The organism is Sulfurovum xiamenensis, from assembly GCF_030347995.1.
In the GTDB taxonomy this organism is placed as follows: domain Bacteria; phylum Campylobacterota; class Campylobacteria; order Campylobacterales; family Sulfurovaceae; genus Sulfurovum; species Sulfurovum xiamenensis.
Genome location: NZ_JAQIBC010000009.1, coordinates 1 through 57,671 on the forward strand (window position 1 = coordinate 1; position 57,671 = coordinate 57,671).

A 57,671-nucleotide genomic window follows, 5' to 3' on the forward strand; every position below is an offset into this window, starting at 1 on the left:
ACATTTATATTCAGCACATTTGTCTGCGTCTACTTTTGCTACATAATACATTTATTTCCCTTCCTTATACGTCAAATCTGACAATTAGTTCTGAACCAGAGATATCTACTTGATCAGCCATCTCGAAAGTTTTATTGATAACTTCCATGTTTTTAGCAAGTAATTCTTCTTTTTTCTTAAACTTTTTCTCAATAGCAGAATCCAGCATTGCTGTACCACCAGAAGAAACGAATGAAGTTCCTAAGAATCTTTCTTTTACCGCTGCTTCGATGTTTTCTGTTGTTACAAGTTTTGTAAGACCAAGAAGCATACCCATCATTGCCATGTTCGTAGCAAGTTCAGTACCAGCAATGTCAAGTGCCAATTTTGTTGCATCAAATTGTACAACAGTTGCATTAAGATCTTCAAGAACTTTAATATCGTCTTCGTTAAGAACATCAAAGTCAGTATTGATAATGATCAAACTGTTTGGTTTTAGACCTGTATAGAAAGGCATTGTATATGATTTACCATGAGTAACAACTTGTGAATGGTAGATCATAATAATATCAGGGTAAACAACTTCACCCACTTCATAAATAGGCTCTGAAGAAGCTCTTACGTACGCTTCAACAGGTGCCATTCTTTTTTCAGATCCAAAGAATGGTACCAAAGATGCATATTTACCCGCGTTATCCATAGTAGAACCAAGGATGTGAGCAGTTGTTACAACACCCTGCCCACCTAGTCCTGAAATCCTAATATTATATCGTTCTTTTTTCTTTTGCTCAGCCATATTAAACCACCTCTGCTTTTTTTGCTCTTTTTGCTGCTTTTTCTTCAGCTTCTACACGATCAATTACAGCTTTAGCTTCATCAGTCATGTACTCTTCGAATTGGAATCTTGTTTTCTCTTTCTCTTTTGCATCCGCAAATACATCTTCTGTAGGGATAGAGTACTCAATGTTACATGAAGTATATGCATGAACAAATGTAGGACCAACTTCTCTAGCAACAAAGATCGCTCTTCTGATCACTTTTGCAGCTTTCTTGATGTTTGTTGGAGAAAGTCTTACTGTATACACACAACCAGCAGCTTGCGCCAATGCTGTTGCAGGCATTTTCTCACCTTTTTTACCAAGTGGAGCCATCTTAAGGATTGCACCTTTAGGAGACATACCAGACTCTTGTCCACCAGTGTTTCCGTAAACTTCGTTATCAAGCATGATCGTTGTGAATTTTTCACCACGGATCCATGAGTGCATAGTCATAGAGAAACCGATATCCATAGTACCACCGTCACCAGCGATAGTGATAACATCTTTGTGTTTCTCAGGGAAACGTAATCTGAATGCACGTGTAAGACCAGAAGCCATAGCATTTTGGTCACCGTAGTTACCATAGATAAATGGAACAGCTGCTTGAGAAATAGCCAAACGACCACATCCTGCTGTACCTAATGTTACAGTCTCTTCAGGTTGTGGTAATGAAGCGAAGATCAATCTAATGAAATACGCCATCCAACAACCAGAACACATTGGGTGTTCTTCCATCAACTCTTTAAACTGACCCATATTTCCTGGACCAGCTTCATCTTGAGTCTTTCCAAACGGACCGTAGTCAACTAACTCAACATAATCTTTTGGTAAATATTTTTTAAATCTCTCTGCTGGAGTTATATATTTTAAGCTCATTTTATCCCCTTTTTATAGTTTTAGATCGTACTCTAGACCAAGAGCAGTGTGAATTTCTTTCATGATCAATTCCACTGGAAGTGTCATACCACCATATACTCTTGGACCTTCTACAACAATTCCACCATTTGGAATAGCTGCTTTAACTTCTTTACATAACCAACCAATGATGTTGTGCTCAGGAACGATTACCGCTTTAGCATTTTTCAATGCATCTCTGATCTCTTGAGTTGGGAATGGTCTGATTGCTTTTACTTTAACGAAACCAACACTTAGTCCATCTTCTTGAGCGTATCTGTGTGCTTCTCTACATTGTGCTGCAGCACAACCAGAACCAAGTACAAATACATCTGCTTCAGGGTTTTGAACTTCGATAGGCCCACCAAGGTACTCATAGATATATTTCATCGCACGTTGGTTTGAATCCCAGATCTCTTGCTGCCATACTGAGTGAATCAAGTAAGACATGAAGTTTGACTTTTGAACTGGAGCATCACGCTGGATTCTAGCTGGTGGAGTTTCATTATCCATAGCTGGAACCGGTGCTGCAACTGGATCAAAGTCATTTAGACAAAGATCATCAGATGTCATATTAACATAACCCTTAGCGTGCGTTACGAAGAAACCTTCTGTTGCAACAGCTACTGGAATATAAACATCAACTTTTTCAGTGATAGCAAATGCTGCCAATGTATAGTCGAATGTATCTTGCTGGTTTTCAGCATGAAGCATTACAGCACCACAGTGCATCATGTATGCCATTTCGATGTTATCTGGCTGAATTGACAACGGTGCATTTACAACACGAGTCAAGATACCAAGTACAGCTGGAACTCTGTGTCCAGACCATGATACAATCGCCTCTAGACCTCTAAGAAGTCCTGGTCCTGATGTCGCTGTAAATAGACGAACACCTGCTCTTGCCGCACCAGCGATCGCTGACATAGTACCAAGCTCTTCTTCAGCTCTGTAGTACTCTTTAATGTGACCTTGTGCATAAATATCACCAACAAGGTGCATTACCTCTGATTGTGGTGTAATAGGATAAGCAATCGCCATATCAACGTTTGCTCTTTTAACAGCTTCCGCCATCGCCTGTGCACCTGTAATAAAGTGTTGCTCTCTTGGAGCCTCTTTTAATATATAATTTATATCTGCTTTTTGTTTTTCTAATTGTGGTCTTTGACTTGCATCCATTGATTTTCTCCTTTATTCAACGTCAGTAACATGCTCACCTTTTTTGGTCATGATGAGACTTCTATACTCGCCATAATCAGCTGGTGATAATGTTGCATAATCTTCTTTTTCTAAAGATGGATTTTCAGGTGGTAGAGTAGTTTCCCACTCAATGCCTAATTTGTTTCTTTCTTCAATTACGATCTCTTTGAACTTTTGAATGTCTGATGCATGGAGATCTCTAATAGATGCCATTGCTTCTTCATGTCCCATATAAGCACATAATGCTGTAGTATAACAATCAGTACCAGCACGGATCATTCTAAGTGAAAGGTTTGCGTAGTGACAATGCACACCAACAAAAATACAAGCTTTGATTCTGTTATCTAAGATTGTTAGATTTGGGTGATTTGGATTGATTTCAGCCTTAACATCAATTTTTGGATATTTTGGTCTGTAATCTGGCATTGGAATAATTTTACAGTTTGGAATCTCAGATGCAAGATCTAAAATAGCTGCAGCTTTTTCCGCAACATCATCTTTCCAGTCCCATAAAACTTGTGGTCCAGGGAAGATTGTTGGGTTGTCTCTTGTGAGTAATGCTCTAGCAGCATCTCTCATTGCCTCTTCAGGCGTGACAACATTACCATAAAGTAAAGCTTCACCCTCTTTTGGAAGCTCTACCCCCATTGCCGGTGCTGACTGTGGCATATACCCAGCAGGACCTTCTGTTACGATTTTCGTCATAGTTGACTCCTTATATGTATGAAGTTTCGAAAAATACACCAAAAGTGTATTAAAACATTTTTAGGTTCCAGTGTATTAAACATTTAAAATTCATTATCAGTAGATATAAAGTTTTTCAAAAAGAACATACACAATAGGTACATTCAAAGAAAAACATGAATTTGTGTCTTATAGTATCCAATATAATTTAAATAAAGAAGATAAGACCACGAATAAACGGTATACTTATCAAAAATAGTTACCATATGATGCAGATATTAGTCAAATAGTTACCATATGATGCATAAGTCATAGGTAGAAGTGATAAAAGTCATTCATAAAATAAAGTAAAAAGAGATATCTGTATCGTTTAATGATGATACTCTTCTCATGCATCTATAGTAAGTAACCATATGTATTAGTATGAGGTTATAGAGGTAGAATAAAAAGAGTTGAATGGGGATGTTGCCACTTCTGGTGGCAGTTTTAGTTATTGATCCTATCTTAGTAAGAACATGAGAAGGATATAGTTGTGAATAAGTCTAAATCTCTGTAGACCTATTCATAGGATCTGTCTATGCAAATAGATCACTTTTTTCTGGGTTTTTTTCCTGATACTTAACGATATATGAACATTTAGCTACAGCTTTTTTATTGGCTTTTCTGATCTCTTCTAGTACATCTTCTAAAAGCGTCTTAGCAAGACCTTGACCTGCTAATGCTTCTGGTACTTGAGTCTCTGTCAAATGCATATTTCCATTTTGATCATCATACGTAATATATGCGATATGGTCATCTATATGGTATTCATATTTACATTCATCTTCATTGTGAATTAGTGTATTGGACATGATATCTTCCTTTTATTTTTTGCGTATTTTATCATTTTTTTCTCTGCAATTTATTAAATAGCTCTATTTGTAGATTTTTAGCCTATTTTCAGACCTGTCAATTATCTATTGAATGATCCCTCTGAAACTCTTTTATCCCTTTGTATATTTGGTACCATTATCTTCCAGTGAAGTTGATTTCATACCTGAAATTCATTCTTTAATTTGCAATTAAAAAACTAATGCTAGAATACACAAAAATCATGATGGGGTATTAATCATATGGATGATAAAAATACAAAGCGTTATTTAGAATTACAAATGGAAGAGCTTAAAGCTGCACATGCAGATGCAGTTGAAGAGAATTCTGCTCCCAAAAACAACGATAAAGTGAACAGTAAAAATGCTGAGATCGCAAAAATGTATGAAGATGCAGCAGAATATGAAGCAAACTTAAAAGGTTTTGAAGAGGAGTTGGAAATCGTCAATGCCAATGCGCTTAAAGATATCGCTGCAGCATTGATCCAAAAGTTTCCAAACGAAGAGAGAGATTATGCGCAAGAGTTAAAAAGCATATTGGAAACGGGTTGGACACATCTTGTAGAGGTCGAAAAAACACATCCGAAAGAGCAATTAGAGTTGATCAAAGAAACAGAGTTTGGTGATGTTGTGGAAAAATTAAATGCTGCGTATCCAGAGTATAGCGGTGATTTTGAAGCGGATGTGAGAAACTTTTTGGTAAAAAGATGGGAAAATCTCATCGCAATTACACAAGAGCATATCAAACAAGAGCTCGCAGAGATCAAAACGACAGGTCTTAAACCAAAATATGTAAAAAGGGTGTATGAGCAATTTCATGGAATTGCTTAGTAAGCATGGCAGGCTAAAAATAAAATTTTAGCCTGAAGAGAATCTCTTAACGAGATTCTCTTTTAGCCCATCTCTACAGAATCTATCTCTGTTTTAAATTGTTCAATAGAGAAAGTAACTAGATTAGCTATCGCTTTTGCTGTATTGTTTAGATATGTAGGTGTTAAACGGATTTTACGTGTTGGTTTTGTGTATTCACTCACAACATATGTCACTAAAATATAAGGATCTCCAGAAATATCACAACTGTCTGATGTTGTCGCTACATCAGGTATACAATATTCAATATCGATATCTGGGTCTACCATCACATTATTCACAAGTGATACAACTGCTTCCAATTTCTCTTTAGTTTCTTGTTCCGTTGCAATGTCTTCTGGATTATTCAAAAGTGCGGAAATTTTTTCCAGTTTCTCTTTAATTTCTTTATCCAATACTGTTTCTTCCGGATCATTCATAAGTGCTACAATTTCTTCCAATTTAGCTTTGATTTCATTTCTCATTACAATTCTTCTCCTAAAATTATATAGCTGATCATTATCAATGAAAAGCATGAAGATATGATAGTATTTTTTTCTTAGAAAACTCTATCAAATCCCATACTTCAATTGTATCATAATAAAACGGAAGTATGTACAAAAAATGACAAAAAGTCCTCTAAAAAAGGGAAATTATCAGTAAAACGTTTCATGAGGGGATCAAGATAAATGATGATGACGAATAAAGAAATATGTTATCTCATCATTTCATTTTTTTTATTTTGCCTGAAAGGGAACTTCATCTAAAGAAAACGCTTTCAACCTATCGATGATCCATTGATGTTCACTGGAGTTTTCATTGAAATAGAGAAATATCCCTCCCCCATCTTCTTCATTTTGTATCAATATGCTCTCTTCGCTTTCCAACTCCCAGGCACTCAAAGATCCATATTCTACATACGATTTTTGTATCACATAGCTTTGCAGTGTGATCTCTTTCTCCAAAGAGTAAAAAAGAAATCTTTTTGAAGCAACATCCTCTATCTTTACTGGCGTAGCAGAGTGTAAATGATGTATGGTATATCCAAAGTGCTCTAAAAGTTCAGATAAAAAACCCTGAGTCCAAGTAAGTACTTGTTTCATACATTTGGTGGTTGCAGGATCTTTATTGTCTCTATCCAAATAGGAAGTATTATAATCTTTACAGATATTGCTATAGTCTATGCCGATACCTATTTTTTTCATATTTAGGCCTCTTTTATCACGCTGACTTCATCTCCAACTTCGATTCTTCCATAATCTATTGGAATGATGAAAAGACCACGGTTTCCTTGAATGAGTTCTGGAAGCTCAGGGGCAAAGGCGTAAAGATATCGATAATCTTCACACGGTCCTTGCACTTCAAACATGATTTCTCCTATCTCAATGATCGATCCTTTTTTCAGATGATAGAGGTCAACATCTACATAAATATCTTCCATCAAAAGGCCTCGTTCAAAAACAAGTTCTGCTTCTTCTATAATGTCATAACTCTTTTTTGAGACAAGAACCATCGGACGTTCAGTTCCATTTTCATAGTCCCTACTTCCCATGATACCATTTTCATCACACTCCATGTCTTCAACCCTCATACGGTGACCAGATCGCATCATATCGGGCATCGTCATATATAACGATAATACTTTTCCACTTGTCATCTATTATCCTTTTTTATAATCATACAAATTTTGTGTGATACTAGCATAATTTATCTGTAATCTCATTACTTTTATAAATAAGACCAATAAAACACTAAGCTACTTGGTGATTTGGAGACCTAAAAAGATACTTGTCTGTTCTTACGTTCTCATCTATTTCTGATGCTTTAACGAAAGCTCCACAAGACGTGAGGATAACTCGTGGTTTGAATCGACAAAATCAATATTACGCATCACTTGGAAATGCTGTCTCTCCTCATCGGTATCGACTTTTATGATGATATTAGCCTCGCTGTAATAGTCTATGACTGCTTGACTGATAAGGTCTTTCGTATGTTCATCCTGCATCGTAATAATAATACCGGAACTCTCTTCCACCTTCAGTGACTCCATAACGGGACGTTTGTTCAAGTGTCCAAAATACGCAAGGAAATTGATTCTTCTTGCCAACAAAACATGTTGTAAATTGTCTGAGATAATAATAAAATCGATGTTTTTGGCATAAAGCTCTTTGGCAACAGCTCTTCCCAGCGTACCGAACCCCACGATAATAATGTGATTTTTCTTATCGATCGGGGTAATCACATCAGATTCATAAAACTCTTTTTCGAAATAGGAAGAGAGTTTATAGATATTGTTGAGTACAAACGGGGTGACGATCATAGATACAAAGGTGACTAAAAATAAAAAGTTTGCCATATCGTGTGTGATCAGTTGCTTCATTGCAGCCAGATCAAATACGACAAAAGAGAAACCTCCTATCTGTGCTAAAGCAAGTGCTGTTTTCATAGAGGTATTGGTATCTGATTTTCTTCTGATAATGAGATAGATGACCCCCATTTTTACCAAAGAGACCAATGCGAAAATAAAGAAAACCATATGAAGGTTTGAAAAGAGATAAACGATGTCAATCTTTGTCCCCACACTAAAAAAGAAGACACTTAAAAGCAGATCCTTGTAACTTAAGATATCTGATTCTACCTTAATGGTATATTTCGTATCAGCGATCAGAACACCGGCTATAAAGGCTCCAAGAGAGTATGTAAAGCCTATAGAGTGCATCAATACTGCCATACCCAGTACAATGGTAAAAATAGCCCCAAGAAAGATCTCTTCCAGTTGTGTTCTTGCTGCGAACTTCAGTATCGTATCAACGATCTTATCACCCACATAGCGAATAAACAGGACTATGAACACAAGTGCCAACACCGTTTTCAATATCACATCCATAATAGACATATCTGTTCCTGATGCGCCATAAGATAGAAAGGTGATCAGCAGCAAAATAGGAATGACTGATATATCTTGAAAGATCAAAATACCGACCGATTTTTTCCCATACGGCGTGTAGATATCTTTAGACTCTTTCAGATACGGAAGCACAATTGCCGTTGAGGATAATGAGAATGCCAGCGCAATAATAATAGAACTTGTAACATTTAAGTTAAACGCATAAAAAGCCAAAGGGAAAAAGAAGAGTACACTTAAAAAAAGCTGCAAAGCTCCGTTAATAAGCAGTGTCTCTTTCATTTTTTTGATCTTCTCAAAACTGAGTTCCAAGCCGATGGTAAACATTAAAAAGACGATACCAAACTCCCCTACCAATTCAAGAGAGTCTATTTTCAGGGTATTAAAATCAAAAAGATAACTAATGATCGTACCCGTAAAAATATAGCCAAGTATATGCGAAATATTTTGTCTTTTGAATATGATGTTGAGTAGTGTTGCAATGAAAATCGTTGCAAAAATTGCTAATAATAAAGTTTCCATGCGCAATTATAATCAGAAATTTTATGCTTAGTATCAAAAAATTGTATATAAATTAGACATTAAAGACGTAATACACAAAGTGACATGATAAAAATGCAAACAAAATAAGGATTTTAGGGGGATTAAGTGGTGGGTCGGGGGAGACTCGAACTCCCGACCACTCGGTTATGAGTCACATTTATATAAATCTATTATAATCTATATACACCTCTAAAGACCTATATCCTTTACTTTAGTTGCTACATAGATCTATATTTATCTACCTATTTATACAAAAGGGGACACCTAAGGGGACACCCAAAGAGTTATGTATTTATCATTATAATATATTAGATTATAAAGTTTTCATTTTGTAAATTATTACATAAAGATTGATAATCCCCTCCCTCTAAAAAAATAACAGAGCATTATGTCATTTATTTCCAGTATCTGATAGATTATCATATTTCTTGAAATAACTAAACATTTTTTGTATACTACTAATATTTCAAAAAGGGGAATGAGGGCATTCTGTTCCTCTAATAAATAATTATGTTCTATACATTTGTTAAAATTTTACCGCCAACAATTGCTGTAAATGCTTTTTATCTACTGCTCATTTTAGGATATATCTTTCGCTTCCTATTTCAGTCAATATATGGAGCTTTAGTGATAGCTATGTTGGCATACTGGTATGCAGATACCTTTACTAAAATTGATCCATTTAGTCTAAAAGAATTAATTAACTGGGTAAGCACCTTAAAACTAGAATATAAGGTCGCACTAATTTCGTCTGGGGTAACAATCGCTGGTTTTGCCATAGCGTTCCATACCGCTACAATAAACTGGCGTGCACAAATGCGTGCACAGATGATGCTACAGGTATCTGGAGAAGTCGAAAATTTCTTTTCAACAGTATCCCGTAACATTAGTACTGCTAAGTTTTACGTAAAGTCACTAGTAGAGGCTGCAAATAAAATACAAAATGGTGCACCTACTAATGAAGCGGAATTTTTATTATATTACAATCAAAAAGAACAACAAAAATTTCTACATGCACAAAGCTTTCTTTCTGAAGCATCAGTTGAAGTACATAGAATAATCTCAAAGAACTTCAACCCTTTGGTAAGTCACTGGGGAGTACTAAATAGTGCGCAAGAATCTGCAAAAGCTTTAACAAAAGTTTCTGAAAAAATGTATGTAAGACTTCCAATTATCGATCTCAATGATCCGCAACGAGTACAGAGATTCATCAATAATCTAAATGTAGCAGAGTGCGAAGAATTTATCGAAACTTGTGAGCAAAGTCAGACTGTGATAAGTGGACTTATTGGTGGAATTAATGGGCAACTCACATCAACAGTCTTAGGGTTTAACCTTCCAATGTTTAGTCACAGCTTAAGTAAGAGAAAGGAGTTCAGGAAAGTGGTAGAAAAATTTCATCAAGCTCTAAATGAGGGGAATGAACAATAAAAGGTCTTTCCTTCATTATCTTTATTAACCATTTTCATGGCTTTATTTCCTATTACAAACGTTCTAATAAATCTTCAACATTTTAAATAAATTCAAGTAGGAATTTTTATTAGTAGGTCTACCAGCGACTATGTTATTGTAGATGATGTATTCTAAGAACTGGACTAATGACACATTTTATTTTCAAAAAAAGGGGGACACCCAAGGGGGACACCCAACAAAAAATTATCAAAATTTTATATTATTAAAAAATCTTAAAAGCTCTGAAACGTCGTGTTTTAGGGGGATTTATTGAGGTAATAAGTGGTGGGTCGGGGGAGACTCGAACTCCCGACCACTCGGTTATGAGCCGAGTGCTCTAACCAACTGAGCTACCGACCCGTAAGAGCGCTATAGTTGGTCTTTGGAAATCATAGTGATTTTCGCGTCAGAATTATATCTACTGTAGTCTTTAAATGCAATTAAATTTTGTAAAATTCCAAAAATTACAGCAAATATAATAAATGAGGTCCCTCCATGGCTGAACATAGGCAGAGGGAGCCCTACTACAGGGGCTAGACCGATAACCATATAGATATTGACACCCATATAGACAAAGAATAAAAATGCCAATCCTGAGGCAAAAGCTTTGATCAGATAATCGGTGGCATACTTGGCTGAAATATAGAGTAAGTTAAAGATGAGAAACATATAAAGTACAATCACAGTGATCATTCCTTTGAAACCAAATCTTTCCCCCAAATAAGCAAAAATGAAATCTGTAGAAGAGACGGGAAGGAACTTCAGTTGCGTTTGTGTCGCCTCTTCTTTGCTTTTCCCTTCGACTCCACCTGAACCGATGGCAATCAGCGCTTGTCTTACATGGTAGCTTGGTTTCCCGATAAAGTCCGTCACACGCTTTTTTTGATAGGGTTTGAGTTGACTGTAAAGCAGTGGTGCACTAAGCCCAAGAATGATAACTATCGAAACCCATATTTTCCAGTTAATGCCTACTACAAACAATACACCATAGCCAGTGATGAGCAATACAAGTGCCGTACCCAGATCCGGTTCTTTAGCTATGAGTAAAAAAGGTATAATGATCACAATGGAAAGTTTAATAAAATTTAAAATCCCATACCCTTTTTCACCTGGAGGGTTCCTGCTTATAAGGTACCCAAGCATCATGATAACACTGACCTTAATGAACTCAGAAGGCTGGATGGTAATGCCTATGCCAGGGATCTCTATCCATCTTTGGGCACCTAGGATCTTTTTTCCTACAAACTCCACAGCAATAAGCAATCCTAAATTACCTAGATAAAAAATAGGAACAAACCACCAAATGATCTGTCTCCAAGGAATAAAAGCAGCAACAAGAAAGGCAATACCTGCAATGAAGTAGTAAACCATCTGCTTTGTAAACAGATATGGGTTGATCTCATTCACCAGATAGGATGAGATCACAAGAAGCGGTATGATCTGTAACACAAGGAGGTAGGAAAAATGTTTAAAGATACGTTTGTCAAAGTCCAACCATGATTCCATGCAAGTTCCCTCTATTTTTAGGGTATTATATCAAAAAGGATATAAGGTAGCATCATGCTAGATTTTTTCACATTTACGCACTTTAAAAAATCTCCTTCCCTGCTGCATGCAGTGACCACAAAGTCCAATGATCTTCCTTATACATTCAGTCTCGCTCTACATACGGGCGAAGATGCTGACAACATCATAGCTAACAGAAAGAGACTCTCTAGCCTTCTCCAAAGCAATGAACTCCTACATTATATTGTTGCCGATCAAACCCATAGTGACAATATCAAGATCATTACCCAAAAAGAGACCAAGGGATGGAAGAGTCTCTCAGATGCCATAGAAGATTGTGATGCACTGATCACAGATCTGAAAGGTGTAATGCTCAACATACTGACTGCAGACTGTGTTCCCATACTACTCTATGACGAGAAAAAAGAGGTTGTAGCGGCTGTGCATGCAGGATGGAAAGGGACCAAAGCACAGATCGCATCTAAAACGGTGCAGAAGATGGTAGAAACGTATGGCTCTGATCCAAAAGATATCATCGCAGGTGTCGCACCCTCTATAGGGCGTTGCTGCTATGAAGTAGGAGAAGAGGTTGCAGCACATTTTTCAAACATGCCTGAAGGATTTACACCTAAAGGCGAAAAATACATGCTAGACTTGCCTTTGATCAACAAACAACAGCTCTTGGATGCAGGTCTTCAAGAAAAGAACATTGAGATGAGCCATGTTTGTACTGCATGTCATGTAGAGCGGTTCTTCTCTTACAGAAAAGAGAAAGGATGCTCCGGTAGGTTCATGAGTATGATAAGTATGAAAAACAGTAAAAGATAAAGGGTTTTAAACTGCTTGTTTTCTTATCTTTGAAGAATTTTCAGAATATCCTGCAATAATTACATATCAAATAAAAAGAGAGAGAATGCATACACTTCAAATCGCAGAGTCAGTACTAGATGACTATAGAAATAATAAACTGACTGAAGAAAGAATCAATTTTTTAATCACACAAGCGAATGAACAGCTTGATGAAATATCTCAAAACAAAGAGATATATGAGAGCTTTTTAAACAAAGTTAATGCTCCCCAAAAGATAGACAATATCATACTTTGGATACTTTTGATGTCAAATGAAGATATCTGTGAGGAGTATATAGATGAATTCAATAAAGATTTTAGAGAAATAATCCCGGTGAGTGATCTAGCTGATCTATTAGTCTATGTTATTCACTTGAAAAAAATTAAAAACATTGAACTGGATGGATATGACTATTTATTGGAATATAAACATGAAGGTATAGACGAGGTAGATCAATATGCTTTTGCAAATGTCTTACTCCATGTTCAAAAATCAAAAGAAGTAGATATAGAATTTTAGAGTAAAGATACGGGTCTATGACGAATACTCTTCTTTCTCCATAATTACTAGAGATTGTATGAAATAAAAGCTTGCTTGTTCAATGATCTTCCTAACTATGTAGGAAATAAAGTGAAATGATGTGACCGTTTTAGAGAGCTAATTGTCGTAGATAAAGAAGAGGAGAAATTACGCTGCTTTTTACAGCCTGCTCAGCAGGCAGAAGCGTAACGCTCTGCGCTAATGCTGATCGTTACCCCGAAAGGGGCACTATTCGTTGATGATAATATCGATGTGAACCTGGGTAGGAGAATCGAGCACAGGAGTTGTGTATGGATTTTCTCCTTCATCTGGCACTGCGACATCACCGATAATGACGTTGCTATCCTGTCCCAGTGTGAACGTGATACGATACGCTCCCGCTGGGATATTATTTCCCGGTAGGTCCCACACGTATCCGTATACGAGGTTACCAGCCACATTGATTTCAGCTGCGAATTGACCTGGACCGTCTGGACCTCCGTCAAAAAGTGTCTGCTCATCCACCAGACCACCGAGTACCGGATCACCACCTAGTGCATCCAATCTCTCGATCTTTAGGCCGGCATAGGCGGTAAAGACAAAGGCGGTATCGACTGATGTTGTGTTTCCGTCTGTCCCGTATATCTCCATATCTTTCTCACCGTAGAGTGAAACCATATTGTAAGCCGTCATATTCGTATCCAGGGCTTTGGTGAACACCATCTCGATCCTCACGACAGATTGGGTAGTCAGTGTCTGGCTGATCAGGTTGTCACCCCATTTTGCCGTAACATTGTGCTCACCTAAGCCCGATCCGTCTATCCATTCACCCTGCCACGTGCTTATGGTCTTCTGCTTGTAGTAGGTCACGCCGCCAAGTACATAGGTCGTATTCACATCGAAGTAAGGCAGTTCCGACGCATTTTCTTCGATTACCGGGCGCAGCCCTGTGTTGTAGTCGACAAGGGAAATGTTATCTTCCGTCCACACTCCTGTAATCACTTCCTCACTGATACCTATACCATCGGCAAAGATCAACGCTGAAGCCATGTTGTTGCCGTATGCATCTACTTCACCTGTACCGCAACCAGAAAACTCAGCCTTTATTGGTAACGTACGGGTCTCCCCGCCGGCGTTCTTAGCACCAAGTACATAGTAGGTAATTACACACCTATCCAGCCCGGCATTGTCTGTGAACCCATCGGCTGTAGCCGGTAGGGAGATGAGGTGGTTCGGTGTAGTTGATGTCGAGGTGTATTTGTAAAGTTCGTAGGTGTCCACTGCACCACCTGTCGTCGGTGCCTGCCAGATCAGCTCGGCAGACAATACTCCACCCACGGCTGACGTTTGAACAGCAAAACTCGTCGGTATACCCGGAGCCTCGACAGTAGGTGTCGTCGGTGTCGTCGAAGTGGTGCCTCCGCCTCCGCCACAACCATTAACCATAATACCGAATATGATCGCAAAAAACACAGCCATTATTGAAACAAATTTCTTACTTCTTGATTGAATCATTTTCATCTAGAACTCCTTCTGGTTTTTATATGTTACATTTCTATTGTACATCTATCAATATTAATTAATAATTAAAGATTGTATAATTTTATCTTTTGAAATAAATGAAATTTAATAAATTCAAAGTCTCTGATTTGAAGCTACATCAGCTCTTATTGTGGTGAGAATAAGATTGAAGATAGGGTTAATATTTATTTAAGGAACAAAATAAAAAAGTTTACTATCAATAACTATTTAAAATAGACTTTTGATGTGGTTATCTAATATATTTCTGTACAATAACAAGAGATATGATCAAAAAGACTTTAAGTTTTAAAACATTGAGTGAACGTTTTAATCTTAAGCGCTTGTCAATACCGTCAATAAGAGAGTTTAACATGAAGATACGGGTCTATTATGAAGATACAGATGCAGGTGGCATTGTCTACCATACGAATTATATCAAATATTGTGAACGTGCCCGTTCAGAGATCTTTTTTCAAAGAGGGGTGAAACCCACATTGGGCGATCAGAGTGGGTTTGTGGTACGTGACATCAAAGCCTGTTTTTTAGCCACTGCTGCACTGGGCGATATGCTTGAGGTGACGACAAAGATCTTGACGATGAAGCGCTCATCTGTGGTACTCCTACAAGAAGTATGGAAAAATGATGTAAAACTCTTTAGTATGGAAGTGGTTCTAGTCTATGTAGAGAGAGGAAAACCTTGCCGTATCCCCGAAGAGTTCGAGGATATCTTTAAAACATTTTAAGTGAGGAAAAGATGTGAAGCAGCCACTGCAAATGCAGATGCGCCTATATATCCTGCGCCAAACATAAATGAAGAAATGAGTTTTAGTAGAGGTTGAAATCTCCATTTGACCAATAAAATGATCAGTGACCCGATCAGAGCCGGTAAAAATACATAGGCCATGTCAAATCCTAAGCCAAAACTATTTGGTATAAGAATTTGTGTTGAAACTACTAATCCAATAATAGCTACAATAGCAACATACATGGCCATATATTTAATGGTACCGTATTTTGATAGACTCTCATCCAAACTAAGCTCTTTTGTAAAAGCATCCTTAATATCAGAAAAATCAGAGTCTTTTAACGACATCTCTTCCATAATAAGAAAAGCAGCAATACTGCCAAAATAACCTATAGCGATCGCAATCATTAACATACCCATTTTCACTCCTTTAATTTATGATTTATGATTCAATTTATTGTAACAAAAATATTATAACATAAATTTTAATTATATTATGAGTTAATAAAATATTGTACATATTCTAAAAACAGGCTGTTTGATAAAAATTATAAAGGGGGAATTTAAATTGGTGTGTAAGGTTTCCTACCTTCAAGAGGTAGGAAAGTAAAGAAAATAGTGACCTGGACTACTCAACCATAGCTTCAAGGTCTTCTTTAGAAACCTTGTTGAAGTTTAGGTATTTGTAGATACTGTCAGTCATTTCTGGCTTGATCTTATTTGAAACTACTTCTAAGTACTCTTCAGCTGTTGGGATCTTACCGTTAAGTGCAACCACCGCAGCAAGCTCAGCAGAACCAAGGTATACTTGAGAACCTTTACCAAGTCTGTTGTCGAAGTTTCTTGTTGATGTAGAGAATACCCATGCATTTTGCTTAACAGCTGCCTGATTACCCATACATAGAGAACATCCAGGAGGCTCAATACGTGCTCCGGCCATTCCGAATACTGAGTAGTACCCCTCTTCTGTCAATGTTTTCTCATCCATTTTAGTCGGAGGACAGATCCAAAGTCTTGTATTTACTTGACCTTCACCTCTAAGAACCTCTGCATTCGCTCTGAATAGACCGATGTTTGTCATACAAGAACCAACGAATACTTCATCGATATCTGTTCTTAGACCAGCTGCATGTACTTCAGAAAGTGTTTTAACGTCATCCGGGTCATTTGGACATGCTACGATCGGCTCTTTGATCTCAGACATGTTAATTTCGATCACTGCTGCATACTCTGCATCTTTATCAGCTTCCATTAACTCTGGATTAGCGATCCAGTCTCTCATTTTCTGTGCACGTCTCTCAAGTGTTGCTTTATCTTCGTAACCTTGAGCGATCAACTCTTCGATCAATGCGATGTTAGATTCTAGGTACTCAATGATAGGCTCTTTGTTAAGCTTTACAGTACAAGCTGCAGCTGAACGCTCTGCAGATGCATCTGAAAGTTCGAACGCCTGCTCAGCTTTAAGATCTTCAAGACCTTCGATCTCTAGAACACGTCCTGAGAAGATGTTTTTCTTACCAGCTTTTTCAACAGTCAAAAGACCATCTTTGATCGCTTGGTAAGGGATAGCATTTACCATATCTCTCAGTGTGATACCTGGTTGCATTTCACCTGTAAATCTTACAAGTACAGACTCAGGCATTGTTAGAGGCATCATACCTGTAACTGCTGCAAACGCAACAAGACCTGAACCCGCAGGGAATGAGATACCGATAGGGAATCTAGTGTGTGAATCCGCACCAGTACCTACTGTATCTGGAAGACACATTCTGTTCAACCATGAGTGGATAACACCATCACCTGGTCTAAGTGTGAAACCTTTTCTCTCAGTCATAAACTGTGGAAGTGTATGGTGAAGTTTGATATCTGCTGGTTTTGGGTATGCAGATGTGTGACAGAATGACTGAAGTACGAAGTCTGCACCAAAGCTAAGTGCTGCAAGGTCTTTTACTTCATCTCTTGTCATCGCTCCAGTTGTATCTTGAGAACCTACAGTTGTACAAACCGGCTCACAATACACACCTGGTTTAACACCTTCAAGTCCACATGCTTTACCAACCATTTTTTGTGCTAAAGTATACCCTTTACCGTTGTCAGCTGGTTGCTCAGGTGCCATGAATGCATCTGATGCACCAAGACCAAGTGCTTCTCTCGCTTTAGCTGTAAGACCTTTACCAATGATAAGTGGTACACGTCCACCTGCTCTCATTTCGTCTGGGATCGTGTTTGGCTCAAGTTTGAATTCAGATACTACTGTACCGTTTTTCTCGATCACACCGTCAAAAGGCTTCAATGTGATCACATCACCAGTCTCTAATTCACCTACTGGTGCTTGAATCGGTATACATCCTGAATCTTCTGCAGTGTTGAAGAAGATCGGAGCAATGATACCACCGATAACAACACCACCAGTTCTTTTTCCTGGAATACCTGGAATATCTCTACCCATGTGCCACTGTACTGAGTTGATACCTGATTTTCTTGATGAACCAGTACCTACAACATCACCAACGTATGCTAACGGGTTACCTTTTTTTCTCAGTTCATCCATAGTCTCAAGTGGATTATCCATTCTGTTCACTAGGAAAGAGTTCGCGTGAAGCGGGATATCTGCTCTAGTAAATGCTTCTGATGCTGGAGAAAGGTCATCCGTGTTTGTTTCACCAGGGATCTTATATACTGTAAGTGTGATCTCTTTTTCCATCTCTGGCTTGTTGTAGAACCACTCTGCATTTGCCCAAGACTCTACGATCTCTTTTGCTTTTGCATTACCCGCATCCATCATTGCTTTCACATCGTTAAATGCATCATATACAAGGATAGTGTTTTTAAGTTGCTCAGCAGCTGCGTCTGTCACTTCACCACCGATCTTAAGTGCTTCAACTAGTGGAGTAACGTTGAATCCACCTAGCATAGATCCAAGGATCTCACATGCTTTTACTGCATCGATAGCATCACAAGTTACATTACCTTGTACGATATCGTTGAGGAATGCTGCTTTTACGTAAGCTGCATCATCCACACCCGCAGGTACTTTATTTTGGAACATATCCATTGCGTAATCGACATCAGCGATTGGGCTTGCTTTTAATAATTCAACAAGCTGTGCTGTTTGATCAGCTGTAAGTGCGAGTGGTGGAACACCTAACTCAGCACGCTCAGCCGTATGTGCTTTATACTCTTCTAATAAGGCCATTCTGGTCTCCTGTGTAATTTTTGTGCTGTATATTAACAAAAAAATAGTTGATTTAGTGTTCTATAAGATGAAGATATGTATGAGATAATTTATTTGTATCGTATGGTTACATGAAAAGAGACCATTTAAGTCTCTTTTTAGGTTCAAAGAAGAAATTAGACGATTTCTCTGTTACCTTTTGCGTTTGGTGCACTCAATACACCCATCGCTTCAAGCTGTTCAATAATGTTTGCAGAACGGTTATAGCCGATCTGTAGTTTTCGCTGTAGGTAGGAGATAGATGTTTTTTTGTCTGTCAATACCACTGATTTCGCTTCTTCATAGAGAGGATCAAGATCTATATCACCCTCCTCGCCTTCACTTGCACTGACACCACCCGCCACTAAGTAACTTTCATCATATTCAGGTTCACGTTGGGCTTTAAGGAATTCAACGATCTCTTCTATCTCTTCTTCTTTATTCCATGGTGCATGTAAACGTACCAGTCCTGTAGCACCAGGAGGCGTAAAGAGACCATCACCGCGTCCCAGTAGACTTTCCGCACCCATAGCATCCAGGATCACTTTAGAATCTATACGTTGGCCAACACGGTAACTTAGCCTGGATGGAAGATTGGCTTTGATGAGTCCTGTCACAACATCCACACTTGGCCTCTGCGTTGCAACGATAAGGTGTATACCACTGGCTCTTGCCATCTGAGCAAGTCGTGCAATAGAATACTCTACTTCTTTACCACCATTCATCATTAAGTCAGCCAGCTCATCTATGACAATCACAATAAAAGGGAAAGGCTCTGCAGAACCGTCAGCTTTTACTTTTTCATTGTAATTGTCTATATTTTTTGTACGATTCTCTGCCATCAGTTTATAACGACGTTCCATCTCTGTTACCATGTTTGCCAGTGCTGCGATCGCCTTTTTCGGTTCAGTGATGACCGGTGTGATCAAATGCGGTATATCATTATAGATCGAAAACTCAAGCATCTTAGGGTCAATAAGCATCAGCTTCAACTGATCGGGATCATTCCTATAAAGCAAAGAGAGGATCATCGCATTGATACCTACAGATTTACCCGATCCCGTGGTTCCTGCTATAAGCAGGTGTGGAAGTTTTTTAATGTCTGTGATAAACGGCTTACCTACAATATCTTTACCTAAAGCGACCGTTAAAGGTGAGCTGGAATTTTTAAACAGATCACTCTCAAGTATCTCACGAAGATAGATCGTATCTACTGTTTCATTTGGTATCTCTATCCCGACAACATCACGCCCAGGTATTGGTGCCTGTATACGGATCGTTTCAGCTGAAAGTGCCATCGCAAGGTCATCCTGAAGGTTTAAGATCTTAGAAACTTTAACATTGGGAGCCGGTTTGAATTCAAAGGTTGTTACCAAAGGACCACTGTAGGTACGTACAACATCACCATCTACGTTAAATTGCTGCAGCTTTGCAAGTAGCTCCTCTATCTTTCTGTCAATTTCTGCCTCATTGACCTTTTTTGTCGTTTTAGGTGCTTTTTGCAAAAAATCCAGTTTAGGCAGTTTGAAATTTTTAGGCTTGACGACTTTTCCTTTATCTATCTGTTCCATAAGTTTGGAGTTTTCTTCCAGTTCATTGATAATCTCTACATGGGACTTGCCTGCGGCAGTTTTTTCTGTGGAAAGACTCGTTTCCATCTCATGTTCAAGTTCGAGTATTTCATTAAGCACAGGATCATCCGATTCATCCAATGCATGTACTGTCTCTGATTCTGTCTTCGTTACAACTTTTTTGGTATCCGGTTGTCTTTTTTCACGTGTTCTCTTTGGCTTTTCTTCAGCTACATCCATTACAGGCATCATTTCATCTTCAAGAGACGGTGAAGCAAAAGGGTTTTTAAATATCTTCTTCAAGACTCTTCCCAGTATAGAGAACATACTTCCTATCCATGCAAAAGAGAATGAAACCTCAGATCTTTTCATTTTAAATCGGGAGAAATCGAACTCATCATCGATAATGAATACCAAAGAGAGGGCCATGATCATCAACCAAAAGAGCCAGAGCCCTGCTTTACCGATGAGCGGGTACAGGAATTCCACGATCTGTGTACCTATAAAACCTCTGTCCTGACCTTCCAGTACCAATGCGCTAAAGAGGATCAAGGAGATGAAAAAGAGTATCCATCCTAAATAAAAATCGATATTTTTTCTTACACGAGGATCACTGTAAAGTTTAAAGAGAGGATAAAATAAAACAAAAAAATTGATATAAGCTAGGTAGCCAAATAGATAGAGATTGGTATCTCCTATTGTTTTCCCGATATCACCCACCAATGCTGTTTCATGAAAGATAGTAGAAAATGCAGCATAGATAAAAAGTATAGCCGTAATAATAATTGTGATTTTCAATTTTATTCCTAAATTAATATTAAATAATGAAGATATTATAACAAATTAAAATAAAACCCTATAAAAAAGGGTCAAAATGACATATTTATTCTTATCTAAGCGCTGAAGACAGTGTCATCTTCTGTACAATGGCCTCTATCTGTTACGATTTTTAAATCCTGTATTGATACGCAAGCGCAGTCCCAGATAATATGCATGTGTGATCGCTTTTTTAAGTACATATGCAACATACCCTTTCACTTTGATATACTTGAACATTTCACCTACTGCATACTTTCCACCCAATGCGATAAAAACACCCGAGACATCAGCATCAAATGGCTTGGATTCCACACCGTCTATGCGTTGTCTAATGGTTTTTGCCACATACTCTGCACTTTTTTCGGCAATCTGTGCTGTGGGAGGCAAAATGTTACCTTTTGCGTCTTTTATCTCCACACAGTCCCCTATGGCAAAGACATCTTTTTGACCTTGAACATTAAGCTCTGGAGTGGTAATCAGTTGATTGATACTATTTTTCTCATTATCGATCGTATCATTGAGTGATGATGCTTTGATCCCACCCGTGAAGATCATGAAACTATAGGGCAGTTTTTCACCACTTCTAAAGTGTACGTATGTAGCGTCAACCGTGTTGATAAAAGTACTTGTGAGAATCTTGACACCCAGTGCCTCCAATCTCTTTTTGGTATTGTCAATACTGTATTGTCCCATACCTGGGAGTATGGTATCACTTGCATCTATGAGATAAATATGTATCTCTTTGGCTGTATCTCCGATCGTTTTACTGTAACTGTCCAACACATAAGCCATCTCAGCAGCGACTTCCACGCCACTAAGTCCCGCGCCTCCAACAGCAATATTGAGTTTCCCTTCTCTAGAATCCTCTTCATGCTGCAATTTTTTGTAGATAATATTTTCAAACTTTATTCTAAAATTGTGTGCTCTCTCCAGATTTTTGACACCATAACTGTTTTCTCTTAATCCCTCAATAAATGAAAAGAAGTTTGTTTTTGCGCCTGTAGCAATGATGAGATAATCATAAAAGAGATCTCTCCCATCCAAGTGTACCTTCTTCTGCTCAAAATCAATAGAAGTAGCTTCTTTATGGATGAATGTTACCCTCTCTTTAAATCCTTCACACCAATTCTGCAGATCGATCGCAACGTCATGCATATCAAATTGGCCTGCGATATAGCCATACGCCTCAGTTTGTAGATAATGATAGGGATTTTTATCGATCAGTATGATAGCTATATCTTGATATTTAGATAGTTTTTCGATAGCTCTCAGTCCACCATATCCTCCACCGATCACCACTACTCTTTTCATGATACCTATCTCCCCGCGTTGCTTTACACTCCATTTTACACTCTTAATATAAATCTAACGGCTTGAACGGGCTATTTATAGATATTTTATCTGATAATATTTGTAATGTATAACCCTTCTTTAAGCTCCCTAGGAGTAAAATCCCTTCTGCGTTTTATAATGCAGATGCCGCAGTGATGGAACTGGTAGACTTGGTAGACTCAAAATCTTCTGCCTTCGGGCGTGTCGGTTCGAATCCGACCTGCGGTACCACCACACATCAAAATCCCTAATTATATTGGCATTTCCCTGACATTCAATTTCATTAATCCCACGTAAATCCCACGCATGTATCTTTGATCACTATGTCGATTTAAATAAAAACATTTCAATTTGACATATTCTTATGTACAGAAACTAGATTTTGCTATAATCCAATATAAAAATTTTTAAAGGTATTACATTGGATAATTCATTCAAGAAATTAGCAGAAAAAATGTCCTCTATTACTACACCAACTATACAATTAGGAGATACGATCAAAGCTATATCATTGGACTTCAAAGCTCTTAATGATGCTATGAATTTATCTAAATCATATGGTAATACTTTTACTGAAATCACACAATATAATAAGTCTATAAATAAACAGCTCCAAGACACGATCAAAGCTATATCATTAGACTACACAGTCCTTAATGATGCTATGAATTTGTCTAAGTCATATGGTAATACTTTTGCTGAAGTCACACAATTTAGTAAGTCTATAAATGAACAGCTCCAAGACACAATCAAAACTATGTCATTAGACTTCAAAGCTCTCAATGATGCTATGAATTTATCGATGTCATATAAAGACATTTTTGATACTTTTACGGATTTAACATATAAAAATGTATTTGAAGAGATACGTACTATCACAGAATTTGAAATAGTACAAGAAATAAAAATAGAAGAAAATGAAAGTCAAATTCTTTTCTTCACGGGAGATGATAAAAAAGAAAGACTCGATAAATTTGTAATCGACCAAATTATTCAAATCATTCCTAAAATTGATGTTGAAAAATACAAAAATTTATCGCCTACTACTCAGAAACTTATAACTGCTGTCATTATGATGTTCCTTCCAGCATTATATTTTTATTCATCAGTCTATTTTGAGGCATATAAAAATCTCGAAATAGAAAAGGCTGAAAATAATATCCAAGCTTTTTTAGAAAAGAATGCGACCAAGATTGACACAGATAAAGTTAGAAAAATTAAAAAAATACCTCAAATCGAAAACCTAAATTTAATTAATAAAGATAGTCATAGATTTATCACAGTTGATGGTTTACGTGTCAGATCTGAACCATCAATAAAAGCACAGATCATTGATCACTTAAATCAAGGTAAAATCGTTGAAATAGTTGATAAAGATAAAAGCTGGACTAAGGTTATCTATGAAGTAGACGATTCTACAATTCAAGGGTGGATCTTTACACGTTATACTAAAAAATTTGATTAAAAAGAAAATAAATTAAAACTATGAGTTCTATAACACGTGATAATCACTATGTTCCTCAATGGTATCAAAGAGGATTTTTATTTAATAGATCAGATAAATTACATTATTTAGATCTTCATCCTGAAAAAAAGATACTTGCCAATGCTAGAACTATATTTATGAACGAATATAGTATGAGACATCCTTCTACAAGCTTTTATGGAACAGACTTATACACAACATATTTTGGTAAATTTATAAATGATGAAATAGAAAGAAAGTTATTTGGTGAGATTGATAATAATGGGGCAAGAGCAATAAAAGGTTTTGTTAGTAACGACCCTATTCAATGGCATACGCACTTTGAAAACTTATTTGACTTCATTGATGCCCAAAAAATTAGAACCCCGAAAGGCCTGGATTGGATAGCGAAACACTATCCAAAACTGCATCAAAATGAATTAATGCTAGAAATGCAAAAAATTAGACAAATGCATAAAACAATATGGGCACAAGGCGTAAGGGAAATTGTATCTGCAGAAAATGCAAATATTAAATTTATTATTTCTGATCATCCAATTACGGTCTATAATCACTTTTATCCACCTGAACATGAAAAATGCAAATATCCCGATGATCCAGAAATAGCATTAATAGGAACACAAACAATCTTTCCTCTGGACATGAATCATTGTCTGATTTTGACTAATTATGAATATGCTGAAAACCCTAAAGGTTCAGATCCTAAAAAAAGACGTAAAAATGCCAGATATTTTGGTGAAGGAATGGTGCGTACGGATAATTTTATCAGCTCTCGCTTTTTAGATGATATTGATGTTCAAAAGATTAATCTAATTATTAAATCAAGGGCGCATAGATACATCGCCGCAGCAAAGAAAGAATGGTTAGACCCTGAACATAAAATAAAAAATGATTGGTCAGAATTAGGAGAACCTCTTCTCCCTCCCAAAAATGAACTTGGACGTTTTGGTGGAGAAATGTTTATTGGATATGAAAATGGGACAACACATTATCAAGATGCATTTGGGCGAACTAAACCTGCAAATGATTTTCATAAACGAAAGGTACCAAATAAGATATCTGTAAATGATCCGTGTGGATGTGGAAGTGGGAAAAAATATAAACAATGTTGTAGAAATAAAAAAATATCACAACGACCATCATGGGATGAAATAAGTATCAGAGAACGTAATCTAATACTTGCTAATGGTATCATTGATATTTTAGGACTTTCAAAAGGTAAAACGTGGGATGATATTCGAAAAGAATTAAATAATGAACAAGTAAAAGAGATACATGAATTATATAGCTTCCTATGGCCATTAGATACTGATATAGTAAGTTTACTACCGAAACCAGATAACTCACTAAGAGTATTATATTCAGGCATTATCGATCCAAGAGTTATCAATGAGACAGTAATTAGTTTAACGCTATATTTTGATGAAGTTATTATTCAAAATCCTATGATGCATCCAGACTTTGTCAATCCCAAGTTTAGTCCGGTATTGAATCCTCATCAATTTAAAGAACAGACACTAAAAAATGTATATTTACTGATAAACTTACTTCCATTTATTGATAGTGGATATATTAATTTTATTCCAGATCCTAGTATTTTTGACAGTCACTTATTAAAAGAATTACTAAGTATAAGTGAGAAAAAAGCTTCATTACTTTCAGAGGATGAAGTTGTAAAATCAAAAGATGCACAGTTATCAGAGTTTCTTGCTAAAGACAGTTATGAACGAACAATTTATGCTGCATCCAAGGATCAACAAAAAAGTTTCATATCTCAAACTTTGGCAGACGCAACAGAAGAAGAAGTCAGTGCTATTCTTGATATTTACGATCAAAAAAAGCAACAGGACCCATTTGCATTATTGCAAAATGACATTTATGAAGGGAATGAAGGACAAATAATGACACTAAATATGAGTCCTAACTTTGAATCTTCAATGTTTTTATCTCAAGTAACGGGATCCATATTCTTAACAAGCAGTGATACACGTTGGAAAGAAGTCCTTGCATCTCAACATAAAGAGAGTGGTATAACAATTTACCAATGGAGTGATCTTACCGACTGCATTACAAATAATGAATATATTTTTAATGCAAATCCAGAAAATATATTAAGGTTTAAAGAACAAGGAAAGTTATCATCCATAAGAAATGTTCATAAAAAAATATATTCTGCAATCCAAAAAGAGGAACCAACATATGGTCATAAAGTACAGATAGCTAAAATTAAAAAAGAATATAGAACTGTTCAAATCAAAGCCTCATCAGAGCTTAGTGAAGTAAAAGAATATAACTTTCCTTGTAAACTTCATTGTATAGCTCCATATGGAGGAATTGAGAATAATAATGTACAAAGACTTTTACTCACTTCTAATGCAGATAATTTTTTAAAAAATGTACCTATGGCAATTTATGCCGAGTTCAACTTAAAAAAAGTATAAAAATAATCATATCAATCTATCTCGTCTACTCCATCTATTCTCTTCCATCCGTTCATCCATCTTCAATCTCGAAATTTATCATTTCAACCCATATCATACCCATGCAATCAGTCATAATACAAGTTTCAATAATCTTACATATCACTCGAATCGTAGCTCACGATCCCCCCTCCGCTCAAATACAAGTTTAAAAGTCTCTAGGGGGATCGTTTGCTATTTTGTATACTTTGATATCTTTTTGTTCTTTTTTAAGCAAACACCTAATAATCTACTCTAAAATATAATATATTAAGGCTTGTGATGAATAATATAGTAATTTGTCACTAGTACCCTTCTAAAACATCTTATATAGAATAATTTTATAAGGTTTACATTTTCCAAGTAATTAAACAAGTAGTTACTCAGATTTACATCAGCACTCATAATGCTTTCACAAAATCAAACTTTCTCATACTTATTGAAATACCCAGATATTTTTTGTATACTACTGATACTTAAAACAAGGGGTGGGGAGAACATAGGGAACATTTTTTCTCTAATAATATAGATACACTCTCTCTCTTCAAAGGATAAAAACATTGGAAGAAACATTAGAAGAAAAAAAACTAAAAATATTTGACGAAGAAACTTTCGCAACACTGACTCAAACTGAACAACAGCAACAATTAAAAACAATTCAAGTAACCTTTCACTATCGTAGAGCAAATTATAATCAGCTTCGCAATGAAATTGTTGATATAGAAAGATTTATTGAACTCAGTAATCGTCTAGTAAAGTTTGAAGAAGAATTTGGTCCATGGAATCAAAAACTACAAACTGCAATCAACAATAAAAATATTGCTCAAGCCATTACATTTTTTAAAGAAGGTAATACTATTTATGAGCCAATGGAAAAATTCTATATAGAGATACTTCCTGAGGCACTTACATCTGGATTTAGCCTAAAATCTCTAGCCACACAATTAGAATCAACATTTAATACAAAAGCAAACGAGTTATTGGAACAACAGAAGAAAGACATTAAAGCTATACAAACTCAAATAAATGAAAAAATTCAAAATGGTATTGATGATGTCTTGAATCTAAAAAATGAACTTAAAATCACGGGAACATTTAAAGAAAGAATTGAAACACAGCTAAGCGGTGCTCCAGAAAAAGTTAAGCTTTATTTTATTTTGTTTATTGTAAGCGTGATTTTATTATCTGTCTTATTGGTATCCTCATTTTTTATAGATACACTTAAAGATTTAGAATGGTATGCAAGTTTGGCTGTAAGAGCGTCAATAGCACTTCCATTGTTCTGGATATCTCAAACCCTCTATAGTAATTATAAATTTTACAGAGTTGCAGAGATGAAATATGATCACTTAGATCGTCTTCTTGGTGGTGGTGTAAGTGAAATAACCCGTATGATTGACGACCCTGAAGCAAAGTCAGCTGCATATCATAAACTATCAGAACTATTTTTAGATATTAATGACTTATCAGGCATCGTTGCATCAGAAAAACATCCTACTCATAAATCAATTGCTGAGGCTACGGAGATAATTAAACAAGTGAGAGCAATTTCTAAAGATATTGTAAAGCCTGAAAAGAAAGAGTCAAATGATTAACAATCCAAAGTAGACTAATCAAATCTTATCTTAACCACACTTGAAAAGATTATAAAAGTTCTTAGGTTTGATATTGTGCAACATATCTCAATAAAGTACTACGTGCTATACCAAATTGATTAGCGATATCTTGATTAGTCATATCAGTATTATTTTGCAAATCAATTATGTTTAATACATCTTCATCTGTTAGTTTTGATGATCTTCCAAATTTCACTCCACGCTTTTTAGCAGAAGCAATTCCATCAGCTTGCCTTTCTGCTCTTAAGTCATTTTCAAAAGCAGCCACAATACTCAGTAACCCTATCATCAATCTACCTGTAGAAGTTGAAGTATCTACTTCTTGCTGTGTTGCTTTAAAGGCCACATCTTTCTGGTTTAGTACATCTATAATTTGATGTAAGTCTTTAACATTTCGAGAACATCTATCTAGTCTTGTTACAATGAAGGTATCACCGCTTCTTACAAAATCTATCGCATTTTGCAACTCTTCTCTGTTCTCAAATTGCTTACCGCTCTTTTTCTCCATGAATATTTTCTCACAGCCAGCTTCTTTCAATGCTTCAATCTGACTATCTAGGTTCTGTCCTGTACTTGAAACTCTTGCATATCCTATAATCATGTTTTTTCCTTTTTTGGGTATCTATATATGTATTTTCATCTCTTAAACGTTCAGATACACTGAAAAAAGACAGGTTATGAGACATGGTTTTTGTATGTTTACTGAGAGAACAGTATGTGTCTTGAAAAGCATACTTATTAAGATATTTGTCACATGATGAAAATCATATTACAACTTTTGAAGATTTAGAGAATTCTTAAAAATCTTTTGAAGTGTTTACATAAATGCAAGCTCCTCCAGAAAATTCACGAACACGATTTTTTCAAAATCAACTCTTAAGAAACTTAGGTAAAACAAAAGACATCCAAATAGCAAAAACCATATAATAAGGGTCAAGCAAAAAAAGAGCTACATAAGCTAAAAGATAAGGAATATAATAACCACTCAATGTTGGTCTGGATAAAAACATCCAAACATAAATATAAGCTCTAAAGAAAGCACCCTTCGCACCCTTTATCTTTGCATTATTATTTGGATCAAGGGAATAAGGCTCTCCCGATCTATATAGATAAAAAGCATGATTATTATTATATTTCTTATCTACTATATTTTTATAGATATTTGCTAAATTAATTTTACTAACTTCCTTTCGAAAAGCCTCAGCCGCAGCATCTCTCTCAACTAACCAATAACGAAATAAAAACCAGAGTAAAAAAATAAAAATAGAGGAAAACAATATTTCTGACTTAGCAAACTCGACATTTAGCATATTAATCTTCAGTTGCCCACCAATAACTTTCCCCTCTGCCAAATAAAATAAAATAACCGAAGTTGATAAAATAGTTAAGTTCCGACGCTCAGGTGATGAATCATGTATTGTCATATATAGATACCTTTTTTTATTTTAAAATATATTTGCAGAACGCAACACCCAAGCCAAAACTACCTGCTAAAAATACTATAGCAGACCACCACATACTAGCTGGAACATGATTACTTAACCACGAAAGAGTAATTTTTGCAGGAGGTTCTCCCTTATAATCTTTTTTAGTTTTACTCTTTTCATCATTCTCAAACTTTACAAGACCAGCCTCGTATTTACCTATAGCTTGATCTATAATACCAATTACATCAGGAATAATTGAACTTCCATAGAAATCAGTAAAAAGCATATCAAAGGGATTAAAATTCCTAATCATTGCACCGCCAATCATAGGCGGTGGAGCCATAGTCATAGTCTTTAAACATCCAGCTCTAGCAACTAATTCCTGAGTTATGTGCAATTTTTTATTTATTGCAGATTTTAATTCATCCTGATGCCCATCCCCATAATTACCATTAAAATAATCATTAAGCATTTTTCTAAAATTTTGAAGAATCCTTATCTCCTCTTCATTAACCATATCTCACTCCCTCAATAATATTAAAACATTATATCAAACACTTTCAAAACAAAACAGAACATTAAATCAGAAATAACAAGAGTTTTGCTCTCTTCTAACAACTATCAAAATTAATATTCAAACACTCCAATAAGTAACCCCAACCAATATACAGAAACTCAAAATGTTTACATCCGTCGACCTTTCAGTTTGACGCATCAACCATTAAGCGTTCAGCGACTGTGAGGATTAATTACCCTCATTAGCAGTCGGTGGATGTAAGCATTTTTTCTTAATGAACGATGCAATAGAAATTGAATGAGTCGACGGGCCTTCCTGTCACTCAAAATCAAAGAATTGAGATTAAAAATAGAAGTTACTATTGAAAGACAAGCGAGCTTATTAAATATCTATGTACGAAATCCCATCAAATATCAATGTTGAAACCCAAGAAAACCCAATTTTTCCCAACACTATTTTTTTCAATTCCTATCAATATCTATAAACATTCCATCTAAGAACAGAATGCAAAAACTATAGCGCAGTACTTCCTGTCGCTTGAAAAAAGGAAAAATAATGATCGGAGTAACTTTTACAGATCCTAAGGATAAGGGTAGATTGAGCACTGTTCCTTTGGCTATAAAACAACATAAAATTTTTAGAACTTCTGCGGAGGTTATCGACTTCTTCTATAATAGTGACTTTAATACTTTCTTCTCTAGCGATATTGATATATCACAACTCCCTAAAATTCAAATGTTTAAACAAGGAGCTGATAAAGAGAAGTATATCACACAAGATGATATTAAAGACGAAGGCGCAAGCGTGATCGCTCTGGACTTTGACCGACATTCACTAATAACAGGAGCTGCAACCAATACTGATGCTAGTGCTGGGTTGGCTGAACTCTCAAAGGAGTTTGGTACTCTCCTGTATGCTGAATCTAAATCCGCAGGGGAACTCTTCAAGGGTCGTATTTTCATATTCTTGAATAAAAGACATAATAAAAAAGTGTTTCAGAAGTATTTGGAACTATGGCTTTATCATAAATATGACAGTGGGTATATCATAAGCTGGCATTTAGATAACGCTCCATATTTCTTAGGTTGGAATTCTTTAAATGGATGTCATGTAAGACATGAGTATGTGGATGCTGTATCATTCAATGATTCTCATAAGTTGAATATCTACGATAAAAGCACTATGAAGATATATCATGGTGGTGCTTTGGTTTGGACAGCTGGTTATGCTGATCCTGAAATAAATATCTGTTCAACGGATATCAACCATAGATTACAGAAGTATGGGAAAGCAAATGATTTGATCTTGCCTACAAAGTGGAATCATAACGGGTGCATTCCTGTTAATGATCTTTTGAGTGATGAAGAGAAAAAAGAAGTCATTGAGCGAGCTAAAGTATCTAAAAAAGGATTGTTACGAGTTGTAGGTAAAACAGATACCGAAATAAGTAAATTATCTACAAGAGAGATTTTTGAAACAGCTTCGAGGCTGGTAAAAGATGGTGAATACCCATTAGATGGATTACTCCGTAGGTCTGATGGTATGATTAAGACTGCGCGTGAATTTGTAACGATATATAAAAATGGTGAAAGTGCGAACTTTGCTTATGAACCTAATCATAGAGCAGAAACAGGATATCTCTATATGAAAGGTGGTAAATTATTCGACTATCAGGGTGGTAATACAACTTTAATTAACCTAGTGGATATCAAGGGCTTTGAGAGGAAAGAGATAGATTATGAGGGTCAATACCTTCCGAAAGTGTACAAAGATGAAGTTGGCTTGATTGAATTCGCTGAAGCCCCTACAGGTGGAGGTAAATCCTATAACAGCTCATATAAGCCAGATACTATCTTTTTAGTACCTAAGCGCGCCTTGGGTCATAACCTATCATCCATGAATGGCTTTGTTTATATCGGCTCTACTGGTGATAAGAACGTATCTATTAAGCGTATGCAAGATATCCCAGAGGATAAGAAAGATTGTACCATCGTTATGACATATGATAAGTTTGCATGGTTGCACGCGGAGAGTTCTATGACCGATTATAAATTGATTATAGATGAAGCCCCTAACCTCTTGAAGTCTGAATATGATAAGTACACTAAGTTACGTGAAGAGTTGATAGCTGATATCTTCGATGGACTCTTCACTCATGTGAAATTCATTTCGGCTGACCCTTTCTATTATGAAAACTTTGAGTACTTTGTAGAAAATGGTGCTGTTAAATGGTCTGATATCGAGGTTAGAGCGTTCATTCCTAAGAAGGATAAAGAGATAGTTTTTGAAGCTACAACGGGCTTTACTAGCGAGGAGTATGCTGATTTAGCAAACCAGAGAACTATCGTATATTGTAACGATAAATCAAAGGGTAAACAATGGGCTGAAAGAATTGGTGGAGAGTTGATCTATGCTGGTGGAGATATAGATGCTGATATGATAGATAGAAATCCCGATAAAAATTATGTTTTTACCTCTGTGATAAGAGAGGGATTTAGTTTTACTAGTCATGTTGATAATATGATTATCGATGCGCGTACAAATACAGTTTGCGGAGTGAATACAGTTATTCAAGCGGCTTCTAGAGCGCGAACCAAGGCATCAAAATATCGTTTGGTACATTCCCTGAAGGAAAAGGAACATACTCAGTTCATGGCTCGGTTTTGCGATATTAAATTATATATTGAGCTTGGTGAGGTTTTCTATGAAGCGAATGGATATACACTAGATGAGAGAAAAGTTATCAAGTACTTGGAGCTATATAGCAATATCAATAAAGCAATCGATAATAACAACGATTATTTATCAATATTATCTTTGGTTGGATGCCGTATTGAACAAGTGGAGAAACTAGAGCAAAGAGATATAAATTTCATGGCTCAGAATCTTGCTAGAGCTGGTTATGGATTGGTGATGAATCCTAAAGCTAAGGTTGAAAAATTTGAGAAGGGTTCGAGTGATTCTGAGAAACCTACTTTGGATGATATCAAAATTCGTAATGGTAAAGAAGCGTACGATAGTTTTACGGATAAACATGGTGGGGAGTTTACCGTCAGACAGTTTACCAACTTTGTATATGGCTTGTATAAGGGCAAGAATAAGAAGAGACCTACCCTTTTAGCAGCTTGGGATTTTTATACTAAGGTGGGTATCAAGGTAGAGGTTATCGATGCGAATGGGAATGCAGTTAAGATGTACGCTACAAAGAAAAATATCCCCCCGAAGTGTAAAGTTAGGATTGAAGATATCGATGCTTTTTTTGGGAGAAGTTCTTTAGTGCCTCCTCCAGAACCTATGTTTTTATAGGCAAAATATGCTGGGACGTAATTTTCAAATAATTTTTCAAAATTTTTTTAATTTACGTCATTGGCTCTCTAACCTCGTAAAATAAGGGGGTTTTACTATATTTCTATAATTTTTTTTCGCTTTAACTCCCGCGAGCCTTAATAGAAAAATAAAATAAGTAAAGACTAAGAAAATAGAATAAATAATATCTACCAGTGCTGGACCAGCCAGCAAAACCACCTCTCCAAAAACCCCCAAAAATCCCCAAAACATTATTTTAAACTTTAGTCTATAACTATCAAGATTCCTTATTAAACTATTGTTAATTTTTGCATGATATAATTTCACCATCATAATGATAAGTAAATATGAGTGAATGTAGATCCGACAATAGGCGCATCCTCATCGCAATCATTATATGATATATGTGGATGACGCCTTTTTTAATAAAAGGAGTCTACAATGACTTATAAAAAATTTAAGCCTACTGGTTATAATCCAGAGCAACCAACGCAAGCTGATATAGTTAACCTATTCTTTAATGGATTGGAGAATGAAGAAGATACCAACCAGTTCAATAGGTGGATTAACACTTTAACAATGTTCCAAACATCAGGTAAAGATCAATGTTATTTTTGCCTTCTCCCAACACTAGATGCTTTGGTTCAAGCCTACTTCAATGGACTGAATACACAAGAAGACATCATTAATTATATGCGATGGGTCGAAGGTATTCAACTATGCCAAACAACAGATAAAGACGAACGGTCTATTTTCTACTACCCGTATTTTGTTTTTGTAAGCACCTGTTCACGTTATAGTGAGGATGGTAGATTGAAGGAAACTAGTGTTGTCGCTTCGCCAAATCAAAAACATCGCACCGAATCAAATTTGCTTGACACTCTAGTGCCACCGATTGGTTATGAAGAGTATGTTGACTTCAACTATGTCATCATCAATCACGATCACAATGACATCTTGATATCAACTGATTTTATACTTTCTCCAAAAAAAGACCACCTCGCTGAGTTACACGCACTTGGATTTGTGGAGGCTTCAGATGACCAATAAACAAGACAATCGCTCATGGTACATGAAGTACCAACCAAGAATTTTAGATGAAATGATTCTGCCAACAAGTAGACCTGATATCGTTCAAAATATCGCTAAATCATACAATGATGGCTTCATTAGAGGCAATATGCTTGCTAGTGGACAGCATGGACTCGGTAAAACCTCTCTCACAGAACTGATGGCTAAAAAAGTTGCAAAGCACCCTAGTAACATCATACGAATGGATAATAATAAAAAGAGACTTGGGGAGATACACTCATGGTTGATAAAAATGACCCCACAAGATGATGGACAGCTAGTTGTGATTATCGAAGAGATTGACCGTTTAGCTCCTGCTATTCAAGACGAACTCAAATCAAGCGGTATACTAGAAAAATACCAAGAAAGATGCACGTTCCTCGCAACGACAAACTATCCAGACAAGGTTGACCCAGCCTTGCTTGATAGATTCAACATTCATATAGTGTTTAAAGAGTTACCTGACAATGATATCTTTTCAAAGTTGTCATACATAATTAAAGCAGAAGGAATAGATTATGAAGATGATGACCTAAATAACTTTCTAGAAGCTCGCAGGGGTAGAAGCCTTAGAAGCATCATTAGTGAAGCTGAAAATATATCCGCTACAGGAGTCTTTAGTCCCTACTTCTATTATGAGCACGAAAACGAACCTCATGCTTTAAGTGAAAGAATATACAGAGATACTCTCAAAAGCCTAAATGATAAGTATGGCATGACAATGACACGAGAGGAAGTAATAGAGGTGATACACATCAAATCATCAACAGCTGATACTAGGATAAAAGAGGGATACGGCTTTCCGAGAGGAATCCCAATCAAAAAAGGTCAGATGATTTTCCCAGCGGCAAGCGTAGCTGCCTATATTGCAACAGTTCGCTAAGGAGAAAAGATGAAACAACAAACTTTAGCTAAATTATATTATTTAAAAAAACAAGGAAAGAATATATACTTAAGTATTTTAACGGAAAATCTTCGTCGGATCTTCGCTTACAGTAGTGAAAACTTTAAAGATTATGATGTGCTTTTTGAGTCAACTGCAAAACCAAAAGGGGAATTACTCATAAAGCAGAAAATCATAACGGACTTACATAAAAACCATATTATAGCTAACACCAAATCTTTTAAAGCCGAAAATATATTTACCTTTAATAAAAATGTTCTCAAATTAACAACACCTTTAAACAAGGAATTTGTATGTATGAGTTTATAGCCGTTATCCCTAGCCCGTATATCAAGAGACAAAAACCTAATGTTCAAATAAACCAATTCAGGAATGTTCATGAGCTGGGTTGACCACCAGCTCATGAACTCAGAATTACAATTATTAAAAGAAAGACATCAAAATAAAAGCTATCTCATAAAAAAAGAAATGGCCGTAGAACTTCGTATAAGTCAAAGGACTTTGGATAGAAGAATTAAAGCGGGAGTAGATATCCCAAGATATAAAGAAGCAAAAACAGGGAGAATAATCTTTCCATTATCAGCCATAGCTGAGTATTACGCTTCCAATTTAGTTAGAACACACTTCTAGTGTTCTAAAACATAAAAATGGCTTAGAAGCATAATTATGAGTGATTAATCATATAGGTTAATCACTTCAACCATACCACTATCTGGAGCCAGTTTAGCATATCTCATTGTATGTTTAATATCCCTATGATTCATCAACCTTTGGATAGTATAAATAGGAGTACCCTTAATAGCAAGATGACTCGCAAAAGTATGTCTTAAAGTATGAATTACTACCCTATTTTGACGATCATCTACATCCAGCCCGACATTAAAGAGTTTATCAAGAATTTTTTTCATCTTACGCTGAATTGCCCTCTTATTCCCGTATTTAGTGCCAGTATAGATACTATCATTAGGACGCAATTTATCAAGTTTACCTTCTAACAGTTTTACTATCTCATCGTTTAAGAAAGCAGTATAGTAATCATCCTTCTTATCATCTATCAACAGTACTCTTCTTCCTGCAATATTTATATCCTTTTTCTTGATGGATGCTACAGAATTCAAACGACCACCAGTACCCAAAGCCAAGGCAGTAAACAACTGTAAATTACTATCGTAAAAGGATACTTCTTCTCTTAGAATATCAATCTCTTTTTTTGTAAGATATCTTTCTCTGGCATTGTTGCTCTCTGTTAGCATTTGGATATTTTCAGTCGGGTCATCCTTAAAATGAACCAGCTTCTTTTTCATACCATATTTAATGATAGCCTTCAGTTCATCTATATATTTATTGATTGTGGCATTTGCCAAACTTTTCTCACCGTTAGCTTCTCTTCTACCCTTAGCACCAAATCGTACCTTTTTAAGATGCTCCTGAAAGCCTATAAGGTCGCTCTCTCTTATTTCGGATACCAACCTATTACGAAAGAATGGTTTTATCTCTTTCTCAAATCTAGACAACCGTTCATTGTACGTTTCAGTATTGAGTTTAGTTTTATGAAAGTGTTCAGCCAGCTCACTTAATCTCATATCAGCTGACCTATCGATACCATGTTTCATTTCATTGATTAAATCAGTTCTGACCTTGAAGCAATATGCTTCTCTAATACCCTCCGAGTGTCTACCAATAACCTTATCATAACGTTTACCCTTGTGGGTATATCTTACTGCATAAGACTTATCACCATTATCTAACTTATAGTAATAGACACCTGTGTACTTCCTTGAAGTAATACTTTTAGCCATGTTAAAATCCTTTTTTATTTATTTTAACAATCCCACGTAAATCCCACACATACGTGTCAATAAATGTCCATTTCTGTCTATATTATGTCTAGATCGGAAGTTCATCCAACCACCTCTAAGCCCCAGTTTAAGTATGTTTGGGTAATATTCGACGTGGTTTGTCTTAAATCGGATTCTGTGTCCGACCTGCGGTACCACCAAAATATACATAAATACATGCGGGCGTAGCTCAGTGGCTAGAGTTCCTGCCTTCCAAGCAGGCTGACGAGGGTTCGAATCCCTTAGCCCGCTCCACTTTCACAAATTATTTTACACACATGATCAATATGCGGGCGTAGCTCAGTGGCTAGAGATCCTGACTTCCAAGCAGGCTGTCGAGGGTTCGAATCCCTTCGCCCGCTCCACTTTCACAAATTATTTTACACACATGATCAATATGCGGGCGTAGCTCAGTGGCTAGAGGTCCTGCCTTCCAAGCAGGCTGTCGAGGGTTCGAATCCCTTCGCCCGCTCCACTTTCACAAATTATTTTACTCACATGATCACTATGCGTGAGTTTCTCAGTGGTAGAGCATAACCGTGCCAAGGTTGGGGTCGACGGTTCGAACCCGTTCGCCCGCTCCATAACTATCCAATCTTGAAACCAAGTCCTAAACTCTTAATTTCTTTTGCTATAATCCCTTTTATAAAAAATAAGGCATAGTATGAAACTCGTTGTGGCAATTACCGGTGCAAGTGGTGTTCAATTGGGTAAGAAGTTTGTCGACTTTTTACCTGAGCACATTGATGTCCATGTGATCGTTTCAGATAATGCCCTCACTGTAGAGTCTTTTGAAAACAAAAATGTGACCTTACACTCCAGTGAGAATATCGCAGCGTCTGTCTCTTCGGGTTCGTTTAGAGTGCATGCAACAGCGATTATTCCTTGTAGTATGAATACCTTAGCGAAGGTAGCCTGCGGGATCAGTGACAACCTTGCCACACGTGTCGCAGCTGTAGCGATCAAAGAGCAGAAGAAGTTACTGCTTGCCCCCAGAGAACTTCCGTTTTCTGCCATAGCATTGGAGAATATGCAAAAACTGGCCACACTGGGAGTCATCATCGCACCTCCTGTGATGGGATACTACTCTGAATCCTCTTCTTTGGAAGATATGGAGAAATTTATCATTGGAAAATGGTATGATGTATTAGGTATTGACAATAATCTATATGAAAGATGGAGTGAACATGAGTGAAAATAGACGTGCAATATACCCCGGAACGTTTGATCCTATAACCAATGGGCATATAGACATTATCAGTCGGGCATCTCATATGTTTGATGAGATCATCGTCGCCGTAGCAGACTCAGAGGCCAAAAAACCGATGTTCACACTTGAACAACGCATCAATATGGTAAAAGCTGCAACAAAAGACTTTCCTACAGTAAAAGTCATAGGATTTCGAGGTTTGCTTGTGGATCTTTCAGATGAATTAGAAGCAAATATCATTGTAAGAGGACTGAGGGCAGTCAGTGACTTCGAGTATGAACTTCAGATGGGGTATGCGAATGCTTCTTTGAAAAAAGAGTTAGAGACCGTTTATCTTATGCCGAGCCTGGAACATGCTTTTGTCAGTTCATCCGTGGTTCGTTCTATTTTAAACTTCGATGGGAAGATAGGACATCTTGTGCCTGCTGAAGCATTTAAACTCATAAAGTGTGTCCTTTAATGTATGTACTTTTTGAAGGTATAGACACCTGTGGGAAAAGTACGCAGATCGAACTGATCTCACAAAAACATCCTGAGATCATCGTCACACATGAACCCGGAGGCACGGCATTCGGTCAAAAGGCCAGAGAGATCCTCCTTTCTGATTCATTAGCTTCCAAACGTGCTGAACTCCTGCTCTTCTTGGCAGACAGAGCGGAACACTATCAGGAAGTGATCTCCCCAAATCAAGATAAGGTCATCATCTCTGACAGAGGATTTCTCTCTGGTATAGGGTATGCATTGGCAAACGGTGACTTTGATTTTGATGAGCTTGTGAGTCTGAACCGATTTGCACTAGAGGGGCATTTCCCGGACAAGGTCATCTTGTTTTTGACCGATATGAAAACACTGGAAGAACGGACTTCTGTGAAATGTCTGGATGGCATTGAGCTTAGAGGCTTGGAGTATCTTTTAAAGGTACAAGAGCATATGAAAGAGAGTATACTCAAACTTGGTATCCCTCATCTTTTTGTAGATGCGACAGAAGATATAGAGACCATACACACACATATAACAGACTATTTAAGGAATACACTATGATCAACCCGCTACGTGGAATGAAAGACCTCACTTTTGAAGAGAGCGAACGTTTTGAACATATCATCAACACTGCTTCAACTATCGCAAAGCGTTACGGTTATGGATATATTGAGACACCTATTCTTGAAGAGACCGCACTCTTTAAGCGTTCGGTAGGAGAAAGCTCTGATATCGTAGGGAAAGAGATGTACCAATTCATCGATAAAGGTGAAAATGATGTCTGTATGCGTCCTGAAGGTACAGCAGGTGTGGTTCGGGCCTTTATCTCTGCAAAGCTTGACCGCCAACCGGTCAAACAAAAGTTCTACTACTATGGACCGATGTTCCGTTATGAAAAACCGCAAAAAGGCCGTCTAAGAGAATTTCATCAGTTTGGATGTGAGAGCTTTGGGGAAGGATCTGTCTATGAAGATTTTACTATCATCACCATGATTGCACAGATCTTTAATGCATTGGGTATCGGCTATGAACTACAGATCAATTCACTTGGTTGTAAAATATGTATGCCAAAGTATAAAGAGACACTGGTTAGCTCGTTAACGGAAATCAAAGAGGAACTTTGTGAAGATTGTAACAGAAGAATAGGAACCAACCCTATCCGTGTTCTTGACTGTAAAAATGATACATGTCAAACATTGCTTGTAGAGTCTCCTAAACTTAAAAACTATCTTTGTGAAGAGTGTGACCCGGACTTTAAAAAGCTCAAAGAGCTACTGGATCAAGAAGGTATTAAATACACCGTGAATGACAACCTTGTAAGAGGTTTGGACTACTACTCAAAAACAGCCTTTGAATTTGTAAGCAGCGAGATCGGTGCACAAAGTGCTATCGCAGGTGGTGGACGTTATGACAGGCTTGTTGAGTTCCTAGATGGGAAACCGACTCCTGCCGTAGGATTTGCTCTAGGGATCGAGCGTATTATGGAACTTGTGAAAATGCCTGAAAAAGAGGCTGAGGGTTACTATATGGGTGCGATGACTCCAGAGGCTATCCCATCACTGCTCAAACTTGCAACAAAAAAACGTCTTACGGATAAAGTAACAGTTGAGTACAGCTCCAAAGGTTTTAAAAGCCATATGAAAGGTGTAGACCGATCCAATGCCCAATATGCTGTTCTCATCGGGGAAGATGAACTGAAAAATGGAACTCTATGGATAAAAGATCTTGAAACTAAAGAAGAGCGAGTCATTGCTATCAATGAACTCTAAATGATGATACGAAACCTCTAGGTTTCGTATCAATTTTTACTTCTTAGAAGTTATACATCACACCTGCAAGGATAGCATCTCCATGTGGTCCTTCTATTAGTGAATGTTCATACTCAGCGAGCAGTTTATACTTTTTATTGAGTGCATATTCAATACCTGCACCAAATACAAAATCATCTTCTCTCTCATCGATATTAAGTTCTGAGATCTCTTCCCACTCGAACTCATATCCTACTTTACCGAAAATACCCAGTTTATGTGTCGCTTCATACGTATACACGATGTCTAATGCTGATGTGTGGTATGTTGATGTAGCTTTTACTTCATCATGCGCTGTGATCTCATACACAGTATTCTTACCATAGGTATAGTCATACTCAAGTGCAAACCCATTACCCAGTCTGTACCCTATATCGATACCAAAGCCATAACCATAGTCATTATCACCATCAAGGAGTGCTTCACCATGTTGGATCTCATCACCCAGCAACATCATACCGGCAACTACAACATAAAACTTTGACTCTTCATGATGTCCATGTGCTACTTCTTCTAAAACTGGTTCATTTACCGTTACAGGAGCTATATCTCCTCCGGCAAAAAGTTGTGTTGTCAAGTGTGCTGAAAGTGCAGCTATTACCAACGATTTTTTCATCTGTTTTTCCTTTTTATGAATACTATCAAATAATTAATATTATAAATGTTAATAGGTATTTACTTAAAAAAACAATTTTTACTGGATAAAAAGTAATTTTTGATCAAATTTCCTGATAATTCTAAGATTTTTCACTTTTGCACTAAATAAAATAAATCAGGCATATCAATATTATTTAAGCCACCTCAAGAGATCTTGACTGAGTTTGGCAATGATTCTATTGGTTGCAATCGCATAGCCTTTGGCATCTGTGGTTAGAGTAGGTTCCTGGTAAGAAAATCTTTTACTTTTTACCAGTCTACCCCTATCTTCATCAATAAGGGTGAACTGTATGGAAACCACAGCATAAGAGTCTCTGCCCCGTACCTGGTGTTCAAAATCAAAAATAGTACTTTCTAGTCTATAGTTCTCTTCAAGGGTTGACATATCTGAAAGTACGACTTTAAAGAGTCTACTGCTATCTAACACTTCTATGAACGTACCTTGCAAAAGCCTGCTCATGTTATTAGACCATTGGGAATTTTGGTAGGTTCCTCTATCATTCATTGTATAGGAAAAGCGCATTTTTTCAGACATCGGTTCTTTGATACTTTGTGGAAATGTCACTTTGATACTTTTGTCTTTATAGGCATTAGCACGCTCTATAAGTATCTGAGGTGCATTTAGACTATAGACGTTAAGTACAGGTGCTTTGCTACATCCTATGAACCCTGCTACTATCATCATACTCACTATATGGGTAAGTCTACTTTTTCTCATTCCCCCGGTCCCTTTCTTAAAGTTCTGGATTTAAAAAGCAAATCACTAGGATTTTGTTCGAGTTGTCTTGATACTGTATTGAGCTGATTGGTCAGTATGCGTATCTCTATGAGCATAGGTTCAAAGATCTGTTTGAGATTATAATCCCCTCTTTCTATGGTATTCTCCACTTTGAGTGTTACACGATTAAAATTCTTACTTGTTTCCATCAATCTATCGATGGTAGGTATAGAAACTTGCTTAATTTCTGCAAAATCTTGTTGTATCAATTTAAAATCCCTATTCATACTTGCCAGAGATTCTCTAAATTCATCCAGTGTCACTATGACTTTATCTTCCAGTTTTTCACCTTTGGCTGTCATTTGTTCTATGTTATCAAAAATCTTTCCCAACGTTTCAATGTTATCATCTGAAAGCAGTTTTTGACTCTGCATTAAAAGCGCTTCAATTTTTCCGCTGGCGCCACCGATGTCACCTGCTAACTGTGTAAGGAATGAAGGTCTTGTTTTAATCAGCGGTATATAGTCATCCGTAGGAACCAAGGTTTTAGCTGCATTTGTACCACCTTCGATCTCTATTGACAAAAGTCCCGTCACACCAAACATGGCAGTATGCGCTACCATATCCTCTTTGATGGGTATGCCTTTTTTTATTTTGACGAATATTTCAACTTTTTCGATATCTTGAGGATTAATTCGTATATTGCTGACACTCCCGACATCTACACCACGTAATTTTACATTGGAGTCTACAGAAAGACCTGCAACAGACTCATATATTTCAAGTTTATAGATATCAAATTCTTCTTGAAGATCATATTTGGCAAGCCAAAAACCAAACCATACCATACCTGCGCCAAAAAGTAATACGAAGATACCTACAATGGTATAATTGACTCTGCTATACATCTTTAACCTTATCCTTGAATCTCTCTTTAGTGTACTCATTCTTAAAGAATTCTTCTACAAAGGGATGTTGTGATTGTAACACATTTTCCAATGAGCCCTGTGCAACAACCTTTTTATCTGCCAAAACGGCCATCCTGTCTACAATACTGAAAATACTCTCAAGGTCATGGGTGATCATGACAACAGTGATACCCAGAAGATCACGCAGTTCCACGATCAATGCATCAAAATTGCGTGCACCTATGGGATCCAGTCCTGATGTAGGCTCATCTAAAAATAGGAGCTTCGGTTCCATCGCCAATGCTCTTGCAAGGGCAGCACGTTTTACCATCCCTCCACTAAGCTCGGAAGGGTATAAACTGCCTACATGAGGCTCTAATCCAACAAGTGCCAACTTGGATCGTACCAGTTTATCTCTCATCTCTTTTGAGACATCCGTATACTCCTTAAGCTGTACTTCTATATTTTCTGCGACCGTCAAAGAGGAGTAGAGTGCTCCAAACTGGAAAAGCACACCCCAGTCACTTCGTAAGGCCTGTGCCTCTTTAAAACCTATTCGGCTTAATGATTTACCCAAAACACTTATTTCCCCTGCACTCGGTTCAAGGAGCATGATCATCTCTTTCATCAGTACGGATTTTCCTGAACCACTTTCACCCAAGATCGCATAGATCTCATTTTCATCAATATGAAGGCTCACGCCATCATGAACTGTTCTTTCTCCAAACCGTGTAACGACATCATTTACCTGAATAACTCTTTTCATAGTCCAAGCTCCGTAAAGATCACAGAGAAGAGTGCATCAAATGCGATCACTAAAAAGATCGAGTTCACCACTGATGCTGTCGTATGAAGCCCTACACTCTCTGTATTATAAGAGACTTGAAATCCTCTAAAACATCCTACAGCAGCAATCAGGAATGCAAAGACCGGTCCCTTCATCATACCGAGTAGATAGTGTTTCACTTCCAACACTTCATAAAGCCTTTGGGTAAAGAGTCCCATAGAAATATCCAGCTGCATACTTGCAGCGACCATACCACCCAAGATACCTATAAGGTCGGCAAAGAAGATCAACAACGGCAGTGCTACCATCAAAGCGAAGATACGCGGAAGGACCAAAAAAGTATAAGGATCAAACCCCATCGTACGCATCGCAGCTATCTCCTCTGTAATTTTCATCGCCCCTATTTCAGCCGTGTAGGCAGAACCGCTGCGCCCTGCAATGACAATCGCAGTGATCATAGGCCCCAACTCCCTGGTAATAGATATTGCAACGGTATCTACGATGAAAATATCTGCGCCGAACTTGGCCAACTGAACAGACCCCTGATAGGAGATAACCATCCCTACTAAAAATGATGTCAAGGCGATGATGATCAGGGCATTGAACCCTGATTGGTGAATATGGTATATGGTCTCTTTAAAACGTATATCTTTAGGTTTTACAAAAGTATGGAACATCGCATAGAAAAGATGTCCCAAAAAGGTAATGAAACTCTTTATTTCATCCAATATTTCATAGGTTCTCCTACCCAAGTTTTCGAGCATACCTTTTTTTCTGGGAGGTTCGATCTGCGGGATATGTTTATGAAGCAGCGTATACATATCTTTTTGATTCTCTGTATACCCTACGATCTCAACCTCTGTCTCTTTTTGAAATCGTTCATAATAGTCTATAAAAAGCAAGACACCAGCACTGTCAAAATCACTGATACCTGAGACATCCCAAACGATCCTTTTATCATAAGGAATTTGAAGTAGTTCTTTTTCTATATGAAGTACAGTACCAAGCATCCATTCTCCGGTAGAGATAAGCCTAAGGTGATCCTGGTCTTCTTCATACGTTAAGAACTGTTTCATCATAAGAAATATTATAGGTAAGATTAGATTAAGTTTGGCTATAATTATCATAATAAAACACAAGGCACTACTATGAAAAATTTTGGTTTAGACATTTGGGGTGATGAAAACTTTATCATTCAGGGTGATACTATCAATATCAATCATGCCTCTAAGCCATCACTGCTCTCCATTACCCAAGAGATACGTGAAAAAGGCTATAAAGGACCACTTCTACTTCGTTTCCCTCATCTTCTGGAGAAACAGATATCTACACTCTTTAAGACGTTTGAAAAAGCCAAACAGGAATTTAAATATAAAGGAAACTTTCAAGCTGTTTTTCCTCTCAAGGTCAATCAATTCCCGAATTTTGTGCATGCACTGATGGATGTTTCCAAAAATTACAACTATGGCCTCGAAGCGGGAAGTAAGGCTGAAATTATCATTGCGATGACCAAAACCCCTCTGGGTGCACCTATTACAGTCAATGGCTTTAAAGACAAAGAGATGATATCACTTTGTTTCATTGCTGCAAAGATGGGACACAATATTACCGTTACCATAGAAGGTTTGACTGAGTTGGAAACGATCATACAGGTCAATAAAGAGTTTAATGAGGATGCAGAAACACCTATCTCACCTAAGATTGGTGTACGTATACGTCTCCACAGTTCAGGTATAGGTATCTGGGCAAAAAGCGGAGGATACGGTTCCAAATTCGGTCTTACCTCTACAGAGCTTCTTGAAGCCTATGAAATGCTGAAAGAGCATGCGCTTTTAGACTATCTCTGGATGATCCATTTTCATATAGGTTCACAGATGGGAGACATTGCTCCACTTAAAAAAGCATTGAGAGAAGCCGGAAACATTTATGCAGATCTCAAAAAACGTGGGGCAGATGCACTTGGTGCGATCAATCTTGGTGGAGGTCTTGCTGTTGAATACAGTCAACACGAAGATAAACAGGAAAGAAACTATTCTCTACGAGAATTTGCCAATGATGTGGTTTTCCTTATGCAGGATATCTCTAAAAGAAAAGGTGTAGAAGAACCGGATATTTTTACCGAGTCAGGACGTTATATTGCCGCTTCGCACTCTGTTCTGGTCGCACCTGTACTTGAACTCTTCTCTCAAGAGTATACAGAGAAAGGACTGCGTCTAAAAGAGGTCAATCCTCCGCTTATACAAGAACTCTATGACCTTTACAACTCTTTAAGCCGTGCACGTGCAAGAGAGTACCTGCATGACGCACTGGATCATATGGAGAGCCTTCTCACACTCTTTGATCTAGGTTACATTGACCTTGAGGACCGTTCAAATACAGAGATCCTTGTAAACCTTATCATCAAGAAATCTATCGCCTTGCTCAAAAATGAAGACAGTGATGAACTTAAAAAACTGCAAGACCGTATACAGGAAAAGTACCTTGTCAACTTCTCAGCTTTCCAGTCACTGCCTGACTTTTGGGGATTGGAACAACACTTTCCTATCATGCCTCTAGACCGTTTGGATACCAAACCGACCAACCCTGCAAGCATTTGGGATATCACTTGTGATAGCGATGGTGAGATAGGCTTTAACCGTGATCTACCATTGTATCTACATGATATCGATGTGGACACAGAAGAGTACTTTTTAGCCTTTTTCCTAACAGGGGCCTACCAAGAGGTCTTGGGGATGAAACACAACCTCTTTACCCACCCTACTGAAGCGGTGATTAACTTTAATTCAGAAGGGAATTATACGATAGATAATCTGATCGAAGCACAAAACATTATGGATATTTTAGATGATCTGGATTATGATACCTATCTCATGGATAAAACACTCAAATACAATATCGAAGAGTCTGTACATCTTAATAGTGAAGAGAAACGTGAACTTTTAGGAAAACTTTACCTTTATTTAAGTGAAAACAGCTATCTTAAGACCATACAAGCCATTGACGAGGAGCGTTGAAATTGAACCCATTTAGTCTTATCAAAGAAGATTTTCTTAATGTAAAAAGGAATGACCCTGCCCTGCACTCAACCTTTGAACTCTTTTTTAACTATCCTGGGTTATGGGCACTTTTGTTTCATCGTATCGCCCACTCGCTTTACAAAAAAGGACTACGATTCCTTCCACGACTTATCTCTGCTATTGGACAGTTTCTCACAGTGATCGATATACATCCCGCTGCAACCATCGGCCGCAGGGTTTTCATTGACCATGGTGTTGGAGTGGTTATAGGAGAAACAGCGATCATCGGGGATGATGTGATCATCTATCAACAGGTCACGCTTGGTGGGGTCAGTCTTACCAAAGGCAAAAGGCACCCGACGGTAGAAAATGGTGCAGTCATCGGTGCAGGCGCTAAAGTGCTGGGGAATATTACCATTGGGGCCAACTCCAAAGTCGGTGCCAACTCAGTTGTGGTGAAAAATGTACCGGCCGATTCAACTGCAGTTGGTATCCCCGCACGTGTACTTAAACGCGGATTCGATAAAACCCCGCTCAGCCACGATAAGATCCCCGATGTCAACAAAGAGATATTTCAATATCTTCTCAAACGTCTTGCAGTACTTGAAACCGCAATTGAAACCGGTGACAATGCACATATTAAAGAAAAAGACCATGAGCTCGATGCACTTTATGACAACTTTATCCATTCTATGGATTAGAAAGTTCAACGGCTTTTTTTAACGCATTTTTTGCTACAATTATCCAATTTATAATCAAAGGTTTTAATATGCTTTCAGACCGTATACAAACACTGTCTCCTTCACTGACTATTGCTATCTCTTCACTTGCTCGTGATTTAAAAGCGCAAGGAAAAGATATTCTTTCTTTCTCTGCTGGTGAACCGGATTTCGGGACACCTCAACGTATCAAAGATGAGGCTATCAAAGCGATCAATGATGGGTTTACACAATATACTGCTGTACCGGGTATACCCGAGCTTTTGGAAGCTGTAGCATCCAAACTAAAAAGAGACAATAACCTTGACTACGCACCTTCAGACATCATCGTGAGTAATGGGGCGAAACAGTCGCTTTTTAATCTTTTTCAAGCAGTACTGAATGAGGGTGATGAAGTGATCATTCCTTCGCCATATTGGGTCACGTATCCTGAGTTGGTTAAATATGCAAGTGCTGTACCTGTCATTGTAGAAACTAATGAGATCAGTGGATTCAAAATGACTGCTGATCAGCTCAGTGCTGCTATTACACCTAAAACAAAAATGGTCATATTGACTTCTCCATCCAACCCTACAGGTTCAGTCTATTCTAAAGAAGAACTTGAATCACTGGCCGCAGTACTTGAAGGTACGGATATCATGGTAGTCAGTGATGAAATGTATGAGAAGCTTGTCTATGATATTGACTTTGTAGCTGCAGCAAGTATCAGTGAAGATATGTTCCAAAGAACTGTCACCGTGAATGGTCTCAGTAAATCTGTAGCGATGACAGGATGGCGTTTTGGATACTTGGCAACACCTAACAAAGAACTCATAGCTGCCATGAACAAACTTCAAAGCCAAAGTACATCAAACATCAACTCTATTACACAAAAAGCAGCTATCCCTGCACTGCTTGGTGAAGTCGATGCCGAAATAGAACAGATGAGAAGAGCGTTTGAAGGAAGAGCAGAAGAGGCAGTGAAACTCTTTAATGAGATCAACGGTCTTTCCGTACTTAAACCACAAGGTGCATTTTACCTCTTCGTCAATATCAAAGATATCTCGAATGACTCTATAGAGTTCTGTAAAGAACTGCTTCAGTCAACAGGTGTTGCTGTCGTTCCAGGTATAGGTTTCGGAGCTGAAGGTTACTTCAGATTCTCATTTGCTACTGATATCACAACGATCCGTGAGGGTATCAGACGTATCGAAAAGTTTGTACAGAGTAAAAAGTAAGTCCCTTTTTATGCTGTAGACCAAGAAAACATCTTGGTCTACATTCACTTTAAACTACTTTTTCTTCTTGGTCATATTTTCCATAGCAAACCATACAGCACCTATAATACTAAACAAGATCACCGGTGCGATCCATGGATTTATTTTAATATACTCAAACACTGCAATGATAGCCTCACTTGAATAATACGCACTCAATCCTATCGTCAATACAAAGACAATAGAGGCAAAAACGTTATAGAAAGCGAACTTTTTAAAGTCATATTTGGCAAGTGCCATAGAGAGCGGTACAAGGGTTTTGATCCCATAAAGAAACTTCTGTATGAAAATGGCCCATACTCCATACTTACGCATGATGAGCGTTGCAAGGGCTATTTTACGTTTATGTTTTGCAAAATAAGGCTGTATCTCTTTTTTCTGGTATTTTCCCAGATAAAATAAAAAGATATCTCCTAAAAAGTTTGATACTGTTGCCACAGCCAATGCAATACTTAAGTCCATATTACCCATAAATGAAAATACACCTGCTGCTGCAACGATAAAGAGTGAACCGCCAAATGCAAAAAATGCAATAGCCAAATAACCCCAAGTCTCTAAAGAAGAAAAATCCATAAAAAATCCTAAATATGTTATTAAAGAATCATACCCAAAATAAGTTATAATCCTTCTCATGATTGAAACACTAATGAGCATACTCTTTGTCTATGTTTTTATACTTTTAGGCTATATGGCTAAACGCATCTTCAAAGAAGAGATGAATCCAAAAACGCTGACAGTGATGTCTGTCTACTTTTTACAACCCTTTGTCACCATCTGGGGTTTTAGTACAGCCAGGCTGCACAGTGAACACCTTTATGTCCCACTGATCTATCTTGCTATTATTCTACTTCTTCTCTTTCCGACCATCCTGTTAGGAAAAGCTCTTTTCACCGATCCCAAAGAGAGAGCCATCTTTTCCATCGCAGGATTTGTAGGAAACACAGGGAACATCGGTATCCCACTAGGGATCGCCCTCTTTGGAGAAGCCTCTGTTATCTATACGACCCTTATCAATATCGCCAATGTATTTGTCGTGTACATTATCGGTGTCTACATCTACTCGCGTGGTTCATTCAGTATCAAAGAGTCACTCATTAACATTATCAGAATCCCTATTATCCCGGCTTCTATTGTGGCGATACTCATCAATATCTATGAGCTGCCTCTAAGCACTGAGATCATTGAATTTTTCAAAATGGGAGCCTATGCCGGTATCGTCCTGCAACTTTTTCTGCTGGGGACATTCCTCCAGGGCATATGCATCAAAGAGCTGCATCCAAAGCTCTTTATAGGAACGATCAGCCAAAAATTCATCATTGTCCCGTTGGCTACTGCCTTCATTCTCTCTTTGACAGACTTGGCACTTTTTGTACAAGGTGTGATCTTTATGGAGATGATGGTACCTCTGGCCGTTGCCAACATCAATCTGGCTTCCCTCTATAACTGCCGACCGAAAGATGTCACTTCACTTATACTGCTGAGTACACTTTTGTTTATGCCACTCTTATTTGGACTTAGCTATGTCATAAATCACTACTATTTGTGATAAAATAACCAAATAACTTTACTAGGAGTTCTTATGTCTAAAAATACCCTTATCATCGGTGCCGGTGGTGTCGGAAATGTTGTTGCTTTCAAGTGTGCGATGAATGCTGATACCTTTGGCAATATCACGTTGGCAAGCCGTACGCTCAGCAAGTGTGATGCCATCGCTGCAAATGTCAAAGAAAAAACAGGCGTAGAGATACAGACACGGGCGGTCGATGCAGATTCCATACCTGAACTGAAAGAACTCATTGCTGCTACGGGTGCAAGTATTGTCATAAATGTAGCGCTTCCCTACCAGGACCTTACCATTATGGATGCCTGTGAAGAGATGCAGGTAGATTACCTCGATACAGCGAACTACGAACACCCTGATACAGCAAAATTCGAGTACAAAGAGCAGTGGGCTAGAGATGAAGAGTTTAGAAAAGCAAACATCATGGGACTTCTTGGATCCGGCTTTGACCCTGGAGCCACCAATGTATTTTGTGCCTATGCACAGAAACACTATTTCGATGAGATCCATACCATAGACATTCTTGACTGTAATGCAGGAGATCATGGGTATCCTTTTGCTACCAACTTCAACCCTGAGATCAATCTTCGTGAAGTCTCCGCGAAAGGACGATATTGGGAAAACGGCGAGTGGATAGAGACAGAACCGATGGAGATCATGCAGGTGTGGGATTACCCGGAAGTAGGACCAAAAGATAGTTACCTGCTCTACCATGAAGAGATGGAGTCATTGGTCAAACATATCAAAGGGCTGAAACGTATCAGATTTTTCATGACGTTCGGACAAAGTTACCTGACACATATGAAGTGTCTGGAAAATGTGGGTATGCTGGGGATCAAGGAGGTCGAACACAAAGGGATGAAGATCGTTCCTATGGAATTCCTCTCTACCCTGCTTCCTGACCCTGCAAGTCTGGGACCGCGTACCAAAGGAAAAACGAATATCGGTATCTTTGCCAAAGGACTCAAAGACGGTAAAGAGAGAAGTATCTACATTTACCAAGTCAGTGATCACGAAGAGTGTTATGCAGAAGTAATGAGCCAGGGAGTAAGCTATACAACGGGTGTACCTGCTATGATCGGAGCAAAACTGATGCTCGAAGGCAAATGGGAAGGCAAAGGTGTCTTTAACCTGGAACAGCTTGACCCAGATCCATTTATGGAAGAGATGAACAAACAAGGGTTACCTTGGAAAGTCATGGAACTTGGAGAGGATGAGACAAGGATCGTAGAGTAGATAATGGATTTTTTACTCAAAAAGTTTATCTCTATGTTCTTAATGCCCCTTCCTCTTGGGGTATTTTTCATCGTTTTGGCTTTGGTCTTACTCTACAGAGACAAAACCAAACCAGCAAAGTTCATGCTTACATTGAGCATCTTATGGCTATTTTTCTTCTCCTATCCACCTATTTCCAACACACTGCTATATAGTCTTGAGTCAAACACTCCGACACTTCATAAGGCACCTGAAAATATCAAATATATCTATGTGCTAGGCGGGGGGCATCATACGGATATGAATTTGCCCATTACCTCTCAGATCCTTGAAGCCTCTGTTGTAAGACTCAATGAAGGTATACGCCTCTACCATCAACTAGACGAAGAAGCAAGTATCATTGTTTCAGGATACAGTGGATTGTTTGATCCCACCACCCATGCTGTCATGCAAAAAAAATTGGCCCTGGCTTTAGGTGTCAAACAAGAGAAAATCATACTTCGTCCTGAACCAAGAGATACAGAAGAGGAAGCCATAGCTGCAAAAACATTACTGGGAGAGAGGCCATTTATCTTAGTGACCTCAGCCTCTCATATGACAAGAGCTCTAAAGTTCTTTAAGAATAAAGGACTCAATCCCATACCAGCACCAACGAACCATCTAGCAAGCACACAACATTTAGACTATACAAAATTCTTTTCTTCTGGTGCACTTGAAAAGTCCCGTATCGTATTTCATGAAATACTTGGTCTTATCTGGCAGAAAGTAAAAGGAATCTAAATGCAGTTTACAGGTTTTCCAAGAGAAGCGCTTACCTTCCTCGATAACATCATCATCAATAACTCCAAAGAGTGGCTGGATGACCATAAAGAGGAGTATGAGAAGTACATCGTTGCACCCAACAAAGCCTATGTGGAAGAGATGGGTGAACATCTGCAGATACTGGTACCTCATATACATGCCATACCCAAAATAAACAAGTCTCTCTTTCGTATCTATCGTGATGCCAGGTTTCATAGACTTGACCCGATCAAAGAACGTATAGGTATCATATTTTGGCAGGGTACCACGCACCGTATGCAAAGCAGTTCTTTTTATATGCATTATGACCCTTTTGAGGTCTTTGTCGCTACAGGCATACGGAATTTCAAGCCGCCCTTACTTGCAAAATACAGAGAGTACATCAAAAACGATGCAAAGAGAGAAAGTTTGCATCACATCCTAGAAGAGCTCAAGAGAAAAGGCTATACGGTACCCGAACCCCAATTCAAACGTTATCCTGTAGGTCTAGACAAAGAGGATACCTATGCCTATCTCTACCTCTATGGTGCAATGTATGCCTATACAACCTTCCCTCCTGATGAGATATTTCACTCCGAAGCGATCATAGAGAGGAATTTCAAGATCTATGAAGATATGCTTGACCTACACCAATGGGTCTATGAACTTACTTGTGTGACAGATTGTACTTCAGAAGCACACTACCAAACTGCACCTTTTGCTATTTAAAGATAAAAATGGGACTCACCTATCCTTCTTATAATCCCAGCTGGTTCAAAGTTCAAAAAAAGAAGAGGGTTGTTGTCTTCGATGGAGTGTGTTTTTTTTGTAACAAGTGCATAGATATCCTCATGAAACTAGACAAAAATAAAACTTTAAAATACACCTCTTTACAGGGTGCATTTATGAAAACGCTGAATGTAGAACAAGATTTACAAAGCATAATCTTGTATGAAGATGGAGCACTCTATTATAAGTCCACTGCTATCTTAAGAATACTAAGAAGTTTGGGTGGCATATGGATCTTGACAAATATCTTTTATCTCATTCCAAAAGTAATAAGAGACTATATCTATGACCTTATAGCTAAACACCGTTATAGTATATTTGGAAAGATGGAGCATTGTCGGATGCCTAAAAAAGATGAACAGGATTTATTTATCGATTAAGCTATTCAACTACACACTCATTACACACAAATTTGTTACTATGTGACAGTGACAATAATCCTAGAGTTTAGGAGATAGGTAATGGGTCTTCATGTCTCAGACTTGGTAAGAGTTACGGAGGCATCGCAGAGATGCGACGACTAAGTGAAAATCTGGAAATCCAGGTGACACGCATAGACCAACGTACTTATCACGTTTTGCACACAGAGAGCTACGAAATCATTTCTAGTAAACTTCCTTTAAGGGGACTACTCTTTAGTCTTCCTTCTCTGTGTATGCACTATGTAACTGTCACTTTTAAGATCGTGCGCTTATGTCTCTTGTTTTAAACAGAAAGTCATTCTTCTCTTCAGGAGGCAGGCGTACGAGATAAGTATCACTCTCCCAAATCTATTATCATAAAATGTGTATGTGTTAGACGACTATAGATCTATAGCATATTGTTTCAATGTTTCCAGATCGATCAATTCAAGCATTTTTTTATGTGTTGCATGGATAAAGATCTGTGGTGCCATACCATCCAGGTGTGCTTTCACAAAACTATGACCTCCTAGACACCAGCTTTGTCCGGGTTTCACCCCTGCAAAATTATACTCCGGTATGGGTGTAGAGAGATCATTTCCCACTTTTTTGGAGTATTCTAAAAATTCCTCTGTCGCATAGATGCACACCGCATGCACCGCAGGATTATGATCACCCGTATTACAGTAGCCATCTCTATGAAAGCCAGTGAGAGGCTTCAAACTGCACGGCTCTAAGGGTTCACCCAAAACATTTAATGATTCTTCCATCATGATCTGTCCTTTGTTCTTATTTGAAAAATTATAACTAAAATGCACAGTCACTTGGCAACAATACCTCTCTTTCCAAAACATTTACAAAGAGAGGTGTACATTTGATGCGTTTGAAACCTTTTTTACTCTGCTATAAGATCTAATGTATCATAAAATTCTTCAGGTTCTTGATACCCGTAAAACTTTGCATCTTTTATCTCTTTACCATTAGGACCGATGAAGACAAAACCTGGAGGTCCAAAAACTTGGAACATTTGTTTGATCTCTTCTATCTTTATATCTGTTTTGTCACTCATGTTGACACTCACGGCCACATAGTCTTTTTGAAGTTTTTCTTGTACTCTTTGGTCTTTAAAAGTCGTGTCCCTTAAGTGTTTACAGACCGGACATGTATCGGTATGGAAAAAGACGACCATCGTTTTGTTTTCATCCATCGCCTGTCGTCGTTTTATATCATAGGCTGTAATATTGGCGATCTCCTCAAAAGGCAAGGCACCGGAGAGTTTGACCTTCCCATCCTGCAGATACGTTACAGAGGTTTTAGGAAGAGGATGATAGATATCTTGTTCTCCATACCCTGCACCTACCATAAGTATAATACCCCATATAAGTAGCACCGTAGCCAATGCTTTTTGAAGTTTTTTCCATCCGCTGCTCTCACTGTCAAGTGCCTGTGTCGCACCAAGATAGATACTGACACCCACAGCATAGATACCCCAGAGTAAAAGGGTATTCACAAGTTCAAGCGTAGAAAATATCTCTATAGCTACACCAAGAAGCAGTGCCCCGAAGACATATTTCACCTTCTCCATCCATGCACCGGCTTTAGGCAGTATATATCCGGCACCCACACCCAATAAAATGAGCGGTACTCCCATACCTAAAGCCAAAAAGAACATCGTCATGGCACCCAGTACAGGATCACTTGAAGAGATCGCTACAGATAAGAACGAGATCAGTATAGGTGAGACACAGGCACCCAGGATCAGTGCTGAGATCATTCCAAGCAGGAAGACCATACCCAATTTTCCACCTTTGAGACCTTGTGACTCTGCATTTAGTTTAGACTGTATGAAGGAGGGAAGCTCTATCGTAAAAAGTCCGAACATGGACAATGACATAACAACAAAGACCATACTCATCGCACTGATAGCCCAGATATTTTGAAAATAGGACTGTAACTGTTCACCTGTTGCTCCTGCCAGTGCACCCATAAGCGCGTAGGTCACTGCCGTACCCAGAACATAAGAGACAGAGAGTATCACCGCTTTTGTCTTGGTAATATTTTCCCCCTGACCTGCAATAACACTGGAGACTATCGGTACCATGGGTAAAACGCAGGGTGTGAAGGTCAGTAAGATCCCCGCGACAAATGCACCCAACATCATATGCATCGTACTTTGTACAAACATACTCTCTCCGGCAAAAAGAGAGGTACTAGAGAGTAGAAAAAAGAGAATGAGAACCGTTTTTTTAGAATTTTTCTGATACATATACCCTGCCTTGATGATTTATACTTATTATCTTACTCTATTTAGGCTGTACTTTATGTGTAGTAGAGTTTCGATACAATAAGTTAAAAAACAAAGGGAACAGATGACAAAGGAAAGAGAAGGTGAAATACTCATGGTTGGCCTTGCCATACTTGAGTCCTGGTTTCCCATATTCTCTATCGTCGCTATGTCCTACATAGGAGCACTGCATACCTATACCTATTCTCTTTTCATCGCTTTAATCTTTTTTATCGTAATCATGTTCAAACGGGATAGATTTAAAGAGCTTAAGAACAAAGAAGCCTACAAAGACCTGCTTCTTACAAGCTTTTGGATCACTTCACTCTTTGCATTCGTTTTCATAGGAATGCGATACACTACTGCTGGGAATATGGCAGTCATTATATTCCTGCAGCTGCTTTTTTCTTACCTCTACTTCAATCTCTTTGGAAAAGAGAAGATGCATACTTTACATCTATGGGGTGCTTTTATTATGGGGATTGGAGCGCTCATCATCCTCATTCCTGATGAAATGATATTCAATAAAGGCGATCTGCTTATCTTGGTTGCAGCTGCCATTGCACCTATTGCCAATCTCTACCAGAAAAGAGCGCGTGAATTTTGTTCTTCAGAGACCATTCTGGGATTTAGAACATTCGTTGGTCTGCCTTTTATAGCCCTTATGGCATGGGCCTTTGAACCTGCTGTAGAGTACGATGCATTTGTGGCGGCTCTGCCTTCATTACTGTTTATCGGTATTTTAATCTATGTCGTTTCAAAGATCATGTGGATAGAAGCGCTACACCGTACATCTATTACAAAACTGTCGGCTATGCTGGGACTGGTCCCCATGATGACGCTTATCTTTGCCTACTTCTACCTCCATGAAGTGCCAGAACTTCGTCAAGTCTTAGGTATCATTCCTATACTTGTAGGTGGGTATCTTCTAACGAAGCCGTTAAATGAAATATGAGCATTCCGGCACTAAGGATGATGCACCTGTTTGATGAACTTTTCAACCTCATCAGCTGTTCTTTCAGGATCTTCCAGTATCGGTACATGTCCTATCTCTTGCAAAATGACCAGTTTACTGTTCTTAATGGTCTCATGAAACAGTGTTGCATTGTCTATGTGTGTCATCCTGTCTTTGTCTCCCCATAATATCAGTGTGGGGATATCGATCTTTTTTGCAAGCTCATTGAAACAACAGACATCTTTATACATATCCTCATAGAGTATTTTTTCCAGATCACGTCTTTCACACTTCTCTTTGAGCATGGCCTCTTTAATGATATCCGGGATATAGGGAGGCTTGTAGAGAGAATAGCGTAAAAGTGTTTCCAGCCGCTCTTCCGTGCAGACATCATAAAGCGGGTTTTTATCGGATCTTTCTACGAGTTTCACACCGTCGCTTTTTGTTTTCACCATACCCATAGTATCTATGAGGATAAGTGCTTTGAGTGTCTCTGGATGGTTTATTGTATAGTGTAGAGCAATGGACCCTCCCATAGAGTGACCAAAAAGGTAAAAGCCTTTCAAATGTTTAGCCTCTATAAAGGCATACACTCTTTTTGCCTGCTCCGACATCGTATATCCCAACGTCTTTTCTGAAATACTCTCCCCATGTCCAGGAAGGTCTATCACAATGACATGATACTTTTCATCCATTGCTTCGATCAGTCTGTTCCATGTATCCTTGTTCCCGCCAAAACCGTGAACGAACAGCAGTGTTTTATCACTTTTGACACTATTTTCAAGGTAGACTATCTTTCCAAAATCCAAAGTGATACATTTTTTCTCCAACTCTGCAGTGTAACGTTCATAATGCATCACTATACTGTAGAGTTTTGTTGCACTGTCCGTCGTCAAACTCAACACTGCAATTAGGAGAATAAGGATGATCTTTTGGATCGACATGTGTTATCCTATTTTCTGTACAGTGCACAACACTTATAGGGTGCTACGGGTTTACTCTCTGTTTCTTTCTCAATATACACTTGTTCCAGCCCTTCTTTTTCAAAAAGCGTAAATTCATCTGCATACAATGGCCATGGTGGTCCACCATAATTATCTGTATCATCCTGTGCATGCGCATAGACAAACAGTTCTCCCTCTTTGGCCACAAGAGAAACGATGATACCCACCAGCTTTTCTCTATCTGAAGGAGGTAAAGACTGAATGGTCAGCCCTTCATAAACAAAATCA

Annotated in this window: 55 protein-coding genes and 6 tRNA genes (1 of these 61 running past the window's edge); 31 read left to right on the forward strand and 30 right to left on the reverse strand. The window is 37.8% G+C overall.

Translation table 11 applies throughout. The annotated features are described in order from the left end of the window. Positions 1 to 64: 64 nt before the first annotated feature. The 5 genes from PF327_RS09780 to PF327_RS09800 all read right to left on the reverse strand — a co-directional run bounded on the left by PF327_RS09780 (position 65) and on the right by PF327_RS09800 (position 4,426). Positions 65 to 775: a 2-oxoacid:ferredoxin oxidoreductase subunit gamma family protein gene (locus PF327_RS09780; protein ID WP_008242036.1), complete on the reverse strand. Its 711-nt coding sequence runs from the start codon at positions 773 to 775 to the stop codon at positions 65 to 67. Between the two features lies 1 nt (position 776). Next, on the reverse strand, positions 777 to 1,673 hold the full coding sequence (locus PF327_RS09785; RefSeq protein ID WP_008242032.1) for a thiamine pyrophosphate-dependent enzyme: 897 nt from the start codon (positions 1,671 to 1,673) through the stop codon (positions 777 to 779). Positions 1,674 to 1,685: 12 nt separating this feature from the next. Next, on the reverse strand, positions 1,686 to 2,870 hold the full coding sequence (locus PF327_RS09790; protein ID WP_289402386.1) for a transketolase C-terminal domain-containing protein: 1,185 nt from the start codon (positions 2,868 to 2,870) through the stop codon (positions 1,686 to 1,688). A 12-nt stretch (positions 2,871 to 2,882) separates the two neighbouring features. Further along, complete coding sequence (locus tag PF327_RS09795; RefSeq protein WP_008242028.1) at positions 2,883 to 3,596, reverse strand: carbon monoxide dehydrogenase beta subunit family protein; 714 nt, start codon at positions 3,594 to 3,596, stop codon at positions 2,883 to 2,885. 554 nt (positions 3,597 to 4,150) lie between these two features. Then, entirely contained in the window at positions 4,151 to 4,426 is a 276-nt protein-coding gene (locus PF327_RS09800; protein WP_008242026.1) for a GNAT family N-acetyltransferase, read from the reverse strand. A 261-nt stretch (positions 4,427 to 4,687) separates the two neighbouring features. Between PF327_RS09800 and PF327_RS09805 the strand changes: the two genes are divergently transcribed. After that, positions 4,688 to 5,275: a hypothetical protein gene (locus PF327_RS09805; protein WP_289402388.1), complete on the forward strand. Its 588-nt coding sequence runs from the start codon at positions 4,688 to 4,690 to the stop codon at positions 5,273 to 5,275. Between the two features lie 62 nt (positions 5,276 to 5,337). Here PF327_RS09805 and PF327_RS09810 read toward each other — a convergent pair whose 3' ends face one another. From PF327_RS09810 to PF327_RS09825, 4 genes are all read right to left on the reverse strand, one after another. After that, a complete protein-coding gene (locus tag PF327_RS09810) occupies positions 5,338 to 5,778 on the reverse strand; it encodes a hypothetical protein (protein WP_008242017.1) in 441 nt (146 codons plus the stop codon). Between the two features lie 252 nt (positions 5,779 to 6,030). Next, on the reverse strand, positions 6,031 to 6,498 hold the full coding sequence (locus tag PF327_RS09815; protein ID WP_008242008.1) for a hypothetical protein: 468 nt from the start codon (positions 6,496 to 6,498) through the stop codon (positions 6,031 to 6,033). Between the two features lie 2 nt (positions 6,499 to 6,500). Then, complete coding sequence (locus PF327_RS09820; protein WP_289402389.1) at positions 6,501 to 6,950, reverse strand: MOSC domain-containing protein; 450 nt, start codon at positions 6,948 to 6,950, stop codon at positions 6,501 to 6,503. A gap of 153 nt (positions 6,951 to 7,103) precedes the next feature. Further along, positions 7,104 to 8,720, reverse strand: a complete 1,617-nt coding sequence (locus tag PF327_RS09825) for a cation:proton antiporter domain-containing protein (protein WP_289402390.1) — start codon at positions 8,718 to 8,720, stop codon at positions 7,104 to 7,106. A 648-nt stretch (positions 8,721 to 9,368) separates the two neighbouring features. Between PF327_RS09825 and PF327_RS09830 the strand changes: the two genes are divergently transcribed. Continuing rightward, positions 9,369 to 10,172, forward strand: coding sequence for a hypothetical protein (locus tag PF327_RS09830; protein ID WP_289402391.1), 804 nt, complete (start codon positions 9,369 to 9,371; stop codon positions 10,170 to 10,172). A gap of 304 nt (positions 10,173 to 10,476) precedes the next feature. Here PF327_RS09830 and PF327_RS09835 read toward each other — a convergent pair. Continuing rightward, positions 10,477 to 10,553 (reverse strand) — tRNA-Met (locus tag PF327_RS09835). 9 nt (positions 10,554 to 10,562) lie between these two features. Then, positions 10,563 to 11,699 carry an FtsW/RodA/SpoVE family cell cycle protein gene (locus tag PF327_RS09840; protein WP_008242005.1) on the reverse strand — a complete coding sequence of 379 codons (1,137 nt, stop codon included), beginning with the start codon at positions 11,697 to 11,699 and terminating at the stop codon, positions 10,563 to 10,565. Positions 11,700 to 11,753: 54 nt separating this feature from the next. Here PF327_RS09840 and pgeF point away from each other — a divergent pair, with 54 nt between their 5' ends. Beyond that, on the forward strand, positions 11,754 to 12,527 hold the full coding sequence (gene pgeF, locus PF327_RS09845) for a peptidoglycan editing factor PgeF (RefSeq protein WP_289402393.1): 774 nt from the start codon (positions 11,754 to 11,756) through the stop codon (positions 12,525 to 12,527). 85 nt (positions 12,528 to 12,612) lie between these two features. Further along, positions 12,613 to 13,068 (forward strand): hypothetical protein, encoded by a 456-nt coding sequence (locus tag PF327_RS09850; RefSeq protein WP_289402394.1) that lies wholly within the window; start codon positions 12,613 to 12,615, stop codon positions 13,066 to 13,068. A 249-nt stretch (positions 13,069 to 13,317) separates the two neighbouring features. Here PF327_RS09850 and PF327_RS09855 read toward each other — a convergent pair whose 3' ends face one another. Next, positions 13,318 to 14,589: a hypothetical protein gene (locus PF327_RS09855; RefSeq protein WP_289402396.1), complete on the reverse strand. Its 1,272-nt coding sequence runs from the start codon at positions 14,587 to 14,589 to the stop codon at positions 13,318 to 13,320. A gap of 371 nt (positions 14,590 to 14,960) precedes the next feature. On the opposite strand from PF327_RS09855, the gene PF327_RS09860 reads away from it, so the two are divergent. Beyond that, positions 14,961 to 15,332 carry a YbgC/FadM family acyl-CoA thioesterase gene (locus PF327_RS09860; RefSeq protein ID WP_289402398.1) on the forward strand — a complete coding sequence of 124 codons (372 nt, stop codon included), beginning with the start codon at positions 14,961 to 14,963 and terminating at the stop codon, positions 15,330 to 15,332. Here PF327_RS09860 and PF327_RS09865 read toward each other — a convergent pair. The 4 genes from PF327_RS09865 to PF327_RS09880 all read right to left on the reverse strand — a co-directional run bounded on the left by PF327_RS09865 (position 15,329) and on the right by PF327_RS09880 (position 22,249). Beyond that, complete coding sequence (locus PF327_RS09865) at positions 15,329 to 15,754, reverse strand: hypothetical protein (protein WP_008241988.1); 426 nt, start codon at positions 15,752 to 15,754, stop codon at positions 15,329 to 15,331. The two genes, PF327_RS09860 and PF327_RS09865, sit on opposite strands and share 4 nt — an antisense overlap. Positions 15,755 to 15,962: 208 nt before the next feature. Then, the gene (gene acnB, locus PF327_RS09870; protein WP_289402399.1) at positions 15,963 to 18,530 is read right to left on the reverse strand and encodes a bifunctional aconitate hydratase 2/2-methylisocitrate dehydratase; all 2,568 of its coding nucleotides are present in this window, start codon (positions 18,528 to 18,530) and stop codon (positions 15,963 to 15,965) included. Positions 18,531 to 18,685: 155 nt separating this feature from the next. Beyond that, positions 18,686 to 20,917: an FtsK/SpoIIIE family DNA translocase gene (locus tag PF327_RS09875; protein WP_289402400.1), complete on the reverse strand. Its 2,232-nt coding sequence runs from the start codon at positions 20,915 to 20,917 to the stop codon at positions 18,686 to 18,688. A 135-nt stretch (positions 20,918 to 21,052) separates the two neighbouring features. Continuing rightward, positions 21,053 to 22,249: an NAD(P)/FAD-dependent oxidoreductase gene (locus tag PF327_RS09880; protein WP_289402401.1), complete on the reverse strand. Its 1,197-nt coding sequence runs from the start codon at positions 22,247 to 22,249 to the stop codon at positions 21,053 to 21,055. Between the two features lie 167 nt (positions 22,250 to 22,416). Here PF327_RS09880 and PF327_RS09885 point away from each other — a divergent pair. From PF327_RS09885 to PF327_RS09900, 4 genes are all read left to right on the forward strand, one after another. Next, positions 22,417 to 22,501, forward strand: a tRNA-Leu gene (locus PF327_RS09885). 190 nt (positions 22,502 to 22,691) lie between these two features. Beyond that, on the forward strand, positions 22,692 to 23,735 hold the full coding sequence (locus tag PF327_RS09890) for an SH3 domain-containing protein (RefSeq protein WP_289402403.1): 1,044 nt from the start codon (positions 22,692 to 22,694) through the stop codon (positions 23,733 to 23,735). A 20-nt stretch (positions 23,736 to 23,755) separates the two neighbouring features. Next, positions 23,756 to 26,197 (forward strand): DUF4238 domain-containing protein, encoded by a 2,442-nt coding sequence (locus PF327_RS09895; protein WP_289402404.1) that lies wholly within the window; start codon positions 23,756 to 23,758, stop codon positions 26,195 to 26,197. Positions 26,198 to 26,775: 578 nt separating this feature from the next. Beyond that, positions 26,776 to 27,810, forward strand: a complete 1,035-nt coding sequence (locus PF327_RS09900) for a hypothetical protein (RefSeq protein ID WP_289402405.1) — start codon at positions 26,776 to 26,778, stop codon at positions 27,808 to 27,810. Positions 27,811 to 27,871: 61 nt separating this feature from the next. On the opposite strand, the gene PF327_RS09905 is transcribed toward PF327_RS09900, so the two are convergent. The 3 genes from PF327_RS09905 to PF327_RS09915 form a co-directional block, all read right to left on the reverse strand. Further along, positions 27,872 to 28,432, reverse strand: a complete 561-nt coding sequence (locus PF327_RS09905; protein ID WP_289402406.1) for a recombinase family protein — start codon at positions 28,430 to 28,432, stop codon at positions 27,872 to 27,874. A 268-nt stretch (positions 28,433 to 28,700) separates the two neighbouring features. Next, on the reverse strand, positions 28,701 to 29,255 hold the full coding sequence (locus PF327_RS09910; RefSeq protein WP_289402407.1) for a hypothetical protein: 555 nt from the start codon (positions 29,253 to 29,255) through the stop codon (positions 28,701 to 28,703). A 16-nt stretch (positions 29,256 to 29,271) separates the two neighbouring features. Next, complete coding sequence (locus PF327_RS09915; RefSeq protein WP_289402408.1) at positions 29,272 to 29,775, reverse strand: hypothetical protein; 504 nt, start codon at positions 29,773 to 29,775, stop codon at positions 29,272 to 29,274. A 555-nt stretch (positions 29,776 to 30,330) separates the two neighbouring features. On the opposite strand from PF327_RS09915, the gene PF327_RS09920 reads away from it, so the two are divergent. The 5 genes from PF327_RS09920 to PF327_RS09940 all read left to right on the forward strand — a co-directional run bounded on the left by PF327_RS09920 (position 30,331) and on the right by PF327_RS09940 (position 35,686). Beyond that, positions 30,331 to 33,081 carry a DEAD/DEAH box helicase family protein gene (locus tag PF327_RS09920; RefSeq protein ID WP_289402409.1) on the forward strand — a complete coding sequence of 917 codons (2,751 nt, stop codon included), beginning with the start codon at positions 30,331 to 30,333 and terminating at the stop codon, positions 33,079 to 33,081. A 441-nt stretch (positions 33,082 to 33,522) separates the two neighbouring features. Beyond that, positions 33,523 to 34,131: a hypothetical protein gene (locus PF327_RS09925; protein WP_289402410.1), complete on the forward strand. Its 609-nt coding sequence runs from the start codon at positions 33,523 to 33,525 to the stop codon at positions 34,129 to 34,131. Continuing rightward, a complete protein-coding gene (locus PF327_RS09930; protein WP_289402411.1) occupies positions 34,121 to 35,035 on the forward strand; it encodes an AAA family ATPase in 915 nt (304 codons plus the stop codon). The genes PF327_RS09925 and PF327_RS09930 overlap by 11 nt, the downstream gene beginning before the upstream one ends. A 9-nt stretch (positions 35,036 to 35,044) precedes the next feature. Further along, positions 35,045 to 35,365, forward strand: coding sequence for a hypothetical protein (locus tag PF327_RS09935; RefSeq protein ID WP_289402412.1), 321 nt, complete (start codon positions 35,045 to 35,047; stop codon positions 35,363 to 35,365). A 69-nt stretch (positions 35,366 to 35,434) separates the two neighbouring features. Beyond that, on the forward strand, positions 35,435 to 35,686 hold the full coding sequence (locus PF327_RS09940) for a hypothetical protein (protein ID WP_289402414.1): 252 nt from the start codon (positions 35,435 to 35,437) through the stop codon (positions 35,684 to 35,686). A gap of 44 nt (positions 35,687 to 35,730) precedes the next feature. Here PF327_RS09940 and PF327_RS09945 read toward each other — a convergent pair whose 3' ends face one another. Next, on the reverse strand, positions 35,731 to 36,855 hold the full coding sequence (locus tag PF327_RS09945) for a tyrosine-type recombinase/integrase (RefSeq protein ID WP_289402415.1): 1,125 nt from the start codon (positions 36,853 to 36,855) through the stop codon (positions 35,731 to 35,733). A gap of 218 nt (positions 36,856 to 37,073) precedes the next feature. Between PF327_RS09945 and PF327_RS09950 the strand changes: the two genes are divergently transcribed. From PF327_RS09950 to hisS, 8 genes are all read left to right on the forward strand, one after another. Then, positions 37,074 to 37,149: transfer RNA gene (locus PF327_RS09950), tRNA-Gly, on the forward strand. Between the two features lie 34 nt (positions 37,150 to 37,183). Next, positions 37,184 to 37,259: transfer RNA gene (locus PF327_RS09955), tRNA-Gly, on the forward strand. Between the two features lie 34 nt (positions 37,260 to 37,293). Then, positions 37,294 to 37,369: transfer RNA gene (locus PF327_RS09960), tRNA-Gly, on the forward strand. Between the two features lie 34 nt (positions 37,370 to 37,403). Next, positions 37,404 to 37,478, forward strand: a tRNA-Gly gene (locus PF327_RS09965). Positions 37,479 to 37,558: 80 nt separating this feature from the next. Continuing rightward, complete coding sequence (locus PF327_RS09970; protein ID WP_289402416.1) at positions 37,559 to 38,089, forward strand: UbiX family flavin prenyltransferase; 531 nt, start codon at positions 37,559 to 37,561, stop codon at positions 38,087 to 38,089. Then, positions 38,082 to 38,564, forward strand: a complete 483-nt coding sequence (coaD, locus tag PF327_RS09975; RefSeq protein ID WP_008241974.1) for a pantetheine-phosphate adenylyltransferase — start codon at positions 38,082 to 38,084, stop codon at positions 38,562 to 38,564. The genes PF327_RS09970 and coaD overlap by 8 nt, the downstream gene beginning before the upstream one ends. Further along, positions 38,564 to 39,145, forward strand: coding sequence for a dTMP kinase (gene tmk / locus PF327_RS09980; RefSeq protein WP_289402417.1), 582 nt, complete (start codon positions 38,564 to 38,566; stop codon positions 39,143 to 39,145). Before coaD ends, tmk begins: the two co-directional genes overlap by 1 nt. Next, on the forward strand, positions 39,142 to 40,353 hold the full coding sequence (gene hisS / locus PF327_RS09985; RefSeq protein ID WP_289402418.1) for a histidine--tRNA ligase: 1,212 nt from the start codon (positions 39,142 to 39,144) through the stop codon (positions 40,351 to 40,353). The genes tmk and hisS overlap by 4 nt, the downstream gene beginning before the upstream one ends. 43 nt (positions 40,354 to 40,396) lie before the next feature. Here hisS and PF327_RS09990 read toward each other — a convergent pair whose 3' ends face one another. The 5 genes from PF327_RS09990 to PF327_RS10010 all read right to left on the reverse strand — a co-directional run bounded on the left by PF327_RS09990 (position 40,397) and on the right by PF327_RS10010 (position 44,541). Next, positions 40,397 to 41,008 carry a porin family protein gene (locus PF327_RS09990; RefSeq protein ID WP_289402420.1) on the reverse strand — a complete coding sequence of 204 codons (612 nt, stop codon included), beginning with the start codon at positions 41,006 to 41,008 and terminating at the stop codon, positions 40,397 to 40,399. Between the two features lie 171 nt (positions 41,009 to 41,179). Next, positions 41,180 to 41,767 carry an ABC-type transport auxiliary lipoprotein family protein gene (locus PF327_RS09995; RefSeq protein WP_289402422.1) on the reverse strand — a complete coding sequence of 196 codons (588 nt, stop codon included), beginning with the start codon at positions 41,765 to 41,767 and terminating at the stop codon, positions 41,180 to 41,182. Beyond that, the gene (locus PF327_RS10000; protein WP_289402423.1) at positions 41,764 to 42,675 is read right to left on the reverse strand and encodes an MlaD family protein; all 912 of its coding nucleotides are present in this window, start codon (positions 42,673 to 42,675) and stop codon (positions 41,764 to 41,766) included. Before PF327_RS10000 ends, PF327_RS09995 begins: the two co-directional genes overlap by 4 nt. Next, positions 42,668 to 43,441 (reverse strand): ABC transporter ATP-binding protein, encoded by a 774-nt coding sequence (locus tag PF327_RS10005; RefSeq protein ID WP_289402425.1) that lies wholly within the window; start codon positions 43,439 to 43,441, stop codon positions 42,668 to 42,670. The genes PF327_RS10000 and PF327_RS10005 overlap by 8 nt, the downstream gene beginning before the upstream one ends. Continuing rightward, a complete protein-coding gene (locus PF327_RS10010; protein WP_289402426.1) occupies positions 43,438 to 44,541 on the reverse strand; it encodes an ABC transporter permease in 1,104 nt (367 codons plus the stop codon). The genes PF327_RS10005 and PF327_RS10010 overlap by 4 nt, the downstream gene beginning before the upstream one ends. Positions 44,542 to 44,565: 24 nt before the next feature. On the opposite strand from PF327_RS10010, the gene speA reads away from it, so the two are divergent. From speA to PF327_RS10025, 3 genes are all read left to right on the forward strand, one after another. Further along, positions 44,566 to 46,476, forward strand: coding sequence for a biosynthetic arginine decarboxylase (gene speA, locus PF327_RS10015; protein WP_289402459.1), 1,911 nt, complete (start codon positions 44,566 to 44,568; stop codon positions 46,474 to 46,476). 2 nt (positions 46,477 to 46,478) lie between these two features. Beyond that, complete coding sequence (gene cysE, locus PF327_RS10020; protein WP_289402428.1) at positions 46,479 to 47,180, forward strand: serine O-acetyltransferase; 702 nt, start codon at positions 46,479 to 46,481, stop codon at positions 47,178 to 47,180. 68 nt (positions 47,181 to 47,248) lie between these two features. Next, positions 47,249 to 48,415 (forward strand): pyridoxal phosphate-dependent aminotransferase, encoded by a 1,167-nt coding sequence (locus PF327_RS10025; protein WP_289402429.1) that lies wholly within the window; start codon positions 47,249 to 47,251, stop codon positions 48,413 to 48,415. 54 nt (positions 48,416 to 48,469) lie between these two features. On the opposite strand, the gene PF327_RS10030 is transcribed toward PF327_RS10025, so the two are convergent. Then, complete coding sequence (locus PF327_RS10030) at positions 48,470 to 49,027, reverse strand: DedA family protein (RefSeq protein WP_289402431.1); 558 nt, start codon at positions 49,025 to 49,027, stop codon at positions 48,470 to 48,472. Between the two features lie 58 nt (positions 49,028 to 49,085). Between PF327_RS10030 and PF327_RS10035 the strand changes: the two genes are divergently transcribed. From PF327_RS10035 to PF327_RS10055, 5 genes are read left to right on the forward strand one after another with little or no spacing between them, the layout of a single operon-like run. Beyond that, positions 49,086 to 50,000 carry an AEC family transporter gene (locus PF327_RS10035; protein ID WP_289402432.1) on the forward strand — a complete coding sequence of 305 codons (915 nt, stop codon included), beginning with the start codon at positions 49,086 to 49,088 and terminating at the stop codon, positions 49,998 to 50,000. 33 nt (positions 50,001 to 50,033) lie between these two features. Next, positions 50,034 to 51,251: a saccharopine dehydrogenase family protein gene (locus tag PF327_RS10040; RefSeq protein ID WP_289402433.1), complete on the forward strand. Its 1,218-nt coding sequence runs from the start codon at positions 50,034 to 50,036 to the stop codon at positions 51,249 to 51,251. Between the two features lie 3 nt (positions 51,252 to 51,254). Continuing rightward, entirely contained in the window at positions 51,255 to 52,010 is a 756-nt protein-coding gene (elyC, locus tag PF327_RS10045; RefSeq protein ID WP_289402434.1) for an envelope biogenesis factor ElyC, read from the forward strand. Further along, on the forward strand, positions 52,011 to 52,739 hold the full coding sequence (locus PF327_RS10050) for a TIGR02453 family protein (RefSeq protein ID WP_289402436.1): 729 nt from the start codon (positions 52,011 to 52,013) through the stop codon (positions 52,737 to 52,739). It begins immediately after the preceding gene. An 8-nt stretch (positions 52,740 to 52,747) separates the two neighbouring features. Next, positions 52,748 to 53,179: a thiol-disulfide oxidoreductase DCC family protein gene (locus PF327_RS10055; RefSeq protein ID WP_289402438.1), complete on the forward strand. Its 432-nt coding sequence runs from the start codon at positions 52,748 to 52,750 to the stop codon at positions 53,177 to 53,179. A 422-nt stretch (positions 53,180 to 53,601) separates the two neighbouring features. Here PF327_RS10055 and PF327_RS10060 read toward each other — a convergent pair whose 3' ends face one another. Beyond that, a complete protein-coding gene (locus PF327_RS10060) occupies positions 53,602 to 53,973 on the reverse strand; it encodes a DUF2237 family protein (protein ID WP_008241942.1) in 372 nt (123 codons plus the stop codon). A gap of 122 nt (positions 53,974 to 54,095) precedes the next feature. Beyond that, complete coding sequence (locus PF327_RS10065) at positions 54,096 to 55,466, reverse strand: protein-disulfide reductase DsbD family protein (RefSeq protein WP_289402439.1); 1,371 nt, start codon at positions 55,464 to 55,466, stop codon at positions 54,096 to 54,098. A 103-nt stretch (positions 55,467 to 55,569) separates the two neighbouring features. On the opposite strand from PF327_RS10065, the gene PF327_RS10070 reads away from it, so the two are divergent. Next, positions 55,570 to 56,439, forward strand: a complete 870-nt coding sequence (locus tag PF327_RS10070; protein ID WP_289402440.1) for a DMT family transporter — start codon at positions 55,570 to 55,572, stop codon at positions 56,437 to 56,439. Between the two features lie 11 nt (positions 56,440 to 56,450). Here PF327_RS10070 and PF327_RS10075 read toward each other — a convergent pair whose 3' ends face one another. Together PF327_RS10075 and PF327_RS10080 are read right to left on the reverse strand one after the other, a co-directional pair. Further along, the gene (locus tag PF327_RS10075) at positions 56,451 to 57,383 is read right to left on the reverse strand and encodes an alpha/beta fold hydrolase (protein ID WP_289402441.1); all 933 of its coding nucleotides are present in this window, start codon (positions 57,381 to 57,383) and stop codon (positions 56,451 to 56,453) included. Between the two features lie 8 nt (positions 57,384 to 57,391). After that, positions 57,392 to 57,671, reverse strand: the final stretch of a protein-coding gene (locus PF327_RS10080) for a class I SAM-dependent methyltransferase (RefSeq protein WP_289402443.1). The gene runs 326 nt beyond the window's last position; only the last 280 of its 606 coding nucleotides appear in the window; its start codon lies off the right edge, out of view — the gene reads right to left on this strand; its stop codon occupies positions 57,392 to 57,394.

Excerpts from the sequence above, each read along its gene's own strand:
- PF327_RS09895 (WP_289402404.1), top strand. The coding sequence starts at position 23,756 with ATGAGTTCTATAACACGTGATAATCACTATGTTCCTCAATGGTATCAA.
- PF327_RS09920 (WP_289402409.1), top strand. The coding sequence starts at position 30,331 with ATGATCGGAGTAACTTTTACAGATCCTAAGGATAAGGGTAGATTGAGC.
- PF327_RS09880 (WP_289402401.1), bottom strand. The coding sequence starts at position 22,249 with ATGAAAAGAGTAGTGGTGATCGGTGGAGGATATGGTGGACTGAGAGCT.
- PF327_RS09780 (WP_008242036.1), bottom strand. The coding sequence starts at position 775 with ATGGCTGAGCAAAAGAAAAAAGAACGATATAATATTAGGATTTCAGGA.
- PF327_RS10030 (WP_289402431.1), bottom strand. The coding sequence starts at position 49,027 with ATGGATTTTTCTTCTTTAGAGACTTGGGGTTATTTGGCTATTGCATTT.
- PF327_RS09990 (WP_289402420.1), bottom strand. The coding sequence starts at position 41,008 with ATGAAAAAATCGTTGGTAATAGCTGCACTTTCAGCACACTTGACAACA.
- PF327_RS09815 (WP_008242008.1), bottom strand. The coding sequence starts at position 6,498 with ATGAAAAAAATAGGTATCGGCATAGACTATAGCAATATCTGTAAAGAT.
- PF327_RS10040 (WP_289402433.1), top strand. The coding sequence starts at position 50,034 with ATGTCTAAAAATACCCTTATCATCGGTGCCGGTGGTGTCGGAAATGTT.
- PF327_RS09865 (WP_008241988.1), bottom strand. The coding sequence starts at position 15,754 with ATGGGTATGTTAATGATTGCGATCGCTATAGGTTATTTTGGCAGTATT.
- elyC (WP_289402434.1), top strand. The coding sequence starts at position 51,255 with ATGGATTTTTTACTCAAAAAGTTTATCTCTATGTTCTTAATGCCCCTT.
- PF327_RS10005 (WP_289402425.1), bottom strand. The coding sequence starts at position 43,441 with ATGAAAAGAGTTATTCAGGTAAATGATGTCGTTACACGGTTTGGAGAA.
- PF327_RS10035 (WP_289402432.1), top strand. The coding sequence starts at position 49,086 with ATGATTGAAACACTAATGAGCATACTCTTTGTCTATGTTTTTATACTT.
- hisS (WP_289402418.1), top strand. The coding sequence starts at position 39,142 with ATGATCAACCCGCTACGTGGAATGAAAGACCTCACTTTTGAAGAGAGC.
- PF327_RS09810 (WP_008242017.1), bottom strand. The coding sequence starts at position 5,778 with ATGAGAAATGAAATCAAAGCTAAATTGGAAGAAATTGTAGCACTTATG.
- PF327_RS10000 (WP_289402423.1), bottom strand. The coding sequence starts at position 42,675 with ATGTATAGCAGAGTCAATTATACCATTGTAGGTATCTTCGTATTACTT.
- pgeF (WP_289402393.1), top strand. The coding sequence starts at position 11,754 with ATGCTAGATTTTTTCACATTTACGCACTTTAAAAAATCTCCTTCCCTG.
- PF327_RS09930 (WP_289402411.1), top strand. The coding sequence starts at position 34,121 with ATGACCAATAAACAAGACAATCGCTCATGGTACATGAAGTACCAACCA.
- PF327_RS09785 (WP_008242032.1), bottom strand. The coding sequence starts at position 1,673 with ATGAGCTTAAAATATATAACTCCAGCAGAGAGATTTAAAAAATATTTA.
- PF327_RS10060 (WP_008241942.1), bottom strand. The coding sequence starts at position 53,973 with ATGATGGAAGAATCATTAAATGTTTTGGGTGAACCCTTAGAGCCGTGC.
- PF327_RS09855 (WP_289402396.1), bottom strand. The coding sequence starts at position 14,589 with ATGAAAATGATTCAATCAAGAAGTAAGAAATTTGTTTCAATAATGGCT.
- PF327_RS09805 (WP_289402388.1), top strand. The coding sequence starts at position 4,688 with ATGGATGATAAAAATACAAAGCGTTATTTAGAATTACAAATGGAAGAG.
- PF327_RS09860 (WP_289402398.1), top strand. The coding sequence starts at position 14,961 with ATGAAGATACGGGTCTATTATGAAGATACAGATGCAGGTGGCATTGTC.
- PF327_RS10065 (WP_289402439.1), bottom strand. The coding sequence starts at position 55,466 with ATGTATCAGAAAAATTCTAAAAAAACGGTTCTCATTCTCTTTTTTCTA.
- PF327_RS09915 (WP_289402408.1), bottom strand. The coding sequence starts at position 29,775 with ATGGTTAATGAAGAGGAGATAAGGATTCTTCAAAATTTTAGAAAAATG.
- PF327_RS09910 (WP_289402407.1), bottom strand. The coding sequence starts at position 29,255 with ATGACAATACATGATTCATCACCTGAGCGTCGGAACTTAACTATTTTA.
- PF327_RS09995 (WP_289402422.1), bottom strand. The coding sequence starts at position 41,767 with ATGAGAAAAAGTAGACTTACCCATATAGTGAGTATGATGATAGTAGCA.
- tmk (WP_289402417.1), top strand. The coding sequence starts at position 38,564 with ATGTATGTACTTTTTGAAGGTATAGACACCTGTGGGAAAAGTACGCAG.
- PF327_RS09925 (WP_289402410.1), top strand. The coding sequence starts at position 33,523 with ATGACTTATAAAAAATTTAAGCCTACTGGTTATAATCCAGAGCAACCA.
- PF327_RS09850 (WP_289402394.1), top strand. The coding sequence starts at position 12,613 with ATGCATACACTTCAAATCGCAGAGTCAGTACTAGATGACTATAGAAAT.
- acnB (WP_289402399.1), bottom strand. The coding sequence starts at position 18,530 with ATGGCCTTATTAGAAGAGTATAAAGCACATACGGCTGAGCGTGCTGAG.
- PF327_RS09945 (WP_289402415.1), bottom strand. The coding sequence starts at position 36,855 with ATGGCTAAAAGTATTACTTCAAGGAAGTACACAGGTGTCTATTACTAT.
- PF327_RS09970 (WP_289402416.1), top strand. The coding sequence starts at position 37,559 with ATGAAACTCGTTGTGGCAATTACCGGTGCAAGTGGTGTTCAATTGGGT.
- PF327_RS09935 (WP_289402412.1), top strand. The coding sequence starts at position 35,045 with ATGAAACAACAAACTTTAGCTAAATTATATTATTTAAAAAAACAAGGA.
- PF327_RS09795 (WP_008242028.1), bottom strand. The coding sequence starts at position 3,596 with ATGACGAAAATCGTAACAGAAGGTCCTGCTGGGTATATGCCACAGTCA.
- PF327_RS10010 (WP_289402426.1), bottom strand. The coding sequence starts at position 44,541 with ATGATGAAACAGTTCTTAACGTATGAAGAAGACCAGGATCACCTTAGG.
- PF327_RS09790 (WP_289402386.1), bottom strand. The coding sequence starts at position 2,870 with ATGGATGCAAGTCAAAGACCACAATTAGAAAAACAAAAAGCAGATATA.
- PF327_RS10055 (WP_289402438.1), top strand. The coding sequence starts at position 52,748 with ATGGGACTCACCTATCCTTCTTATAATCCCAGCTGGTTCAAAGTTCAA.
- coaD (WP_008241974.1), top strand. The coding sequence starts at position 38,082 with ATGAGTGAAAATAGACGTGCAATATACCCCGGAACGTTTGATCCTATA.
- PF327_RS09800 (WP_008242026.1), bottom strand. The coding sequence starts at position 4,426 with ATGTCCAATACACTAATTCACAATGAAGATGAATGTAAATATGAATAC.
- PF327_RS10025 (WP_289402429.1), top strand. The coding sequence starts at position 47,249 with ATGCTTTCAGACCGTATACAAACACTGTCTCCTTCACTGACTATTGCT.
- PF327_RS10075 (WP_289402441.1), bottom strand. The coding sequence starts at position 57,383 with ATGTCGATCCAAAAGATCATCCTTATTCTCCTAATTGCAGTGTTGAGT.
- PF327_RS10050 (WP_289402436.1), top strand. The coding sequence starts at position 52,011 with ATGCAGTTTACAGGTTTTCCAAGAGAAGCGCTTACCTTCCTCGATAAC.
- PF327_RS09905 (WP_289402406.1), bottom strand. The coding sequence starts at position 28,432 with ATGATTATAGGATATGCAAGAGTTTCAAGTACAGGACAGAACCTAGAT.
- PF327_RS10070 (WP_289402440.1), top strand. The coding sequence starts at position 55,570 with ATGACAAAGGAAAGAGAAGGTGAAATACTCATGGTTGGCCTTGCCATA.
- PF327_RS09825 (WP_289402390.1), bottom strand. The coding sequence starts at position 8,720 with ATGGAAACTTTATTATTAGCAATTTTTGCAACGATTTTCATTGCAACA.
- PF327_RS09940 (WP_289402414.1), top strand. The coding sequence starts at position 35,435 with ATGAGCTGGGTTGACCACCAGCTCATGAACTCAGAATTACAATTATTA.
- PF327_RS09840 (WP_008242005.1), bottom strand. The coding sequence starts at position 11,699 with ATGGAATCATGGTTGGACTTTGACAAACGTATCTTTAAACATTTTTCC.
- PF327_RS09820 (WP_289402389.1), bottom strand. The coding sequence starts at position 6,950 with ATGACAAGTGGAAAAGTATTATCGTTATATATGACGATGCCCGATATG.